Raw genomic sequence first — 56,190 nt, forward strand, 5'->3', positions numbered from 1 at the left:
CGTCGACCTCGCCGACGAGCACGGAGTCGGCTGGATCGACGGGGTCGAAGCCCCCGTGTCGATGCGCACCGTGAATCAGCTCATCTGCGCCGGCGGGTACCGCAAGATCCTTCTCGGAGTGAACGGTGAGGTGCTCTACCTCGGCGGCAAGGAAAGATTCTTCAGCCAGGCCCAACGCCGCGCGATCGCCGCTCGTGACGGCGGCTGCATCATCCCGGGCTGCCAGGTCAACGCAGCCTGGGCCGAGGTGCACCACATCATCCCCTGGGTCAACCACGGCCCCACCGACATCAACAACGGGGTGCTGCTCTGCTGGTTCCACCATCACAGCATCGAGACCTCGGGNTGCGGCCTGGGCCGAGGTGCACCACATCATCCCCTGGGTCAACCACGGCCCCACCGACATCAACAACGGGGTGCTGCTCTGCTGGTTCCACCATCACAGCATCGAGACCTCGGGGTGGCTGATCCGCATGGTGCGGGGCAAACCCGAGGTCATGGCCCCGGTCTGCCACGACCCGGCCCGCACCTGGGTACCGGGCCAGGACCACCGCGCCCACCGGGCCAGCGGTGCTGGCGTCGGTAACCGCGCCCGCACCCGCGCTCACCCACGGGCCACCGATTCCGCGCACTAGCCGACCTCGCACCAGCCCCTCGGCCGTCCCGCTGCCGCCCCGCTGACCGGCGCTCCAACTCCGTGCCCCGAACTCCGTGCCCCGAACCCCGAACCCCGAACCCCGTACGCTGGATGCCGAGGATCACCGATCTTCCGAGCGAGGGAGACCCCATGGGCTATTTTCTGGCACCGACGACCAGCGCGGCGCTGTCCCTGCTCGGCGAGCTGGACGCATCCGCCCAGACCGCCCCGCTCGACCGCGTGCGGGCCATCCGCACCCTACTCCGTGAGCTCGATGCCGACCCGGCCACCCTGACCGGTGTGCGGAACGCACTCCGCGGCGGATCGACCTGGGAGGAGATCGCCGAAGCGGCGCTCCTGCAGACCGCAGCGGCCAAGTCGCGGTGGAGCGGCACGGATGACGAGATCGCGGCCCGCCAAGCCGCGGGGCGCAAGCGAGCTGTCCGTCCCAGCACCGTGCCGACCGACCTGCCGGGTTTGTCCGTGTCGGCGGCAGCAGCGAAACTGGGGGTGACCGTTCAGGCCGTCTATCTGAAGGTCAGCCGGGGAAAGCTGGCCAGCCGGACGATCGAGTTGCCTGACGGTCGCAGCTACAAACGGGTCTTCCTTGGTGGCGACGACGGGGCCAACCTTGACCACGCCCCAACGGCAGAAGACAATGAGCCAATCTACCCAGCCGATTCCTCCGGACGGAGCACGCATCATGACTGATTTCTATTCTGGAACACCCGCACCGACCAGGACCCTGGACACCGATCCAACCCAGACCCTGGTGACTTCCGATTTCGTCGACGAACGCGGGGCGGAGCTGCAGCCCGAGCCCGAGCAGCCGCCCGCGCCGGAGCGCGCTGCCTCCGCCGCCGCGGTGAGACGGGTGCCGTCGCCCGCCCAGCGCACCGCGCTCGTCGTCCTGGTCGCCATCGGGGCGCTGGCGCTGGTCTTCATCGTCATGCTCGTGGCGGGGGTCTCCAGCGAGAGCATCAACGCCCTGGCTGTGTTCGCGACCCCGATCGCCTCGATGGTGGCCGCGTACTACGGCATCACGCTGAGCATCCAGCAGGTCGGTAACGAGCGGGCCGAGAAGGAAAAGGCTCTCGCCCGAGCGGAAGCCGCCGACGCGGCCAGCCGGGAGACCGAGGTGTGGGCGTCCCAGATGGAGTCGGGCCTGCGGGTCGCCGTGGCCCAGCTCACCGCCGCGCGGATGGGCACCGACGCGGTCACGAAGGCGGCCGGCACCCCCGACGACTTCTTCTAGTCGGTCCGTTCTTCTTTTCCGGCCTAGCCGGCCTCCTCGTCTGCCGTGCCGTTGCGGAGGCGCACGATCGTCTCCCAGCAGGCGACGACCGCCAGCACCCCCATGCTCGCGGCTCCGAGCAGGAGAGGGGACAGCAGGAAGGACAGCGGCAGCAGGCACAGCAGCAGGACGATGCCCAGCAGGTGTGACAGGAGCACCTCGCCGGTCACGACCAGACGGAACAGCGCCAGTCCGAGCAGGTACAGCAGTGGCCCGCCGGTGATCGTGACGGCCGTGGAGAGCATCATCGTGTCGTGCGGGTGCCCGAGGATTTCCTTGTCGCCGACACCGGTCAGCACGACGCCGGCGATGATCACGGCGTGCACGTAGGTGTAGGCGAGCCGGGCGACGCGCCCGGAACCCTCGTCGGCCGCGAGCGCCCTGCTGCCGGCGCTCTCGGCGTGATCGAAGTAGAGCCACCACATCGCAACGCCGCTGACGAAAGCTATCAGCAGCCCCAGCACGCCCGCCAGTGACGCCGACTGGTCGACAAAGGCGAATCCGGTTACCAGGAACGATTCGCCGAGCGCGATGATCACGAAGAGGGCGCTGCGTTCAGCGATGTGCGCGCCGGTGAGCTCGGCGTTCCTCGGGCGGGACCGTCCGAGCCCGGGCACTGGGAAGCCGACGCCGGCGGAGAGGAACTCGATGCCGAGAGCCAGGGTCCAGAGCGCGAGGCGATATGCCGGGGGGAGCAGGCCGCCCACGATCCAGAAGGCGCCCGCCATCGCCAGCCAGAGGAAGATCCGCACGAAGGTCCGGAACAGCGCAGAGTCGTGGCGGGCCACAGCGATCGCCATGAAGGCGGTGCGGCCCAATTGCAGCAGGACGTAGGCCAGCGCGAAGACGAGGCCCCGGTCGCCGAAGGACTCGTAGATCGACACGCTGATTACGAGCCCGATCAAGGACAGGCCGATCACGGCGCCGCGCACCGGCAGGCGGGCCGGATCGAGCACATTGGTCACCCAGGTGGTGTGCACCCAGATCCACCAGAGGGCGAGAACGAGCACGGCGGACTCGAGCGCGCCGGCCCAGGACTGGTTCTCGTAGAGATAGCGGGAGAGCTGGGTCAGCGCGAGCACGAAGATGAGGTCGAAGAACAGCTCGATGTGCGTGACCCGGTCCGCCTGGGCGGAATGATCGGGACGCAGCAGGTTGCGGCGGATCCCGAAACCAGGCGAACGGATGGCGGGGGTGGTGTGGGGCTGTGAAGTCACCGGACCAGTCTGCCCCAGTAGCGTGAGCCCGTGCGGGAATCCCGCCCGCCTGATCCCGCGGAGCGGGCTGTCGGTTGCCCATCTGGTGCTTTCTATGACATTCTTTACGAAACGAACGGTCAGTTAGTAAATACGGCGATCAAAGGTGATGAAGCCATGCCCGAAGCATTCCTCGTTGATGGTGTTCGAACTCCCATCGGCCGATACGGCGGAGTGCTGGCCGGCATCCGTCCCGATGACCTCGCAGCCCTGGTGCTCGCCTCGGTCGTGTCCCGCGCCGGTCTGGACCCGGCTCTGATCGACGAGGTGATCCTCGGAGCAGCCAACCAGGCCGGCGAGGACAACCGCAACGTCGCCCGGATGGCCGTGCTGCTGGCCGGTCTTCCCGACAGCGTGCCGGGGATCACCGTCAACCGGCTCTGCGCCTCCGGCCTCTCCGCCGTGCACATGGCGGCCAACATGATCAAGGCGGGTGAAGCCGACCTCGTCATCGCCGGCGGCGTCGAATCGATGACCCGTGCACCCTGGGTACTCGCCAAGCCGGAGAAGGCCTTCGCCAAGCCCGGCGAGATCGTGGACACCTCCATCGGCTGGCGCTTCCGGAACCCGCGCCTCGAGGCCCGCGACAAGGCCACCTTCTCTATGTCGGAGACGGCGGAAGAGGTCGCCACCATCGACGGCATCAGCCGCGCCGACGCGGATGCCTTCGCCCTGCGTTCGCACCGGCTGGCACTGGACGCCCAGCGTGACGGCATCTTCGACGCCGAGATCGTCGGGGTGCCCACCCGCGCCGGCCTGGTCGAACTCGACGAGGGGCCCCGGGCCGACACGACGCTCGAACGCCTCGCCGCGCTGCGGTCGGTCGTGCGACCGGGCGGCATCGTCACGGCCGGCAACGCCAGCTCGCTCAACGACGGCGCCTCCGCGATCATCGTGGCCAGCGCCGCGGCCATCGAGCGCCTCGGCCTCACCCCCCGCGCCCGCGTGGTGGGCGGCGCCAGCGCCGGTGTCGCACCGGAGACCATGGGCCTCGGCCCGGTCCCGGCCACGCAGAAACTGCTGCAGCGGGCCGGCCTGACCGTCAAGGACGTGGATGCCGTCGAACTCAACGAGGCCTTCGCGACCCAGTCGCTGGCCTGCATCCGCCGGCTCGGGCTGGACCCGGAGATCGTCAACCGGCACGGCGGGGCCATCGCCCTCGGGCATCCGCTCGGGTCGTCCGGTTCCCGCATCCTGATCACCCTGCTGGGCCGGATGGAGCGCGAGGGCGCCCGTCGCGGCGTGGCAACCATGTGCGTCGGCGTCGGACAGGGCTCCTCCCTGCTCGTGGAGCGTGTCTAGATGAGCCACGAATTCACGACCCTGCTGGTCGAGTACCGACCCGACCGCGTACACGTGCAGCTGAACCGGCCCGACGTGCGCAACGCCATCGACCAGACCATGATCGACGAGCTGCACCAGGTCTGCGCCGAACTCGAGCGCGGGCCGCGCATCCTGATCCTGTCCGGTACGAACGGCGTGTTCGCCTCCGGGGCGGACATCGCCCAGTTGCGGGACCGGCGCGCGGAAGACGCCCTCAAGGGCATCAATTCCAGCCTGTTCGCGCGGATCGCCCGCCTGCCGCTGCCGGTGATCGCGGCCATCGACGGCTGGGCGCTCGGCGGCGGAGCCGAGCTGGCCTACGCCGCCGACTTCCGGATCGCCTCCGAGACCGCCCGACTCGGCAACCCGGAGACGGCGCTCGGCATCATCCCGGCCGCCGGCGCCCTCTGGCGGCTGGCCGAGCTCGTGGGGGAGCCCGTCGCGAAGGAGATCATCCTGGCCGGGCGCATCCTGACCGCCGCGGAGGCTCTCGCCGTGCACCTCGTCACGGAGGTGCACGAGCCGGACGCGCTCCTCGCGGCCGCGCACGCCCTGGCTGACCGGATCGCCCGGCAGGACCCCCTGGCCACCCAACTGGCCAAGGAGGTCTTCCACGTTCCGGCCCACGAACACCCGCAGGCCGACAACGAGGCCCAGGCCCGCCTGTTCGAATCGGAAGAGAAATTCACCCGGATGACCGCATTCCTGGAGAGGAAGAAGCGATGACGCTCAGCACCGAGAACCTCAGCACCGAGAGCCTCAGCACCGAGAACTTGCCCGGCGGCGTGCCGCAGCACGTCGGTGTGCTCGGCGGCGGCCGGATGGGCGCGGGGATCGCGCACGCGTTCCTGATGGCCGGCGCATCCGTCACCGTGGTCGAGCAGGGCGACGCCGCCGCTGCCGCCGCGCACGACCGGGTGATGGCGGCCGTTGACAAGTCGGTCAGCCGCGGCAGCGTGGCCGCCGGCCGCGACGAGCTGTTCGGCAGGCTGAGCGTGGCGACGGATGCCGCCGCCTTCGCCGGCTCCGGGCTGGTCGTCGAGGCCGTGCCGGAGATCGTCGCCCTCAAGACGCAGGCGCTCCGCACCGTGGAGGCGCACCTCGCGCCCACGGCCTGGCTCGCGTCCAACACCTCCTCGCTGTCGATCACCGATCTGGCCGAGGCGCTCGACCGCCCGGAGCGGTTCATCGGCCTGCACTTCTTCAACCCGGTGCCTGTCTCGACCCTGATCGAGGTCGTCACGGGGGAGCGCACCGACCCGGAGCTCGCGCGACTCGCCCAGTCCTGGGTGTCCGCACTCGGCAAGACGCCCATCATGGTGCGTGACTCACCCGGCTTCGCCAGCTCGCGCCTCGGCGTCGCCATCGCGCTCGAGGCGATCCGCATGGTCGAGGAGGGCGTCGCCAGCCCTGAGGACATCGATGCCGCCATGGTGCTCGGCTACAAGCATCCGGTCGGGCCTCTCCGCACGACCGACATCGTCGGGCTCGACGTTCGGCTCGGCATCGCCGAGCACCTGCATGAGACCCTCGGCGACCGCTTCACCCCGCCGCAGCTGCTGCGCGACCTCGTCGCGCGCGGTGACCTCGGACGCAAAAGCGGCCGCGGCTTCTTCGATTGGAAGGACGCATCATGACACTCCTCAGCTCTGGACCCGGCACCTCTGAACCCGGCACCGGCACGGTTGTGCCCAGCTACGTTCTCGACTCCTGGTGGACTCCGGCGGACGGCGCCCGCACCCAGCGCGTGCTCGACGCGAGCACCGGCGACGAGATCACTCAGGTCAGCAGCGAGGGCCTCGACCTCGCCGCGGTGGTGGAACACGCCCGCACGATCGGCCAGGCCTCGCTCGGCGAACTCACCTTCCACCAGCGCGCCATCCTGCTCAAGAAATTGGCCCAGTACATCGGCGGGGTCAAGGAGGAGCTCTACGAGCTCTCCGCGCGCACCGGGGCCACCCGCTACGACTCGATGGTCGACATCGACGGCGGCATCGGCGTGCTCTTCACCCTGTCCTCCAAGGGACGCCGCGAGATGCCCAACAGCCAGGTCTACGTCGACGGCGACGTCGAGGCCCTCTCCCGCGACGGCTCGTTCAGCGGCCAGCACATCTACACCCGCATCCCCGGGGTCGCGTGCCAGATCAACGCGTTCAACTTCCCGGTCTGGGGCATGCTCGAGAAGCTCGCGCCGGCGTTCATCGCCGGGGTCCCCACGATCGTGAAGCCGGCCACCCCCACCGGGTACCTGACCGAGGCGGTCGTGCGGCACATCCTGGCGTCGGGCATCCTCCCGACCGGCAGCCTCCAGCTCATCTCCGGCAGCGCCCGCGACCTGATCGACCACCTCGACTACCGCGACCTGGTGGCCTTCACCGGCTCCGCCGGCACCGCCCGCAGCCTCAAGGCGCACCCCAACGTGGTGGAGGGCGGCGTGCGCTTCACCAGCGAGACCGACTCGCTCAACGCCGCGATCCTGGGACCGGATGCGACGAAGGGCACCGCCGAATTCGACGCCTACGTGGCCTCGGTCGTCACCGAGATCACCAGCAAGGCCGGCCAGAAGTGCACCAGCATCCGTCGCCTGATCGTGCCGGCGGGACGCCGGGACGAGATCGTCGCGGCCGTCTCCGAGCGCGTGGCGCGCCGCGTCACCATCGGGGACCCGCGCGCCGAGGGGGTCACGATGGGCCCCCTCGCGAGCCGGGAACAGCGTGACGAGGTGCTCGGCAGCGTCGGGCGCCTGATCAGCGGGGGCGGGCACATCGTGATGGGCAGCCTGGACACCCCGGAGGGGACCGATCCGGTCGGCGCGTTCGTGGCGCCCGTGCTGCTGGCCTTCGATGACCCGGAATGCCCGGCCGTGCACGAGATCGAGGCGTTCGGCCCGGTCGCGTCCATCATCGAGTACACCGATCTGGCGCACGCCGTCGCGCTGGCCGCCCTCGGCGGCGGCTCGCTGGTGACCACGGTCGCCACGCACGACCCTGACGTCGCGCGCACGCTCGTGCTCGGGATCGCCGCACACCACGGCCGGGTCCTGATGCTCGACCGGGTCGATGCCCGAAGCAGCACCGGTCACGGCTCACCCGTGCCGCACCTGGTCCACGGCGGGCCCGGGCGCGCCGGCGGCAGCGAGGAGCTGGGCGGCATCCGTTCGGTGCTGCACCACATGCAGCGCACCGCCATCCAGGGCTCGCCCGACATGCTGACCGCCGTCACCGGCGAATGGCACACCGGCGCAGCCGTGCACACGGGCATCCACCCGTTCCGCAAGTCGCTGGCCGAGCTTCGCGTGGGCGACCAGACGCAGGGTGGACCGCGCGTGGTCACTCTCGCGGACATCACGGCCTTCGCCGAGGCCACGGGCGACAAGTTCTACGCCCACACCGACGCCGAGGCCGCCGCTGCCAACCCGTTCTTCCCCGGAATCGTCGCGCACGGCTACCTCCTGGTGTCCTGGGCGGCCGGGCTGTTCGTCGACGCGGCCCCCGGGCCCGTGCTGGCGAACTCCGGACTGGAGCACCTGCGGTTCGTCACTCCGGTTTCGGCGGGCGACAGCATCCGGGTCACCCTCACGGCCAAGCGCATCACCCCGCGTGAGACGGACGAGTACGGCGAGGTCTGCTGGGATGCCGTGCTGCACAACCAGAACGATGAGGTCGTCGCCACCTACGACGTGCTCACCCTGGTCGCCAAGGAATAACCCGCCGTAACGCGCACCACGCCGGCAGCGAAAGCGCACAGATGGCCCCCTGGACTGTTCCCTGGGGGCCATTTGTGCGCTCAAGGGGCAATATTCAACTTCGCCGGGCTCAGCCGTTTCCATCCCTCATTCGGGGGCCAATAATGACCCGAGCGGGAGTCGCCCGGACAGGTCCGGGAGCTTTTGACCCGCTATCGACAAGGGCCCAGCCCTGGACAAGGAGTACCACTGATGGCTCGAGGAGAGAACCCCGTCCTGGAGACGATGACCGACATCAATGCCGTGTCACTGGCCAGCACCGAACTGGACGACCGCTCGCTGATGCTCGTCCGGATCGCGGCACTCGCCGCGACTGACGCCCCGGTCATGTCCTACCTGCTGCACGTCGGACCCGCGGAGGACGCCGGCGTGACCGTGGAGGATGTGGAGGATGTCCTCGTCGCCGTCGCACCGATCATCGGCACTCCGCGCACCATGGCCGCCGTGGGCAAGATTGCGGAAGCCCTCGGCATCGCGATCGAGCTGGGGTCGGAGGATACGCAGTAGCAGACAGGCAACAGGAACCGGCCAGGTCCTGGAGTCCGGCCCGCGAGCCTCAGAAAGCGGGGGCCGGGCGCGGACCATTACCGAATGGGAGAACACCGTGAGCAGATCCCCCCACGCGTCCCGGCATCCGGCCCGGCGCCTCAGATCGCTGGTCGGCATGCTGGCCGCCGCACTCGCGCTGAGCGGATGCGCGAACTCGGCACCCAGCAGACCGTCGCCCACGACCTCAGCGTCGGCCTCAGGGTCTGCCTCTGCGTCGACGCCGAGCGCGGGCGCTGCGCCGTCGGCCGATCAGACCCCCTGGGCCGGTGACGTCTGCATCTCGACCTCGACCCTGAAGTCCGATCTCCAGGGGCTGGCGACCGCAGCCACGACGGGCGGCGGCAACGCTCACGACGACGCTCAAGGACGTCCCCGCCAGACGTGAGGACGATCCCGAGCTGGTGGCGGTGCGGCAATCCGCTGATGACCTGGACACGTCTCTCGGCGCCCTCGAGGCGAGCGTGGCCGCCGTTGACGGCAAGACGGGAACGGCCCTGGTCGCGGCGATCGCTGCCGTCGTCAGTGCCGCCGGCGACTCACTGGCGGCACTGGCGGGCACGGTGGAGGCGATCGGGGCGGCCGCCGCGGACACCGGGAGCACGATCGGTCAGGCATGCGACGCGGTACCGGAATGCGATGTGCTGACCGAATAGTGCTGACCGAATAGTGTCTGGCCGAATACTGCTGCCCGGTCAGAGATCGGCGAGCAGGCTCACGGGGGATTCGATGCAGGCGGCCACGAAGGTGAGGAAGCCGGCGGCGGTTCCCCCGTCGCAGACCCGGTGATCGAAGACCAGGGACAGCTCGACCACGGTGCGCACCGCGAGTTCGTGGTTGACCACCCAGGGGCGCTCGATCATGCGGCCGATGCCGAGGATCGCGGCTTCCGGGTGGTTGATGATCGCGGCCGACCCGTCGACCCCGAGCGCACCGAAGTTGTTCAGGGTGAACGTGCCTCCACTCAGCGCGGCCGGGGGGAACGCTCCGTCCGCGGCCTGGCCGACCAGACCGGCGATGGAGTCCCACAGCTGCCGGGTCGTCAGAGCGTGGGCGCCGTGCACAACCGGCACCATGAGCCCCCGCGGAGTCTGGGCGGCGATGCCCAGATTGACGGCGCCGTGTTGCAGGATTTCCTGGCTCGCGGTGTCCACCGACGAGTTCAGCAGCGGGTACCGGCGCAGCCCGGCCACCGTGAAACGGGCGATCAGGGCCGTCACGCTGAACCGCTCACCGGTCGCCGCGAGCAGGCGGTCGCGGGCCGCGAACAGCTCGGTGGCGTCCACGTCGAGCCAGACGGTCGCCTCCGGGATCTCCCGGCGCGAGGTCGTCATGCGCTCGGAGACCACTTTTCGCAGTCCGCTGATCGGGATGCGGATGTCTTCCGGCTTCATCGCGGCCTCTGGGGCGGCCGGGGGAGCTGCCACGGGAGCCGCCACGGGAGCCACGAAAGCTGACGCGGGAGCCGCCACGGGAGCTGCCACAGCGGTTTCTGCCGCCGCGGCGGCCCGGTCGCGAATGTAGGACTCGACGTCCCGGCGCAGCACCAGGGCGTCCGGGCCGCTGCCCTGCAGGGTGGTCGCGTCGAAACCGTTCTCGCGGGCCAGTCGCCGCACCAGGGGCGAGACGACCGGGGACCGACCGGAACGTGGGGTGGGCGCCACCCGCGGCGGAGTCGCCGGAGTCGCCGGAGTCACGGCGGCCGGCTGCGCGGCGCTGGAACGGATGCCGAAGCGCCCCTGGGCGGGGCGGCGCACCGGGCGGGTGTTCTCACTCGTGCCGTAGCCGACCAGCACGGCGCCGGATGCCGAGCCCGCGGGCGCGACGGACGAATCGGCCCCCGAGTCGGCGCCCGAATCGGCCCCCGAGTCGGGAGCAGGGGGCGCCGGGGACGGCGGTGGGGTGGGCGTCCCGGCCGAGGGGGCGACGGTATCCGTCACCGTCAGGATCACCTGCCCGGCGTGGACGACCTGGCCGACGTCGCCGATCAGGGCTTCGACCACGCCGCCGTAGGGGGAGGGCAGCTCGACGATGGATTTGGACGATTCGACCTCGATCACGGGCTGGTCGATCGCGATGGTGTCGCCCACAGCGACCAGCCACGAGACGATTTCGGCCTCGGTGAGTCCCTCGCCGAGGTCGGGGAGGATGAAATTCTGTCCCATCAGGACCACTCCCAACTGCCGAGGGCGGCCAGGATGCGGTCGGGGGTGGGCAGGAAGTACTCCTCGAGTTTGGGCGACGGATACGGGATGTCGAAGCCGGTGATCCGCAGGATCGGCGCGGCGAGATGGAAGAAGTTGCGTTCGGTGAGCCGGGCGGCCACTTCAGCGCCGTACCCGCCGAACTGGGCGGCCTCGTGCACGACGGCGGCGCGCGAGGTCTTCCGCAGGGACGCGCCCACGGTCTCGTCGTCGAACGGGGACAGGCTGCGCAGGTCGATCACCTCGATCGAGAGACCCTCGGCTTCGGCCAGCTCCGCGGTCGCCAGGGCGGTCTTCACGGTCGGACCGTACGCGATCAGCGTCACGTCGGTGCCCTCCCGCAGCACGAGGGCGGTGTTCATCGGAGCGGTCTGCACCGGCAGGCTGAGCTCGGCCTTGGACCAATAGCGGCTCTTGGGCTCCATGAAGATCACCGGGTCGTCGCTCCGGATCGCCTCGCGCAACATCGAGTACGCGTCGGCCGGGTTCGACGGCGAGACCACGGTCAGGCCGGGAGTCGCCGTCCAGTAGGCCTCGGACGAGTCGGAGTGGTGCTCCACCCCGCCGATGTCGCCGGCGTAGGGAATCCGGATCACGATCGGCAGCGAGATGCGGCCGCGGGTGCGGTTGCGCATCTTCGCCACATGCGACACGATCTGCTGGAACGCCGGGTAACTGAAGGCGTCGAACTGCATCTCCACCACCGGCCGCAGACCGTAGATGGCCATGCCGATCGCCGTTCCCACGATCCCCGACTCGGCCAGCGGGGAATCGCTGACGCGGGTCTCGCCGAACTCGGCGTACAGGCCGTCGGTCACTCGGAAGACGCCGCCGAGCGGCCCGACGTCCTCACCGAACAGAACCACCGTGGGGTCGTCGCGCATCGCGTCCTGGATGGCCGCGTTGAGGGCGGCCGCCATGGTGAGGCTGGCCGGGGGGCGTGTCTCTGCGAGAGCGGGGAGCGTCATCGGGTTGCACCTGACTGGGTTGCGTCCGCGGCGTGCGCGGCGTGGTCGGCGTAGTCGGCGAGCTCGGTGGCCAGGAAGTCCCGCTGTTCCCGGAGCGCCGTGCGGGGGGTGGCATACAGGTGGTCGAACAGCTCGAGCGGATCCACCGGAGCCGTGCGCGTCATGCAGTCCCTCGTCGAGGCGGCCAGATCTTCGGCCTCCAGCAGGATGTCCGCGCGCTCCCGGTCCGACAGGGCGCCAGACTCGGAGAGGAAGGTGTCCAGGCGTGCGATCGGATCGCGCCGTCGCCAGATCTCCAGGTCGCCGGCATCGCGGTAGCGGCTCGGGTCGTCCGAGTTGGTGTGCGCCTCCATCCGGTAGGTGAGGCCCTCGATCAGGGTGGGACCCTGGCCGGCCCGGGCGTTCTGCACCGCCGCCGAGGTGACCGCGTACATCGCGGCGACGTCGTTGCCGTCGACGTAGTAGCCGGGCATGCCGTACCCGATGGCCTTGTCGGCGATGGTGCGGCAGCGCATCTGCTTGTCGAGCGGCACGCTGATCGCGAACTGGTTGTTCTGCACCAGGAACACCACGGGGGCCTGCCAGACGGCGGCGAAGTTGAGGGCCTCGTGGGTGTCGCCCTCGCTGGTGGCGCCGTCGCCGAGCAGGGTGAGCGCCACCGTGCTGTCGCGCTTGAGTTTGGCGGCCGTGGCCAGCCCCACGGCGTGCAGGGCCTGGGTGGCCAGCGGGGTGGCCTGCGGGGCGATCTTGTGCTCGTAGGCGTCGTAGCCGCTGTGCCAGTCGCCGCGGAACGACGCCAGGATCTGCTCGGGCTTCACTCCGCGGGTGAGCAGCGCGATGCTATCCCGGTAGGTCGGGAACAGCCAGTCCCCGCTGTCGAGGGCGGCGACCGCGGCGATTTCGCAGGCTTCCTGGCCGAGCGCGGACGGGTAGGTGGCCAGGCGGCCCTGCCGGGTCAGCGCGGTGACCTGCACGTCGAATCGCCGGGCGACGACCATCCGCCGGTACAGACTCAGCAGGGTGGCCGGGTCGGGCAGGGTGAGCCCCCCGGTCTCGTCAGGGGCCACCGCCCGGCCGGCGTCATCGATCAGTCGGAGGGGTTGCGGCACCGAGAGCGTGCTCTCCGGAAGGTGCTCGACATTGAGGCTCATGACGCAATGGTGCGGCATCCGTCGCCCGGCGACGATATCGCCGTGACGGTTGTGAACGAATGGCCCGAAGCGGATCCGCGCCGAACCATTCGACCGGTGAAATCAGGTCGTCAGCGCCAGATGTCCGGCGCCAGGGCCGGCGCGTGACCCGCGATTTCCTCGAGGATCAGGTGCGAGCGGGTCGAGACCACGCCCGGCATACTGTGGATGTCTCGCAGGATGGCCTGGCTCAGCTGTTCGTGGTCCGGCGCGCTGACGGTCAGGATGATGTCGATGTCACCGCTCACCGCCATCGCCTTCTCGACGAAGGGGAGTTCGCTCAGCCGGGCGGCGATGTCGGCCCAGGACACGTCGGCGATCTTCACGATCACGAGGGCCGTGACCTTCAGGCCCAGGGCCGTGCGGTCGATCTGAGCGCCGAACCCGGTGATGACTCCCCGCTCGACCAGGTTGTGCAACCGCGTGTGCGCGGCCGTGCGGGAGACGTGCACCAGGGCGGCGAGCTGCCTCGTCGACAGCCGGGCGTCCCGGCTGAGTTCGGCCACGATCCGTCGGTCGATCGGGTCGAGCCCGGCGGAGGCCGCGGGCGCCGGGTGCTGCGTCATGGTATTCCTCGGGCTCGGGCGGCTCAGGCGGGGGAGTCGTCGCTGTTCTGTCGGCGGAGTTCTGTCGGCGGAGTTTCAGACTACTGCCAGCTCCAGGGAGGCGCGCACGGCCCGCAGGTAGTGGTTCTTCGGCCAGTACCGCAGCCGCCGCGGCAGTCGCGGATAGACCACGGCGGTGAACCTCAGCAGGCGATCGAAGCGGCGCTGGGACCGCGGTGACCAGGACAGGTCGAACAGGCCGCGAACGGAGGCGGGGAGCAGTCCAACGGTCACGAACCGGCCTGCCGGCATCAGCACCCGCAGCCAGAGCGGGCCGGTCCGCGGGTGCAGCAGCTGGCGGGCGACGGCTCGCGTGGTGGCATCCGTCTGCAATCCCGCGACCTGCTCGCTCCAGTAGCGGGCGAAGGCGGCCCGGTCGCGGGGCCAGAGGGCGGCCGGCATCTGCAGCGAGGTACCCAGCACGGCGTACTCCTGGTACACCGCGTCGGCCGTGGCCTCGTCCAGCGGGCCGAAGACGAGTTCCCGCATCCTGATCGCGGAGTCGTAGAGGGTCGCGGCCACCCAGAGCTGCAACTCCGGGGTGAAGGCGCTGTAGGCCGGCCGGCCGGGTGCTGCGGGTGCGTTGACGGGCCCGTGGGCGAGATTGACGCGGCGGGTCGCGCCGGCGGCCTCCTCGGGTGTGCCGAACACCACGGCGTAGACGTAGCTCAGGGTGCCGTTCAGGCGGTTCAGCGGATGGGCGACGAAGTCGCTGTGGTGGGCCACCCCGTGGCCGATAGCCGGATTGGCGATCTGCAGCAGGATGGAGCGTCCGCCGGCGGCGATCAGGACGGCCTCGCCGGCAATGTCGCTGAGGTTCTGGTCTCGCAGCTTCATGGTGCTCCTCCCGGCTGAAATCCGAGTGTAAAGCGGCGACAGCAGAAATGGATGGGAATAATGCGCAGTCGTATGCACTTGCATATAACCGACGGCGAGAATCCACCGTCCCACGGATTGAAGGAGCACCCATGACTGAGACCACCGCAGTGAGCATCCCCGGCTACAAGGCCGGAACCTGGACGATCGACCCGACCCACAGCGAGGTTGGCTTCAGCATCCGTCACATCATGATCAGCAAGGTCAAGGGCAAGTTCGAGATCTTCGACGCCACCATCGTCACCGGTGAGAACCCGCTCGAATCCAGCGTCACGGCCACCGCCCAGGTCGCCTCGATCAACACCAACGAACCGAACCGCGACGGCCACCTGCGCACCGGCGACTTCTTCGACGCCGAGACGTACCCGACCATCAGCTTCGTCTCCACCGGCGTGCGTGCGGCCAAGGGCGACTTCCTCGTCGACGGCGACCTCACGATCAAGGGCGTCACCAAGCCCGTCACCTTCGACTTCGAGTTCGGCGGCTTCGCCACGGACCCGTACGGCAACCAGAAGGCCGGCGCAACGGCCAAGGCCGAGGTCAACCGCGAAGACTTCGGTCTCACCTACAACGCGGCCCTCGAGACCGGCGGCTTCCTGCTCGGTGACAAGGTCACCATCACGCTCGAGCTCCAGGCGGCACTGCAGGCCTGATCACAGGGCTTACTCCCTGACGGGAGCGCGTCCAGACCGGAGCGCTTCCCGACCGGAACAAAGGAGGGACCCCGCCACGGGGGGTCCCTCCTTTCGTGCTTTCATGGGCACTATCTGGCGAGTTCACGCCCGTGCACGGTCAGCGCCCAGATTACGGCGACGCCCGCGACGATGAAGAGCATGGCCCAGAACGGGTAGTACGGCAGCCAGGCGAATGCCACCAGCGTTCCGATGAAGGCCAGGATCACCCCGAACGTGCGCGCCCACACCTTGCCGGTGAAGAGCGTGCCGCCGGCGATGATCGTCAGGATGCCCAGAATCAGGTGCACCCAGCCCCAGGTCGTCGTGTCGAACTGGAGCACGTAGTTCTCCGTTGCGACGTAGAACCCGTCCTGCGCCAGGGCGGCGATCCCGGCGATCAGCCACCAGCACCCCAGCATGAGCATCATGAAGGCGGCGAAGGCCGCCGCACCGACCGTCCATCCGCTGGGCTCTTGTTCAGTCATGGGAGACCTCCTCCTTCTGCAGTTGTGCAAACTGGTGCGGTTCGGCGGGGGTCCTAGACGGCGATGTCACGACCGTGAACGGTCAGGGCCCAGATTGCGGAGACGCTCGCGACGATCAGCAGAATCGCCCAGTACGGCTAATGCGGCAGCCAGGCGAATGCCTCCAGCGTTCCAATTAAGGCCAGGATCACGCCGATCGTGCGAGCCCAGACGGCTCCGGTGAAGATGGCGAACCCGGCGAGCAGTGTCAGGATGCCCAGGATCAGGTGAATCCAGCCCCAGGACGTCGTGTCGAACTGGAGGATGTAGTTCGCCGTGGCCACGTAGAAAGTGTCGTCCACCAGGGCGACGATTCCGCCGATGATCCACCAGCTGCCCAGCATGAGCATCATGAAGGCCGCGAAGGCGGCCGCTCCGATTGCCCACCCAGTTGCCTCTTCTTATATGCGTCTGATCTGCTCATGAGTACCCTCCTTGTTCATGCCCAACGGAAGTGTTCGGCGTCGAGAATTGCGCTCTCACCTTCGGCCGGGGGCGGCGGATTGTGAACCTCCCAAAGGGTTCTTCGAGGGAGTAGCCACGGCGGGATCAGCCGGTGGCCGTGATCGCGGCCCTGACCTCGTCCAGGGCCCGGACCGGGCGTTCCTCGTCGGCCGCCACCGGTCTGACGGCGATGGTGGCGGCGTGCCCGATGGCCCGTTCGATGGCCCCGCGTAGTCCGGCTGCGGCGACGACGATCAGGGCGGCGAAGCCGGAATCCAGGAGCTCACCCAGGTCCTGCAGATCGGCGCGAGTCATTCCCCGCGCGACCCGGCCGGCGATGGCGGACAGTCCGGCTCCGGAATAGGCAGTCCAGCCGGCGGCGCCGATGCCGATCGCGGGCAGCAGGACAACGGCCAGTCCGGTGGCCAGACCCCATCCCGTGCCGACCGACCTGCCCCGAGCGGGAACGGTGTCGGACCTGATGTACAGCTTCGCGGTGCCGTCGCCCTTCTTGGCGATCACGGCGGCATCGAACGAGCGGATTCGGTCGCCCACGCCGACGGGTCCCCTGTCGACCGGCCCCGCGCCGTAGAAGTCTCTGACGGCCTGGAAGTCGCCTTCGGCGGACGACACGTCCCGGTACGTCCCCACGAACGCAAGATGGCTCACGGCCGTGGTGCAGATCCAATTCCGCCTGAGCGGTCTGAGCGAAGCCGAGCAGGAACGGCTCACCCCGTTCGGCGGCCAGACCGGCGAGCCGCTCAGCCAGGACCCAGGCCTCAGCCGATCGCCCGAGCGCCTGCCGGGTGAAACAGAGCGCGACCAGGCCGTGCACGAGGTGGATGGACGCGCTGCCGGCACGGTCGTCCACGAGGGGACCCAAAATCTCCTCCGCCCCGGCCAGATCGTTCCGGGCGTAACGCTCGATCCCGAGCAGGTACCGCCCGGCGGCCGCCAGGTCGGGCAGCCCGTCCTCCTCCCCGTGGGTGAGGAGGTTCTCGGCCCCCGCGCGCACGGTGCGGAGATCGACCTCGAGCCAGGCGGCGTGCGCACGACCCAACTCCCACGGTCTTGACCGATTGGCGCCGAGGACGGGATCGAGGCTGCTGTCTTCGGCCGCGGTGAGTGCGGCGGGGTAATCTCCCGTGGCCTGCAGAGACACGATGCGGAGCGCGCGGCCGAAGGCGGTTTGTCGTTCCCGGGTCCGCGGCAGCGAGGCCAGGCCCCGTTCGGCCAGCCGAAGCGCGTCGCGGGCGTCACCGGCAGCGAGAGCCAGGCAGCCCCGGAGCACGTCCTGACTTCCGCCGAGGTCCGAGTCCTCCTGCCCGGGGAACGTGGCAGCGGGCCCGGACGCGAGCAGTTGGTCGATTCGGTCGACCGCGCTAGCCAGGACCCGGCCCTGGCCGCCCGCTCCCATCAGCGCCCAGGTTTCCAGGCTGAGGATGCGAGGGTCCCGGTCGGCCTGCTCGCGGGGGAACCGGGTGAGCAGCCGTCCGAGCCGGGGCCAGTCGCCCTCGTCGAGGAGGCGCTGTCCGCGGGACACGACGATCTCGGCCGCGCCGCGCAGGTCATCGGCGGCGAGCAGCTGGTCCAGCGCCTCGTCGGGAAACCCGTTGCCCGCCAGCCAGGCCCCGGCCCGCCTGCGCAGCGCGGCCACATCCGTTGCCCGGCTCTGCTCGAGTTGCGCGCGGAGGAGGCCCCGGAAGAAATGGTGATAGCGGTACCACTCGCCTGCGCCGCCCAGGCGGGAGATGAACAGATTGTGCCGTGACAGCCAGTCGAGCACCTCCCGTCCCGTGGGGTGCACGGCGTCCGGGTCCCCATCCGCGAGCAGCGCGTCGCACAGAGGGGCGCAGAAACGGTCGACGACCGAGATCATGAGGAGGGGCCGGCGTAGCTGGGCGGGCTGGGCGGTGAGCACCTCTGAGGCCAGGAAGCGGTGGATGTGCTCGTCATCGAAGTGACCGGTCGCGCTCGAGGCCAGGGCGGCCGGGTCACCCCGGTTCCGCCGGGCGGCGAGACCGAGCCGCAGGCCGACCGGCCAGCCCTCCGTCTTCTCCTCGACCGCCGCGGCGAGTTCCGCGTCCACGGGCGCGCCCAGCTCGCGAGTCACCATCTCTTCGATCTTCTCCCGGGTGAATCGCAGATCGCGCTCCCTGATTTCGGACAGTTCCCCGTGCGGTCGCAGCTCGTCGAGGGACAGGAGGGGATCGAAGCGGGTCAGGAAGACCGGATGAAGGCCGCGGGGCGGATGCCGCAGAATCGACTCGAAGAGGCGGTTCACCGGCGCTGACGCGACCAGGTGGTAGTCGTCCAGGACCAGCGCCAGGCGGGCCGGGAGCACCTCCAGCTCATTGAGCAGGAGCGTCGTCAGCTCCCGCTCCGTCAGTCTCTGCGGCGCCCGGCTCTCGGTTTGGGGCAATGCGCGGGGGAAGACGGCCCGCACGGCCGCGGTGAGATAGCCCAGGAAGAGGGGGAGTTCACCGTCGCCGGGCTCGAGGGACAGCCAGGCGGAGGGCATCCGGGTCTGCTCCAGCCACTGGCAGGCCAGGACGGTTTTGCCGTAGCCGGCCGGGGCGGCGAGGATCGTTGCGGTCAGTGGGGTGCCGCCGTTCAGCTGTTCGAGGAGCCGCGGTCGCTGGAGCGAGCCGGCGGCGACCGCGGGAGGCCTCAGTTTGCTCGCGAGGATCAGGCTGAAGGCGCGGCCTCTGCCCCGGCGCTGCTGCTCCGCGACCATGCCCGGGACCCCCTTCGCGCCAGCCGACCGGATCGACGGTCCGACCGTGTCGCCGTAGCGATGTCACCCTAGCGACAGTGAGGCGGATTCGATAGGTGATCGGGCCGGGGCAGCGGCTGGTGTTGCGCCCGCTACTCGCCCTTGATCTCCTCGCGCACGCGGCGCAGGTCCTCCATCAGTGACCCGATCAGGATCCAGTGCTGCGGATGCGGCGTGAAGATGACCAGGGGCTCCGTCAGGGCCGGCGGCTCCACGACCGGGTTCACCGGCGTCTGACCCGGGTGGTCGACGTGCTCGGCCAGTAGCCGGAGGTCGTGGGCGGCCCGGCTGAGTTCGACGGTGATCGCCAGCACGGTCGGTTCCAGGTGCAGCGAATGGTCGTAGTGGTCACGGAGCGCGCGCGTCATCCCGATGGTGCGCGTGACCAGCGCCATCAAGCGGTTGTAGAACTCCTCGTCGACGTCCAGCAGCCGCCGGTGCACCCCGTGCCGCGGATTGAGGGTGAGGCTCTCCTCGGCCTGCTTGATCGCCTTCTCCGCCTTCTCCAGCATGGGGCGGAGCAGGCGGGCCTTGATCATCATCTCTTCGATCTGGCCGGCCTGCTGCGGAAAACGAAGGGCGTCCACGATCCGGTCGAGCGTGTCGGCGACTTCGCGGCCCAGCCGCACGACGGCATCGTGTGCCGGGCTCAGGAGCACGGGCGGCACGATCAGGGCGTTGACGACCAGTGCGGCCGCGGCCCCGATGATGGTCTCGATGATCCGGTCCCGCGCGTACTCGGGCGTGGAAGCCCCGAGCGAGAGCACCAGCATGGCACTGATCGGGATCTGGCTCGCCGAGCTCGGAGCCAGGCGCAGCGCCCAGGCGAGCATGATGCAGAAGATAATCGCCGCCAGCACGATCCAGCTGGACTCCCCAAAGGCGATGCCGACGGCGTAGGCGATGAGCACTCCGCCGATGACGCCGAGACTGCGTTCGACCGCGCGGCCGAGGGTCTGGTTGATGTTCGGTTGCACCACCAGCAGGGCCGCGATCGCGGCGAAGATCGGCAACTCGGTCTGCAGGAGAGCCTGCGACAGGATCCAGCCGAGCGCAACGGCGACGGATGTCTTCACGGCCTGGAGAAGGGGAATCCGGCTTTCGGATCGCAACCGGGCAGTAATCCTCACGTGCTCAGGTTAGCGGAACCACCGGGTCCGGGGCGCCGCGACCGGGCCGGATGGTCACCGGCCGCCCGGAGAACCGAGCATAGTCATCGATCGCCCGCTCGAAGCCGGCCCATTGCCGCGGCGTCATGGTCTCGAAGGGTGCAGCCTCGACCCAGACTCCTCGCGGCGTGGTCTCGGTGCGCCAGGTTCCGACCACCCGGCCGTCGGAGAGGATCAGCGGCAGGAAGATGCCATTGCGACCGGGAACCAGGAGCGGAAAACGGTCGTCGGGGACAACGACACTGCGACCGCGGTACCCGAGCAGATACTCGTCGAAGCCGGGCAGGGCGAACACGGTCGAGCGCCGCTGCGGCGCGGAACCGGGAAGGCCGGCCTCGGCCGAGGCCGCCAGAAAATGGGTCACGCCGCCCAGATCGATTTCGATCAGGTCCTTCCTCGCCACCCCGAGTCCGATCCGGATGTCGGCCAGGGTCAGCTGGGACCACCAGGCCAGATCCTTCGCCGTGGCCGGGCCATGCCCACGGAAGTAGCGGGTCGTGAGTTCTCCCAGGGCTTCGTCGTGCTCGAGCCGACGGGGTGAGGGCACCCACTCGTCCAGGAGCACGAGTGTTTGCGCCGTACCGGTGTGCCTGCCCCAGCAGAGAGTCCCGGTGAGGGCGAGGTTCGCCACCAGGTGGTAGCCGCGCTGGCCTCCGGTGGAGATCCCCTGCGCTTCGAGTGCCGCGAGGAAGCCCGCTCGCGTCAACTCGCGACCGCCGGAGAGCGAGTCGAGGGCAACGGTGCGTGCGCCTTCGATCGCGGAGTCGTCGAGGCCGAGCTGTGCTCGCCGCGTGCGCATTCCGGCGAGCACCTGGGGCGCGCTGAGGCCCAGCATCCAGTGCAGGTCAGGAGCGGGGACGAAATGAAGGGTGCCGCGCAGGGGCCAGGAGCGCACGAGCACCGCCGTGTCGATCGCCCGCGCGACGTCGGAGACCGTCGATCCGGGCACCCGAACACCGATCGCCCACAGGCCGGCCCGATAGTCCTGGGCCTGCACGGCCAGCATCCGTCCAGCGACCGCCCCGGGGTTCGAGAGTGCGGGCCCGGAGAGCCCGTGGCATCCCAAACGCATCCGGATGACATCGGTGCGGGAGGCTCGCGTCGCCATGAGCCCAGTATGCGACGGATGCCCCGCGACTGCCGGTTAGGGCAGGTCGTCGTCCGTGCGGGCGCCGAAGACGATCTCGTCCCAGCTGGGCATGGAGGCGCGTCCACGTTTTCCGGCGGCCCCGGTGGAGCGGGCCGGCGGTGTGGCAGGGGTCGAACGGGCGGGGCTCAATCCGGCAGGTGTCAATCCGGCAGGGGTCAATCCGGCGGGGGTCACTCCGGCCGGCGCCGATCCGGACGAGGCCGCCCCGGGGGAGGTCTGGTTCGTGGCCGCCTGGCCGGCGGCCGCCTGGGTCGACCAGAGGTTGCGCGCAGACGCGGACCGGTTGCCGGCAGCGGGCGAGTCCGCGGCGGGGGTGACGGTTCGGTCGACGGTCTGGTCCACGAGATGGATCCCCGCGGCGGAGGCCTGTCCCACGCCGTTGCTGAGCGTGCTCTCGGTGTTGGTGCTTTCGAAAGCCGCGGCTTCGCGTTCGCCGCGGCGGCGGCGCAGGGACTCCAACAGGTCCGCGGTCTCGCTCATGCTCTGGGGTGGTTCGTCGGCGCGCTTGATGGCCGCCCGGGAGACGGCATCCGTCGTGCCGGCCGATCGGGAGTACGGAATCGGGTCCAGGAGCGGTGCGGTGTCGTTGAGCAGTTCGTCGGCCAGTGATTCCTTGAAGGTGAAGGCGCCGCTGTCGAACCGTGACACATCGGCCAGGCTCGTCTCGGCGCCGACCGCGCGCAGGCGGGGAATCAAGGCACCCTTGAGTTCGCCCTGCTGGGAGAGCGCGATGGCCTCGTTGCCGACGGGGGAGAGGGAGTTCTTCTTCGGTTCGAAGCCCCAGCGGGCGTCGTGGTCGATGTCGTCGGCGGTGAACGCGAGTTTCACGATCCAGCCGGCGCCGGGCTCTTTCCAGCTGGCCCAGCGCTCATTCGTGGCGCCGAGCGACGCGAGGCGCTCCCGGATGACGGTGCCGAAATTCGCCCCGCCCTCGATCGGGTCCGGGTCGATGGCCGTGTGCACGGGCACTCCGAGCGCGCAGGACACGATGTACTCGCGTTCGGCGACGACCGGGCCCTCGAAACGGCGCACGAAGTCGATGGAGGCGCCCGTCACGGTGGCCACGTCCTCCGCGGACATGCCGGCCCTGATGTGGGCCTGCACTTCCCGCGGGCTCAGCTTCGTGCCGGCCGTGGATTCCGTCTGGGTTTGGCGAAGCCTGGACTGGAGAACTTCATCGATGGGGATCCGAAAACGGTCGCCCTCCTCTGACGCTGCGAGCAGCGCACCGTTCTCGACTCCAATAACTTTCAATTCCTGCATGTTGAAAGCCCTCTCGCGATCACTAGTGCAGCCAAGACTGCCATGTAAAACCCGAATATTCGGGGAATACGCCGGGCGTGCCGCAAGTTGACAACTGTGCCGAAGAAAAGACTCGGCGCGTAGTTTGCTATTCCGCCCGGATTGTTGGAAACTATGGCCGCCGAAATCGTTTCTCGGCGTAACTGAAATGGATGGGTATGGCAACCGATTACGACGCACCACGGAAGACCGAAGACGACTCTGAGTCGATTGAGGCCCTCAAGGAGCGCGTACCCGACAAGATGTCCGGTGTCGTAGATGTCGACGACTCGGACAACCCCGGTGGGTTCGACCTTCCCGGCGCCGATCTGTCCGACCTCGACCTCGATGTCGTTGTCCTGCCCCCGCAGGCCGACGAGTTCACCTGCGTCGAGTGCTTCCTCGTGAAGCACCGTTCGCAGATGTCGCACGAGACCAAGCTCGGCCCGGTTTGCCTGGAGTGCGACTCCTAAACGCGCTTAGATGCTGGACGCTGGCCGTCGTGATCCATTGATCGCGGCGGCCAATTTCTGTGGGTGGCGGGTCGACACGAGCCAGTACGGCGCCGGATCGGTGGCATCCACGATGGGGATGCGCACGACGGGGCGGATCCAGCCGCGGATGAGCAGCCAGGCGCGCGCATTGAGGTTGCGCCCGCGCTCCAGGACGGCGTCGTCTCCGTCGAAGGCCTGCGCCTCGCCGAGGAGATCGGTCGAGATGCGCGCGCGGCCGGCGGACAGTTCGCCCTGGCGCACTTCGACCACCGGCGCCGAGAGAAGCAACCCGGCCACGCAGGCGGCATACAAACCGATGGCGATGAGGATTCCGGCGAGCATGGATATCGGCGCGAAGACGAGGATGCTCGCGGGGATGATCAGTGCGGTGGCAAGGTACGGCGCGGGAGGGGCCCACAGTTTTTCGCGATATTCAGGCATGGCTCTATTCGATCAGACTTCTGCACTAGCCTCGACACGTGGCAGAAAGCGTCGAAGTCCTGATTACCGCGTCCGTCCTCCCGAGTTACGCGCATCCGGGTGATGCGGGAGCGGATCTTCATTCCTCCCAGGCCCTGGTCCTGGCTCCCGGTCAGCGTGCCCTGGTCGGCACGGGCGTCTCGATCGCCCTTCCCGACGGCTACGCGGCCTTCGTCGTTCCCCGCAGCGGACTCGCCGTCAAGCACGGCATCACCATCGTCAACGCGCCGGGCACGGTGGATGCCGGCTATCGCGGCGAGATCAAGGTCGCGCTGCTGAACACCGATCTGGCCGAGCCGCACACGATCGCGGTCGGCGACCGCATCGCCCAGCTCATCGTCGTGCCGGTATCCCGGGCCACTTTCATCCCGGTCGACCGCCTTCCGGGCAGTCAGCGCGGCGAAGGCGGATTCGGCTCGACCGGCCTCACCCAGCACATCACTGGAACCGATACGTCAGGAGACAACCAGTGAGCGACATAGCGAACTCGGACGAATTCCCCGGAGCCACGGCCAAGTCAGCTCCGGAGGACCGCGCGACCGAGGGCCCGCTCGACGAGGTGGAGGCCAACCCGGTCCGGCCCTACGTCGACCTCGGTGGCGTCAAGATCCTGCCCCGGGAGGGACTCCACCTCCGGCTCGAAATCGAAGAGGGCAGCAAGCGCGTGGTGGCCATCGGGCTCGACTACGCCGGGTCCACCCTGCAGGTGCAGCCGTTCGCCGCCCCGCGCTCCAGCGGCCTGTGGAACGAGATCCGCGACCAGATCGCCGACCAGATCGGCAAGCAGGGCGGCACCACGACGCTGCGCGAGGGACCGTTCGGCCCCGAACTCGTGGCCGAGATCCCGGTTGCCGCCGGACTGGGCACCGGCGAGACGAGCCGGCTGGCCCGGTTCATCGGCGTCGACGGCCCACGCTGGTTCCTCCGCGGCGTGATCGCCGGGGAAGGCGCCGTCAATGCCGAAGCCGCGAGCCAGATCGAAGACCTGTTCCGCAGCATCGTCGTCGTGCGCGGGTCGGCGCCGATGCCGCCCCGTGACCTCATTCCGCTGCGGATGCCGGCCACCCCGGCTGGCGCGCCCGAGCCGGGCAACGCCTGAGGGACGCTCGTATGACGGACGCACCGGAACAACCCGACGCCCCTGCACCCGAGGCCCCTGCGCCGGACACCCCCGCACCCGACGCCCCCGCCGCGCGGAACGACGGCACGTCCGGCGGTTCCGAGGCATCCGCTGTCTTCGCCGAGGGCATGGCCGCGGCCGCGCGGCGGGCCGGTTTCACTCCGGCCGCCGAGGGCGAGCCGATCAGCGGTCGCGCCCTGCTCGCGGCGATGGGCGGCATCCGTGGGCTGGTGGAAGCGGTTATTCCCGGGCTCGTCTTCCTGATCACCTACACCTTCATCCGTCAGCTCATCCCCGCACTGATCGCCCCGGTCGCGATCGGGGCGGCCTTCATCGTTGCCCGGCGACTCGTGCGGCAGACGGTGACGCCCGCCGTCGGCGGACTGGTCGGCCTGATCGTCAGCGCCGTACTGGCACTCTTCACCGGCAAAGCGGAGGACTTCTACCTTCCGGGTTTCTGGACCAACGGCGCCTACGGGGCGGCCCTGCTGATCTCGGCGCTGGTCGGCTGGCCCCTGGTGGGACTGGCGGTCGGGTTCCTGATGGGGGACGGGGTGTCGTGGCGGGCCCACGCGTCCAAACGCCGTGTCCTGACGATCCTCACCCTGTGCTGGGCCGGACTCTTCGCCGTGCGCCTGGCTGTGCAGCTTCCCCTGTACTTCTCCGGGAATGTGGAGTGGCTCGGCGCGGCGAAGCTCCTGATGGGCATCCCTCTGTATGCGCCCCTTCTGGTGATCTCGTGGCTGATGGTGCGATCGGTCTACCGCGCGGCGGACGACGACGCGAAAAAGTGACGCCACGCGGGGGTAAACGGCACGCACGTGACGGATACGACGCTAGAGTTATCTCTACGTCAAGATAGTTTGGTGATGAGCATCGCCCGGGCGCGGACTGCCGGTTAGGTAACCCTTACTGGCAGCGGCAGGCGTCCGGTCGTCAGGATTGGGGATTGCGGGCGGTTTTCCGTCGGTTTCCACGAAGGAGAGGGCATCGTGTCTGCACTGAATAACGCGGTAGTGAACAGTTTTGGAGCCAAGGACACCCTGCGTGTCGGTTCGACGGACTATGAGGTCTTTCGTCTCGACGCGGTCAAGGGCTACGAGAAGTTGCCGTTCAGCCTGAAGGTGCTTCTGGAGAATCTTCTCCGCACCGAGGACGGCGCCAACATCACCGAGGCGCATATCCGCGCCCTGGGCGAGTGGGTCCCCACGGCGGAGCCCGACACCGAGATCCAGTTCACGCCCGGACGCGTGGTGATGCAGGACTTCACCGGTGTTCCCTGCATCGTCGACCTCGCCACCATGCGTGAGGCCGTCGCCGAACTCGGCGGCGACCCGAAGAAGATCAACCCGCTCGCTCCGGCCGAGCTCGTCATCGACCACTCCGTCATCGCGGACCTGTTCGGCACCGCCGACGCCCTCGAGCGCAACGTCGAGATCGAGTACGAGCGCAACGGCGAGCGCTACCAGTTCCTGCGCTGGGGTCAGACCGCGTTCAACGACTTCAAGGTCGTGCCCCCGGGAACCGGCATCGTGCACCAGGTCAACCTAGAGTACCTGGCCCGGGTCACCATGACCCGCACGGTCACGGATGCCGCAGGCACCGAGGTGCTGCAGGCCTACCCCGACACCTGCGTCGGCACCGACTCGCACACGACCATGGTCAACGGCCTGGGCGTGCTCGCCTGGGGCGTGGGCGGCATCGAGGCCGAGGCCGCCATGCTCGGCCAGTCGATCTCCATGCTCATCCCCAAGGTGGTCGGTTTCAAGCTCAACGGCTCCATCCCGACCGGCGTGACCGCGACGGACGTCGTGCTCACCATCACCCAGATCCTGCGCAAGCACGGCGTCGTCGGCAAGTTCGTCGAGTTCTACGGTGCGGGCGTCGCCCAGGTGCCCCTGGCCAACCGCGCCACCATCGGAAACATGAGCCCCGAGTTCGGCTCGACGGCCGCCATGTTCCCGATCGACGACGTCACCCTGGACTACCTGCGCCTCACCGGTCGCAGCGAAGAGCAGGTCGCGCTGGTCGAGGCCTACTCGAAGCTGCAGGGCCTCTGGCACGACGCCGACAAGGAGCCCGCCTTCAGCGAGTACCTCGAGCTCGACCTCGGCACCGTCGTCCCGTCGATCGCCGGCCCGAAGCGCCCGCAGGACCGCGTCATCCTCAGTGAGGCGAAGTCGCAGTTCGAACTGGACCTCCAGAGCTACGCGACCCAGGATCTGACCGTGGTGGACGCTGCCGTCGAAGCGTCGTTCCCGGCCTCGGACCCGATCGGTTTCACCGCCGAGGACGAGAACCTCGACCACGTGGTCTCGCACAGCCACGTGAGCCACGCCCCGGTCAGCGTGTCGCGCCCCGTCGCCATCACCACGGAGGCCGGCGCGAGCTACACGCTCGACCACGGAGCGGTCGCCGTCGCGGCCATCACGTCGTGCACGAACACGTCCAACCCGAGCGTCATGCTCGCCGCGGGCCTGCTCGCCCGCAACGCGGTCAAGAAGGGCCTGACCAGCAAGCCGTGGGTCAAGACCACTCTGGCTCCGGGGTCGAAGGTCGTCACCGACTACTACGAGAAGGCCGGCCTCACCGGCGACCTGGAGGCCCTCGGCTTCTACACCGTCGGCTACGGCTGCACGGTCTGCATCGGCAACACCGGTCCGCTGATTGACGAGGTCACGGCCGCGATCAACGAGAACGATCTCGCCGTCACCGCGGTGCTCTCGGGCAACCGCAACTTCGAGGGCCGGATCAGCCCCGACGTCAAGATGAACTACCTGGCGAGCCCGCCGCTGGTCATCGCCTACGCCCTCGCGGGTTCGATGAACTTCGACTTCGAGAAGGATTCCCTCGGCACCGGTTCAGACGGCAACGAGGTGTTCCTCAAGGACATCTGGCCTGACTCCGCCGAGGTGCAGGCCACGATCGACAGCTCGATCGACACCGCCATGTTCACGAAGCAGTACGGCGGCGTCTTCGAGGGCGACGAGCGCTGGCGCTCCCTGCCGACGCCGAACAGCGAGGTCTTCGAGTGGGACCCCGAGTCCACGTATGTGCGGAAGCCCCCGTACTTCGAGGGCATGACCATGGAGACCACCCCGGTGGTCGACATCGTCGGCGCCCGCGTTCTGGCCAAACTGGGTGACTCGGTCACGACCGACCACATCAGCCCCGCCGGTTCGATCAAGGCGGACAGCCCGGCCGGCGCCTACCTGCTCGAGCACGGCGTCGAACGTGGGGACTTCAACTCCTACGGCTCGCGCCGCGGCAACCACGAGATCATGATTCGCGGAACCTTCGCGAACATCCGTCTGCGCAACCAGCTGCTTGACGGCGTCGAGGGCGGCTACACCCGCGACTTCACCGTCGACGGGGCTCCGCAGGCGTTCATCTACGACGCCGCCCAGAACTACCAGGCCCAGGGCACGCCGCTGGTCATCTTCGGCGGCAAGGAGTACGGCTCGGGTTCGTCTCGTGACTGGGCTGCCAAGGGCACGAGCCTCCTCGGGGTGAAGGCCGTCATCACGGAGAGCTTCGAGCGCATCCACCGCTCCAACCTGATCGGGATGGGCGTCGTTCCGCTGCAGTTCCCCGCGGGGCAGAGCTGGGCGACGCTCGGCCTGGACGGCACGGAGGTCGTCACGATCACCGGGCTCGACGAGCTGAACAACGGCACCACCCCGAAGACGGTCCACGTCACGGCCGTGCCGAGCGAGCAGTCGCCGGCCGGCAAAGCGACGGTCGAGTTCGACGCGGTCGTCCGCATCGACACCCCGGGTGAGGCCGACTACTACCGCAACGGCGGCATCCTGCAGTACGTGCTGCGTTCGCTGGTCGCGTAGCCTCCCTGAGTCGGCTTTCGGCTGGCTCTCGAAACCGGCGCGTAGACTCGGTCTGACCGAATCTATGCGCCGGTTTCTTTTTTTTGGCGGCGGATGGCGCAACGCGAAAGGTGTTAACGATGGCACTGCTGGACACGATCTCCGGACCCAGGGACCTTGACGGTCTTTCGAAGGATGAACTGGTCCAGCTCGCGGCCGAGGTGCGGGAATTCCTCGTGCGCGAGATCTCGAAGACCGGCGGCCATCTGGGGCCCAACCTCGGCGTCGTCGAGCTGACCATCGCCATGCACCGGGTCTTCGACTCGCCCAGGGACGCGATCGTCTTCGACACCGGGCACCAGTCCTATGTGCACAAGCTGCTCACCGGCCGCCAGGACTTCAGCGGGCTGCGCCAGTCCGGCGGCCTGGCCGGCTACCCCCAGCGCCGGGAATCCGTGCACGACATCGTGGAGAGCTCGCACGCGTCCAGCTCCCTCTCCTGGGCCGACGGCATCTCCCGCGCGTTCGAGATGACGGGGCAGAGCGACCGCAACGTCATCGCCGTCGTCGGCGACGGTTCCCTCACCGGCGGCATGACCTGGGAGGCGCTCAACAACATCAGCGACGACAACACGCGCCGGCTGATCATCATCGTCAACGACAACGGGCGCTCGTACGCGCCCACCATCGGCGGAATGGCGCGGTTCCTCAACACGGTGCGCACCCGGCAGGCGTACCACAGCGCCTACCTGACCAGCCGCCAGGCCTTCGAGCGGATGGGGGCGCCGGCGCGGGCGTTCTTCCGCGGCGTTCGCGGCGGCATGCACGGCTTCCTGGCCCGGTTCTCCAACAACGAGGCCCTCTACTCGAACCTCGACATCAAGTACATCGGACCGGTCGACGGCCACGACCTGCAGGCCATGATCGAGGCCCTGCGGCAAGCGAAGGGCTACGGCGCGCCCGTGATCGTGCACGCCATCACCCAGAAGGGCAAGGGCTACGACCCGGCCGTCCAGGACGTCGCGGACCAGTTCCACGCGGTCGGGCAGATCGACCCGGAGACGGGGGAATCCACCGAATTCTCCAGCGCGCCGTCCTGGACGTCCGTCTTCGCCGACGAGCTGCTGCGGCTGGCCACCCTGCAGCCGAAGATCGTCGGCATCACCGCGGCGATGCTGCGCCCCACGGGCCTGCACAAGATGGCGGAGCGTTTCCCCGCCCGGGTGCACGACGTGGGCATCGCGGAGCAGCACGCCGTGGCCAGTGCCGCCGGGCTCGCGTTCGGCGGCCTGCACCCGGTCGTCGCCCTGTATGCCACGTTCGTCAACCGGGCGTTCGACCAGGTCCTGATGGATGTCGCCCTGCACCAGGCGGGCGTGACATTCGTTCTCGACCGGGCCGGGGTCACCGGACCGGACGGTCCCAGCCACCACGGAATCTGGGACCTGGCCATCCTGCAGGTGGTGCCGGGCATCCGTCTCGCCGCGCCCCGCGACTCGGTTCGCCTGTGCGAGGAGCTCGAGGAGGCCGTCGCGGTCGACGATGCGCCCACCGTGCTGCGGTTCCCGAAGGGGAGCGTCAGCGCCCCCCTCGACGCCGTGCGGCGGCTGGACGACGGGGTCGACGTGCTGCTTGAAACGGCCCAGAAAGATGTCCTGATCGTCACCGTGGGCCCGATGGCGGCCATGGGCCTGGATGTGGCGGAGCGGCTGGCGGCCCAGGGCATCGGCGCCACGGTTGTCGACCCGCGCTGGGTCGTGCCGGTGCCCCGGAGCATCATCTCCCTGGCCGCGGAGCACCGGATCGTGGTCAGCATCGAGGACGGCATCCGGGTCGGCGGCATCGGCACGCGCATCCGTCAGGACCTGCGCGAGGCGGGCGTGGACACGGCCGTGACCGAGCTCGGCCTGCCGGACGAGTTCCTCGACCACGGCACGCGCGCCGAGATTCTCGAACGGGTGGGACTCACCCCCCAGCACATCGCCCGCGACGTCGTCGCAATGGTCCTGGGCAGCAAGATCCCGCATGCCCGGGCTCTGCCGTCAGATCGTACCGACAGCGGCAGCATCCCCGCGAACCGGGCCGGCCAGGACTGACCCCGGCTGCCCCCGGTCCTGACTGACCCCGGAGCGCGAAAAACCCCGCCGAACCGTGAGTTCGGCGGGGTTTTCCGGCCTGAAAAGCGGTAAAGCTCACGGCTCGGTGAACCGCGACTGCCGGGTTACTCGCGGACGGCGGACTGCACCGGGGCTGCCCCGACGCCGCGAATCAGCGGCGTGTGGAAGGTGCCGCCGAAGACCCGCTCGCTCGCACCGACACGGTCGAGATACGGGGTCACCCCGCCCATCTGGAACGGCCAGTTGGCGCCGAGGATCATGCACAGGTCGATGTCCTCGGCCGCGTGCACGACGCCGTCGTCCAGCATCCGCTTGATCTCGTCCGCGAGGCCGTCCTCGACCCGGCGCAGGATCTGCTCGCCGGTCATAGGGGCGGTTCCGCCCGCGACGATCTTGATCGCGCCCTTGTCGAAGCCCTTGGCCTTGCCCTTGGCGTCCCGCTCGATGACGGTGCCGTGCTCGGCCAGCCGGTGCAGGTTCTCGCTCTCGAAGAACCGGTCGGGGAAGGCGGCGTGGTGGGTGTCCAGCACGTGGGCGCCGACCTTGAGGCCAACGAGTTCGAGCAGCTCGAACGGGGTCATCGGCATCCCGAACTTGGCCAGGGACCCGTCGACGACCTCGAACGAGGTGCCGGTGTCGACGGCGTGCATGGCCTCGCCGAGCAGCTTAGCCAGCAGCCGGTTGACCACGAACCCGGGGGTGTCCCGGGTGATGACCGCGTTCTTGCGGAGCTTGGCCGCGACGACCATCGCCGTCGACAGGGTGACGTCGTTGGTCTCGGGTGTGTTCACTACCTCGATCAGCGGCATGACGGCCACCGGGTTGAAGAAGTGGAAGCCGACCAGGCGTTCCGGGTGGGCCAGCTTCGCACCGATCTGTTCGACCGAGAGCGACGAGGTGTTGGTGGCCAGGATCGCGTCGGGGGAGATGTGCTTCTCGATCTCCGCGAAGACGTCCTGCTTCACGCCGAGCTCCTCGAACACGGCCTCGATCACCCAGTCGGCGTCGGCGAACTGAGCCTTGTCCGTGGTGCCGGTGACCAGGGCGCGGAGCCGGTTCGCCTCGTCGGAGGAGATGCGCTTCTTGGTCTCGAGGGCGAGGATCTCGCCGTGGATGTAGGCCACACCCTTGTCGACCCTGGCCTGGTCGAGGTCGGTGATGACTACAGGCACCCGCAGCCGACGCACGAAGAGCAAGGCGAACTGGCTGGCCATCAGCCCGGCGCCGATGACGCCCACCTTCTTGATCGGGCGGGCGAGGGCCTTGTCCGGAGCTCCGGCCGGCCGCTTGGCCCGCTTCTGCACCAGGTTGAAGGCGTAGATGCTGGCCTGCAGCTGGTCGCCGGCGATGAGCTCGGCGAGGGAATCGTCCTCGCGTTCGAATCCCTCCTGGCGGGTGCCGCTCTTGGCTGCCTTGACGAGATCGAGGGCGATGTAGGGCGACCGTGCGACGGTGCCGATGCGGCTCTCGAGCATCTTGCGCGCGATGCCGACGGCGACGTCCCATTTCACGAGCCGCTCGACCTTGCCGGGCAGGTTGGGCCGGGCGACCTTGATGGTGCCGGAGATGACCCCGTCGGCCCATTTGATGGACTGTTCGAGGAACATGGCCGAGTCGAACTGCACGTCGGCGATGCCGAGCTCGAGGGCATCCGCGGCCTTGAGCACGCGGTGCTTGAGCGGATTTTCGATGATCACCTTGAGCGCGTTCTCGATGCCGATCAGGTTGGGCAGCAGGTACGAGCCGCCCCAACCCGGGATCAGCCCGAGTGAGACCTCGGGCAGCCCGATCGCCGGAGCGGTGGCGTCGACGGTGCGGAAGTCGGCGTTCAGGGCGATTTCGAGCCCGCCTCCCAGGGCCATCCCGTTGATGAACACGAAGGAGGGAACGCCCAGTTCGGCCTGCTTGCCCAGCGCGTAATGGCCCAGCTGGGCCAGCAGCTTGCCCGTCGCGAGCGACGGGATCTCGCTGACCTTGCTCAGGTCGGCGCCGGCGGCGAGGTAGAACGGCTTGCCGGTGACGGCCACACCGTGGATGTCGCCGAGGGCGGCACGCTCCCGGAGCAGGTCCATCGTCATGCCGAACTCGAGCAGGGTGACCGGGCCGAGGGTGTTCGGACGGGTGTGGTCCCTGCCGTTGTCGAGCGTGACGAGCGCCAGGGTCCTGCCCCCGGACAGTGGGACATCCCGCACGTAGGAGTGGGTGACGACCTCATCGGCCGACAGCTCGACCAGCGGGGTGAAATCGAGTTCTGAATAGTTGCTCATCGCTTGCTTGCCTTCCGGTTGAAGTTCGGGTTCTCCCAAATCACGGTGCCGCCCTGGCCGAGGCCGATGCACATGGCCGTCAGACCGTAGCGGACCTCCGGGTGCTCGCTGAACTGGCGTGCGAGCTGGTTCATCAGGCGCACGCCGGAGGAGGCGAGCGGGTGTCCGATGGCGATCGCGCCGCCGTACTCGTTCACCCGCGGGTCCTCGTCGTCGATGCCGAAGTGGTCGAGGAACGAGATGACCTGAACGGCGAAGGCCTCGTTGAGCTCGAACAGGCCGATGTCGGTGATGCTCAGGCCTGCCTTGCGCAGCGCCTTCTCGGTGGAGGGGACGGGGCCGAGGCCCATGACTTCCGGTTCGACGCCGGCGAAGGCGAAGCTGACCATTTTCATCTTGACGGTCAGGCCGAGGTCCTTGGCGGCCTTGCCGCTGGCGAGCAGGCAGGCGCTGGCGCCGTCGTTGAGCCCGGATGCGTTGCCGGCCGTGACCCGTCCGTGGGGGCGGAACGGGGTCTTGAGGGACGCGAGGCCCTCCAGCGTAGTCTCGGGGCGGGGAGCCTCGTCCTGGGTCGCGAGACCCCACCCGGCGTCGCTCCGGATCGCCACCGACACCAGGTCGGGCTGGATCTTGTCGGCGGCGTAGGCTGCGGCGACCTTCTGCTGGCTGCGCAGGGCGAACCGGTCGGACCGCTCCTTGGTGTACGACGGGAACCGGTCATGGAGCCGCTCGGCCGTGGCGCCCATGTTGAGGGCGTCTTCGCTGACGAGCCGCTCGAGCAGGAAGCGCGGATTCGGGTCTGCTCCGGAACCCATCGGGTGGCGACCCATGTGCTCGACGCCGCCGGCGATGGCCAGGTCGTAGGCGCCGAAGCCGATTCCCGCGCCAAGGGTGGTGACGGCGGTCATGGCGCCCGCGCACATCCGGTCGATGGCGAACCCGGGTACCGACTTCGGCAGTCCGGAGAGAAGTGCCGCCGTGCGGCCGAGGGTGAGTCCCTGGTCGCCGGTCTGGGTGGTGGCGGCGATCGCCACCTCGTCGATCCGTTCCCCGGGGACCGACGGGTTGCGTTCAAGCAGCCCGATCATGGCCTTGACCACGAGATCATCCGCCCGGGTGTTCCAGTACATGCCCTTTTCGCCGGCGCGTCCGAACGGGGTGCGAACCCCGTCCACAAACACGACTTCTGCTCTATCGGCCACTTTGCCTCCATCAATCGATCAGGTGTCGGTCGATCCTAAGGGGGAGCAGAAGGGGGGTCGAATCCTTGGACGGTTTCTACGAATCCGTTTCCGGGGGGACCTCGATCGTTTGGTGGACTTCGACAAAGGCATCGGCGATCCGTTGTGCAGTCACGTCAATCTGCCAGGCGCGGGCGCCCAGCCTCCCGAGCGCCTCACCGATGGATTCGGGGTCGATGGTCTCGGGCGTCGTCCAGGCCACCCGGCGCACGTAGTCGGGCGTGATCAGGTTTTCGAGGGGGATCGCCAGCTGTTCCGAGACCTCGGTCAGGGCAGTGCGGGCGGCCTTGTAGCGCAGGTCGGCCTCCGGATTGCGATCGGCCCAGGCGCGCGGCGGCGGGAGCAGGTCCGCGTTGCCGCGCAGGGAGGGCAGGTCGGTCGAGGCCACCCCCTCGAGGATGGCGCCCCACCAGCGATCGAGTTCGCTTCGGCTGGCACGACCGCTGAACTCCCGGAGGTCGGCGAGGGCCTGTTTGGACGCGGGCATCGCGCGTGCGGCGGCGGTCAGGGATGCGTCCGGTACGAGCCGGCCGGGGGAGATGTCGAGCTCCTGGGCCAGACGGTCGCGGGCGAGCCAGAGCTCGCGGGCCACAGCAAGGCCTCGCTGGCCGCGGATCGAGTGCACGCCGGAGAGCCGCCGCCAGGGTTCGGGGCTGACGGCTTTGACCTCGCGGGCGAGCACGGCGGCGAATTCCTGGGCGGCGATGTCGGTTTTCAGGTCCGTTTCGAGCATCTCGGTCATGCGGTCACGCAGATCGGGGAGCAACTCGACGTCGAGCGCGCCGTACACCAACCAGGCTTCCGGCAGCGGCCGGGTCGACCAGTTGGCGGCGGAATGTTCCTTGGCCAGGTGGATGCCGAGCAGCTCTTCAACGACTGTGCCGAGACCGACCCTCGGAATGCCCAATAGGCGCGCGGCCAGCTCGGTGTCGAAGATGCGCTTCGGGTCGAGGCCGACCTCGCGCAGGCAGGCGAGGTCCTGGCTCGCGGCGTGGAAAATCCATTCCTCGCCGCCGAGGGCCTCGTTGAGTTCGCGGAAGTCGCCGATCGCGGGCGGGTCGAACAGGAAGGTGCCGGCACCCCTGCGGAAGATCTGGATCAGGTAGGCACGCTGGGAGTACGTGAACCCGGAGGCGCGCTCGGCATCGATGCCGATCGGTCCGGTGCCGCCGCGAATGGCTGCGGTCGCCGTCAAGTAGGCATCCCGCGTGTCGATCACTGTGTGATCAGCCACGACCGGTTCGGCGTGTGGACAACATGCTGACTCCTTCGCCAGTGGGGGGAAGGCCTGCGAGCATGCAGAGCAGCTCGCCCCATCCTTCGACGTGGGCGGCGAGATTGTGGTCCAGCGGCGTCCACGAGGCGCGCAGTTCGATCTGCGCACCATCGCCCTGCCTGGCAAGTTCGCCGAAGCCTGACGAAATAATCTTAGTCGCCGTGCCTGATGCCGCGGAATACCGAGCTCCGTGGGCGGCCAGTGCATCGACTAGCCACGCCCAGGCGACCTCGGCCAGGAACGGGTCCAGGCCGATGTCCGTCTCCAGGGGAGCCTGCGCAAAACAGACCACACGGAAGGGTCCGCCCCAGGCCTCGGGTTCCTCCGGGTCGTACAGCAGGATGAAGCGACCGGTGCCCAGGTCCGAGTTGCCGCCGTGGCGGGCCGGCGTGACGTCGGCCGAGAATGCCACCGCGTGTGGGGCCAGGCTTCCCGGGGCCGTGATCTCGTTCACCACGAGTTCCGCCCGGATGCGTGCGCGACGAATCGACGTCAGGGCAGCGGCAAACTCCGGGGGGAGCGTTTCCTGTGTTTCGGGCACGTGTGCAGACTAGAGTTTTTTCCGGGCGGTGTCTGCGAGGCACGCCGGGCAGGGGCAAGAGCTATGCGAGCAGCACACGGGCGGGCCGAAAGTGCGGTGAAGGTCATCGCGACCGCCGGGTTGATCGTCGCGGGCGTCGGCGTCGCAGCCGGCGTTGGAATCAGCGCCCTGATGGCCGTGATGGCCCGCCGGATCGTCACGCCGTCGACGAAGAGCGACGAGGATGTGCGCGTGTACGCCGTCGACCTCGCGGCCGGGACCATCGCGTTGCAGTCGACTCCGGACTCCGTTCTTCGCGGGGACTACAGCTTCTGGTTCTCGGCCAGCAGCGGCCACGCCCACGTGGGGGAGATCCTGCGGCAGACGTCCGATCGGGTGACCCGGCGCATCCTGCGCGTCGACTACGGTGATCTCGCGGCGGCCGTGCGAGGCCGGCTGGCCGGGTACTCCTTCCTCGGCCCGTGGGACCTCGGCGTCGAGTTCGAAGACGTGAGCGTTCCCACCGGCGCGGGTGAGGCGCCGGCCTGGCTGGTGGTTCCGCCCGAGCCGGACGGTCGCTGGGTGATCCAGGTGCACGGTCGTGGCGTTCAGCGCCAGGAGACGCTTCGCGCGGTGCCGGTGTTCCGATCCCTCGGCTACACCTCTCTTCTGGTCTCGTACCGCAATGACGGGGAGGCACCCGGCAGCGCGGACGGCCGGTACTCCCTGGGCGACACGGAATGGCTCGACATCGAGGCGGCGATCGCGTTCGCCGCGGGCCGGGGCGCCACCGAGATCGTGCTGATGGGCTGGTCGATGGGAGGCGCCATCGTGTTGCAGGCCGCGACTCGATCGATGCTGCGCCACCTGGTGGTGGGCATCGTGCTCGATTCGCCCGTCATCGACTGGGCCGACGTCGCCCGGTTTCAGGGCGGCACCCTCGGGCTGCCCGCCGTTGTCGCCAGCGGGGCCCTGGAGGTTCTCGGCCGGCGTTGGGGCGGCCTGGTCACGGGCCAGGCCGGCCCGATCGACTTCGCCCGGCTGGACTTCGTGACCCGCGCAGCCGAGCTGGACCTGCCGGTGCTGCTGATGCACAGCGATGACGACGGATACGTGCCGGCGACCGGTTCCCGGGCCCTGGCGGAGCGGCGCCCCGACATCGTGACGTTCTTGCCCTTCGCCGTCGCCCGGCACACGAAATTGTGGAATTACGACCGCGAGGGGTGGAATCAGGCGATCACGAACTGGTTGGGCGAGATCTCTCCCACCGGGCGTACGTCGCACCCTGATCGTCCAGCAGGAGCTGCCGAAGGCTGAAACGGCTCGTAACGGCCTGATCCGACTCGAGCAGCGCGCGGCTGCCGAGCACGATCTGGGGGCTGGTGGACAGGCAGAGTTCGTCGACGAGGTCTGCGGCGAACAGACGCCCAGCCAGGACGGGCCCTCCCTCGCACACGATCCGGGTGAGGCCTCGGGAGTGCAGGGCGTCAACGATGGCGGCCGGGCGAAGGAGCCCGTCCACGTCGTCGACCACAACGATGGTGGCGCGGTTCGTCCCGTCGACGGCCTCCACCCGGCCGACCGCGGAGCGGGGGCAGAGGATGTACACCGGCCGGACCGACGTGGTGGCTGAGGCGTGGAGTCGGTGCCCGCCGAGGTTTCCGGTGGACGTGACGACGGCGAGGGCAGCCCGGGCCGGCACGACGTAGCCTTCCGCCCGCACGCTGCCCGCGCCGACCAGGACGACGTCGGACAATTCCCGGATCACGCCGAGGATGCGGCGGTCCTGCTTGCTCGAGAGGGACTCCGAGGTCCCGTCCGCGCCGGCGACGCTGCCGTTCAAACTGCCGATCATATTGACTCGGAGGTAGGCATCCGTTTCAGGCGCGTAGCGTGCCAGCAGCCAGTCGCGGCCCGCGGGGTCGAGCCCGTCGACCGCGCGGGCGATGTCCTCGGCCGCGCGGGGCTCCGGGAAGACCCGGGTCAGGGTCACGCAGGGTCCTCACGCAGTCGCCGCTTGGTGCGGGCGAGCATGGCGGTCATGCCGCGGATCCGCAGGGGCGATACGGCCTTCGTCAGGCCGATCGAACTCGGGTAGTCGTCTGGAACCAAGAGCACTTCCGCCCGGCTCAGACCCGACAGCCCCTGGGCCAGGATCGACGCGAAGCCTCGGGTCGTCGGGGACTCCCGGGGTGCCGTGGCGTACAGGTGCACCGCGTCATCCTCCACCTCGACGAACATGAACACGGGGGACTGGCACTCCACGACGCGTTCGAGCAGGTCGGGGTGTTCCTCATACCGTTTGGGCAGCGCCGGCAGCGCATCGGCGAATTCGAGCAGCAGCAGCAGGCGGTCCTGCTCCTCGAGTGCGAGGAAGTCGTCGCGGATCTCGGCCAGTTTCTCAGGCAGTTCGGTGGAAGTCATCGAAGACAAGTCTGCCATGCGCCCGATTCAGCGGGGCCGGGCGGGGAGGTACACGAGGGTGCGGGGTTCGGCGACTTCCGTGCCGTCGAGGTAGGTCTCCCAGGGCGGACCCGTCGCTTCCGTCACAGTCTGGGAGCCGGCTTCCCTGAACGAATTCGACGGAGATTTTGCCCGTATCGGCCCGGAAGCTCCGTAAATCACTGTTTTAGGACAAGATCTCCGTCGAATTGGTTCTACGCCGGATAGTCCGCTCCGCTGTGGAACGGCGGCCCCACCTGGGCGCGGCGGGTCCGACTGTGCGTGGACCGCGCAATCGCCCGTCGGCTCCGGCGGGTTCAGCTCCTAGCGCGGGGCGGGGGCCGCGCCCGGCTCGGCGCCCACGGCGATCGGCACGTGCACGGCATTGCCCCACTCGGTCCAGGATCCGTCGTAGTTGCGCACGCCCTCGAATCCGAGCAGGTGCGTCAGGACGAACCAGGTGTGGCTGGACCGCTCCCCGATCCGGCAGTACGCGATGATGTGGTCGCCGTCGGTGAGGCCGGCCTCGCTGCGGTAGATCTCGTCCAGTTCGCTCCGAGCCCGGAATGTGGCGTCCGGGGCCGCGGCGCGGGCCCAGGGCACGGATGCCGCCGACGGGATGTGGCCGCCGCGGAGGGCGCCTTCCTCGGCGTAGTCGGGCATGTGGGTGCGTTCGCCGGTGTACTCCTCGGGGGAGCGCACGTCGATCAGGGGGTTGCCGAAGTGCGCGAGGACGTCGTCACGGAAGGCGCGGATGGGCGCGTCGTTGCGCTCCACCACCGGGTACTCCGCGGGAGTGATGACCGGACGGTCGCGGGTCAGTCCGCGTTCCTCCGCGATCCATTTCTCACGTCCGCCGTCGAGGAGGCGCACGTCCTCGTGTCCGAAGAGGGTGAACACCCACAGGGCGTAGGCCGCCCACCAGTTGCTCTTGTCGCCGTAGATGACCACGGTCGTATCGCGGGAGATTCCCTTGCCGCCGAGAATCGCGGCGAAGGCCTCGCTGCCCACGAAATCACGCTCAACGGAGTCGTTGAGGTCGGTGTGCCAGTCGATCTTGACGGCGCCCGGGATGTGTCCGGTTTCGTAGAGCAGCACGTCTTCGTCGGACTCCACGACGACCAGGCCGGGACTGCCGAGGTGGGCCTGCAGCCACTCCGTGCTCACCAGCCGCTCGGGATGGGCGTAGGCAGCGAACTTCGGTGCCGGATCGAGATCAACGGGCATGGGGAAACCTCCTGGCGAGCGTCCGAAGACACCGGAATGGATTGAGCGCGGTTTAGGCTGGTCAGCGGCCCGCGTTCGAATCTACGCGGTATGGGTTGTGATCGCATTCGCGCCGCAGTACTTCGACGCCGACGCTCCGACCGTGACGAATCCGACCAGAAAACGGGTATTCCAGCATGGCTCCACACGCCCTCCGTCAGGTGCACCGTTTGGCTGACCGCTCTCCGAGCATCACCGGGTCGGAGATCGTGGCGGAGCTCGTGCCGCCGCCCCAGTTCGAGCACGCCTCCTTCGAGTCGTACCGTCCGGACCTGAATTTCCCGTCGCAGCTCGAGGCGGTCGAACGCCTGAACACGTTCGCGGGGGCCTGGCTGCCCCAGCGGCCCAGCGGGTTCTTCTCCCGCACCCGCAAGGCCAAGCCCGAACTCCCGGGGATCTACCTGGACGGCGGGTTCGGTGTGGGCAAGACCCACCTCCTCGCCGCGCTCTGGCACGCTGCACCCGGCCCCAAATACTTCGGCACCTTCATCGAGTACACCGCGCTGGTCGGGGCCCTCGGCTACGCGGCGACCGTCAAGCAGCTGTCCGGCGCCAGACTGATCTGCATCGACGAGTTCGAACTCGACGACCCGGGCGACACGATGCTGATGACCCGGCTGCTGGGCGAGCTCGTCGCCTCGGGCACCCGGGTCGCGGCCACCTCCAACACGCCGCCGAACTCCCTCGGCGAGGGCCGATTCGCGGCGATCGATTTCCTGCGCGAGATCCAGGCGATGTCCGCCAATTTCGAAATCGTGCGCATCGACGGGCTGGACTATCGCCGCCGTGACATCGAGGGCCATGCCATCGCCGTGAGCCGGGACGAGCTGGACCAGATGGTGCCGGCGCTGGTCGAACGCGGCTCCGCGGTGACCCTGGACGATTTCGGCGCGTTGATCCGTCATCTCAGCACGGTGCATCCGTCGAAGTACATCAAGATGATCCACGGAATCGACGTCATTGCCCTGTCCGACGTCTACCTGCTGACCGATCAGACGGATGCGCTGCGCCTGGTGGCCTTCATCGACCGCGTTTACGACGCGGAGATTCCGATCATCGCCAACGGACAGCCCCTGAACGAGGTCTTCGACCAGGAAATGCTCTCCGGCGGCTATCGCAAGAAGTACCAGCGGTCCCAGTCGCGCCTGGTGGCGCTGACCACGGGAGAGCTTCCGCCGCACGACTGACCCGGGCCGGCCCGGTGGCCGTCTGGCGGGAAACGCGATGTTAACACCGTCGCACGGCGCGTAACGCGGCCGAAACATACCGGCGCACTTCCCGAAACCTGACAACTCCAAACTGACTCTGTACCCGCCGAGACACGATCAATGCTCACCCTGTGCACGTCGACGGCAATCACTGTTAGTTAGAGAGAGGTAACCATATCCATGGTTGAACTGTCAGTCCTGATGAACGCCACAACAGACGAAATAAGCCTGAACGTCAACTCCCTGTGGCTTCTCGTCGCGTCAGCCCTCGTGCTCCTGATGACTCCCGGTGTTGCCTTCTTCTACGGCGGCATGGTCAAGGCCAAGAGCGTCATCAGCATGATGATGATGAGCTTCGGCGCCATGGGCGTCGTCGGCGTGCTGTGGGTCGTCTTCGGTTACGGGCTCGCCTTCGGGCCTCCGCTCATCCCCGGCTTCCTCGGCGACCCGACCAGCTTCCTCGGCCTGACCGGCCTGCTCGGCGCCGGCGAAGACGGAACGCTGAACCCCGACCTGAACGGGCTGGCGTTCGCCGGCTTCCAGGCCACCTTCGCCATCATCACTGTGGCCCTGATCTCCGGAGCGATCGCCGACCGTGCGAAATTCGGCGCCTGGCTCATCTTCGCCGCCGTCTGGTCGACGCTGGTCTACTTCCCCGTCGCATACTGGGTCTTCAACCTCGCCGACGGCTGGGCTCCGGCCGCCCTCGGAGTCAACGACTTCGCCGGTGGAACCGCCGTGCACATCAACGCCGGTGCAGCCGGCCTCGCTCTGGCCCTGGTGCTCGGAAAGCGCGTCGGCTTCAAGAAGGGCATCTCCAAGCCCCACAACGTTCCGCTGACCCTTCTCGGTGCGTCGCTGCTGTGGTTCGGCTGGTTCGGCTTCAACGCCGGCTCGGAAGCTGCCGTCGACGGTGTTGCCGCCCTCGCCTGGGTCAACACGCTCGTCGCACCCGCCGCCGGCATCCTCGGCTGGCTGATCGTCGAGAAGATCAAGGACGGCAAGCCCACCTCGATCGGTGCGGCATCCGGTGCTGTTGCGGGACTCGTCGCCGTCACCCCGGCCTGTAACATCCTCACCCCAGGCTGGGCGATTGTCCTCGGCGTTCTCGTCGGCGCGGTGTGTGCGGTCGCCATCGACCTCAAGTTCAAGTGGGGCTTCGACGACTCCCTCGACGTGGTGGGCATCCACCTCATCGGCGGCATGATCGGCACCCTGTTCATCGGCATCGTCGGCTCGGGCATCGGCCTGCTCGACACGGGCAGCTTCGCCCAGCTCGGCGTGCAGGCGCTGGCCGCCTTCAGCATCGCGATCTTCTCCTTCGTGATGGCCTACGCCATCGGCTGGGTGATCCAGAAGACGATCGGCTTCCGCATCAACAACGAAGACGAGGTTGCCGGAGTCGACACGATCGTGCACGGCGAAGAGGGCTACGCGCTCGACACCGTGTAGCGGCAGCTCCACTCACCGCACCTGTCGTTCCACGGGCGGCGGCGCATCCGGTTCCTTCGGCTGCGCCGTCGCCCTTCTACACTCCTTGACTGGCTGGCAGAACTGAGCCATGCTCACGATGCTCGCACTGACCCGAACGGTGCGAGCGCTCCGCTCCGGTCCCGTTCAGTCGAGACCGGGGCGGGCCCTCTTTTTTCCCCGGCCCCCAGTTCCATTTTTGATCCGGATGCCGCCGGTGCCGATAGCGTGGACTCACGCACGTCACCGCCGCACCGCCCAGCTCATTCCCGTGCCCGCGCCCACCGGCGCCGGCACGAACGGAAGGATTCCATGTTCGAGTTCCTGCTCAGTCCCATCCCCGGCTTCATCGCCCTGGCGGTCGTCGTTTTCCTGATCGGACTGATCTACGCCAAGACCGTCTACAAGAACGCCGGGCCGGACGAGGCCCTCGTGATCACCGGCAAGAAATCCAAGAAGACCATTGTCGACGGCCAGGCCCTGGAGGAATCCGGTCAACGGGTCGTCCATGGCCAGGGCGTGTTCATCACCCCGTTCTTCCAAAAGGCGTTCAAGATCAGCCTGCGCAGCCGTGCGATCGAGATCACGGCCGTCGCCCAGGACCAGAACGGCGTCACCCTCACCGTCGAGGCCGTCGCGATCGTGAAGGTCGGCGACGACCCGGCAGCGATCCGGGCCGCCGCGCAGCGCTTCCTCGGTCAGGACAAGAACATCGACGGCTTCGCGCAGGAGGTGCTGTCGGGGTCGCTGCGCTCCTCGATCGGTGGCACGAACGTCATGACGATCATCCAGAAGCGGGACGAGCTCGGCTCCTCCGTGCTGGCGACCGCCCGTGAATCCCTCGCCAACCAGGGCGTCGACGTCGACTCCTTCGAGATCAAGGGCATCACCGACGAGAACGACTACATCCGTGACCTCGGCCGGGCCGAGCAGGCCAAGGTGCGGCGCCAGGCCGAAGTGGCCGAGCACCAGGCGAACCGGGAAGCTCAGGAGGCCGCGATCCTGGCCGAGCAGGCCATCGCCGAGGCGCAGAACACGCTCGCGCTGCGCAAGGCCGCCCTGCAGCTGGACACAGACAAGGCCTCCGCCGAAGCCGCCGCGGCCAAGCCGCTGGCCGAGGCCAAGGCCCAGCAGTCCATCGTGCAGCAGCAGGAGCTCACCGCTCAGCGCCGGGCCTCCCTGCGCAAAGCCGAGCTGGAATCCGAAGTGAACGCCATCGCCGATGCCGACGCCTACCGCATCCGGGTGACCGCCGTCGCGGCGGCCGAGGCCGCGGTGGCCGCCGCGAACGCCGATCGGGACAGCCGCATCGCGAATGCCGAGGCGATCCGCGCCGAGGGTCAGGCCAACGCCGACGCCATCCTTGCCCGCGGTACGGCGGAGGCGACCGCCACCCGCCTGTCCGCCGAGGCTGTGGCTGAGCAGAGCGAGGCGCTCATCCAGTTGCGCATGGTGGAGATGCTGCCCGAGATCGCCCGTGAGCTGGCCGCCCCGATGTCGAACATCGACAACCTCACCGTCATTTCCACGGATGGCGCCAGCCAGCTGACCAAGAACGTCGCCTCCGGTTTCACCGAGGTCGACGGGGTGCTGAAGTCGACGATGGGCGTCGGTATCCGGGAGCTTCTCGGCAACCTGGTCGGCGGTGTCGCGGCCGGAGCAGCCGCGGTGAAGGTGTCCACGCCGGTGCCTGCCCTCACGACCGCCCAGCAGGCCGACGTCGACCACGCCCTGGCTGCTCCCGCCGTCGAGGCCTAGCCGCAGAGCCCAGGGGAGACTGTTCGATGACGGATGCTGCGATGGACCCGATCTCGGCGATCGCGCCGCTCCTGGCGGGGCGGGCGGCCGCCAGTCAGCGCTGGTCGCATCTCATGTTCTTGCACTGGCGCGTGGACGCCGCCCTGGTGGCGCCCCTGCTCCCGGCCGGGCTGGTCCCGGACGAGTTCGACGGCACGAGCTGGGTCGGTCTGATCCCGTTCGTGCTCGACCGCGCCACCGTCTTCGGCAGCCCACCGATCCCGTATTTCGGCACGTTCGTCGAGGTGAACGTGCGGCTGTACGCCGTGGACGAACAGGGTCACCGAGGCGTCGTCTTCGTATCCCTCGAAGCGTCCCGCCTCGCAGCCGTGCTCGCGGCCCGCGCCCTGTTCTCGATCCCCTACATGTGGTCCCGCACGCGCCTCGAGGTGTCGTCGGGTCCGGGGAGCACCGGGCAGGGGAGTGCCGGGCCGGAGTTTCACTACACGTCCAGGCGCCATCTGACCGGGTCGGCCCACACGGACATCGTGGTGCGTCCCACCAACCGTCCGGTCGTCGGGGACCTCCTCGCCGATTTCCTGACCGCGCGCTGGGCATTGTTCACCCGCACCCGCGGTCGCACGGTGCACCTGCGCAACCACCACGAGCCCTGGGCGCTCTACGAGGCCGAACTCCTGCGGCTCGACGACACCCTGCTCGCCGTGGCGGGCTTCCCCGGGTTGGCCGAGCGCCCGCCGGATTCCGTGCTCTACGCGCCTGGGGTCACGACCTGGTTCGGGTCGGCCGGCTGAGAGTCGCCGGGTCTGAGTGCAGTGACCGCCGCCGGTGTCGGCAGTTTCAGTATTTCGACTTCTCCTCCACACTACGGGTCTGATCGGTTTATCCACGGTGTCCACGGATGCCGGGCGAGTGTCGGTGGATGCACATAGCGTGTTCCCCATGAAGCCGTCAATCATCGAAGAGCGAGAGGCCATGGGCCGGCATTTCGACGCGATCGCGGAGGCCGAACGGGACATCGCCGTGGCCTTCGCCCGGCGGGCCGAACGGGTCGAGGAGGCGCGCCGGTTCGGGCAGGCGATCGCCCACCACAAGGCCCGGGTGCCGGGTGCCCGCTGGGATGCCCGCGAGGTGGCCGAGCGGGAGTTCTCCAGCGAGCTGGCCTGCACGATCCGGGTGCCGCAGCGCACGGCGGAGAACCTGGTCGCGGAGTGCCGGGCCCTGGCCGTGGAGCTGCCCGCGACCCGGGCTGCGCTGGCTTCGGGGGAGATCAGCTACCGGCATGCGCAGGTGGTGGTCAATCAGGCGTGGTCGGTGCCGGAGGAAGGGCGCGCGGAATTCGAAGCCGCGGTGCTGAAGTCCGCGGGCACGCTCACCGCGTCGAAGCTGAAGTACAACGCGCGGATTCTGCGGGAGCGGTGGCACCCCGAGACGATCAGGGCCCGGCATCAGAAGTCGGTGAAGGACCGGGCGGTGTTCTTCGAGCCCGAGCCGGACGGCATGGCCTCGCTCACCTTCTACGCGAGTGCGGAGAAGGCGCAGGCCGCCCACGAACGGATCACGCTGATGGCCCTGAGCCTGCAATGCGCCGAGGAAGACCGCACGCTGACCCAGTTGAAGGCGGATGTGTTCGAGGATCTGATCCTGGATGGGGTCACGCCGTCGGGCCTGGGAAAGGGGATCCGGGGTTCGGTGAACATCACGGTCCCGGTGTTCAGCCTCATGGGCCTCAACGACGAACCCGCCCACATGGAGGGTTACGGCCCGATCGACGCGGACACGGCCCGCCGGATCGCTGCCGGCGCGCCGAGCTTCACGCGGCTTCTGGTGCATCCGGAGACCGGGGTGGTGCTCTCAGTGGGCCGGGACAGGTACAAGGTGCCGAAAGACCTCAAGAAGTACTTGCGGGTGCGGGACGAGACGTGCCGGTTTCCCGGCTGCAACCGGTCGGCGGCGCATTCCGACATCGATCATTCGCTCGATTGGCAGTTCAACGGTTTGACCGCGGAGGACAACCTCGCGCACCTGTGTCCGCCGTGCCACGCGCTCAAAAGCGAAACCGGGTGGACCGTGAAACACCTCGAAGATGGTGTCCTCCAGTGGAGGTCACCGAGTGGGCGGGCGTTCATGAGTGAGCCGGCCACGGTCATCCGTGCGGTGGAACCCGAACCTCCGCCGGGGGAGTCCGCGAAGACATCTGTGCCTCAACCCTCGCCGTTCTGACAGTCGCCTTGAGAATCGTTCGAGACCCGGTGCCCGGTTCGCTGGCGTGGCGGCCGGATCAGGCGAGCAGACCGAGGAAGCGTCCGGCGAACCCAGCGCACGCGACCGTCGCGACGAGGAACACGGCCACCCAGATGACACCGGGGATGTGCGTCAGACGCGCCAGCTGGTCGGCGTCGGAGGCGCTGCCGCGGCTCCGTGACCGGGAGCGGTGCAACTCCGCCACGGTGCGCACCGCGCCCAGCAGCAGGAACGCCGTGATCAGCAGGGCGAAGACGCCCTGCACCGGGGGAGAGGCGAACCAGGTGATGCCGAAGATGACGGCCGCCGTGACCAGGACCGACCAGAGCCCGAACCAGTTGCGGATCTGTACCAGCAGCAGTGCCAGGGCAACCAGCAGCAGCCAGAGCAGGCCGATGTCGTAGCCGAGGCTGAGCATCCGTGCAGCGCCGAGCCCCAGGAGAGCGGGCGCCGGATACCCGGCCAGGAGAGTCAGCACCATTCCGGGCCCGCGGGGGCGTCCGCTGCTGACCGTCAGCCCCGAGGTATCCGAGTGCAAACGGATGCCGCCCAGCCGACGCCCGCTCAGCGTCGCCACGACGGCGTGCCCGCCCTCGTGCGCGATCGTGATGACATGGCGCCCGATGCGCCACAGACCCGGCACCAGCACGAGCAGGGCGGCGGCCGCGATGGTCAGCCAGGCCGTGGCCGCCGGCAGCGGTTCGTTGCGTGCGGAGAGTTGCCCCCAGAGTGCGACCAGCCCGTCCATGGTTGTCAGCCTAGGTCACGAAGCGAACCCCCTAAACTTCTCCGTGGGGGGGTCATCAAGCAGGCTGATGAGGCTAGTCCCCATATCTCTGGAGACGCCCATGCTCGCGAACCTCATCATCGCCGTCGCAGCCAACCCCGGCCCCTTCGTCGAACCCAACCAGACTGCCGGCGAGTCCGCCCCGGTGCACGCTGCTCTGATCGCGTTGATTCCTCTCACTGGCCTGCTGGTCATCGCGGTCCTGCTCTGGTACCTCGTGCATAGCAGCTACGTCAAATTCCAACGGGCCACACTCATCGCCATTGGCGTGCTCGCCGTCCTCATCGCCGCCAACATCGTGGGCCTCTCCGTCGCCTACAACGCTGAGGTCCGCGGGATCGCCGCAGCGACCGCGCAGGCTGAAGCCGACTACAGGGAATCGGTGATCACGTTTCTCTCAGAGGACTACGGGATCACCGTCGGCGGCAAGGCGGCCGGGGAGCTCATCGCCGGACACAGCGTCACGGTGCTTCACGAGGGCGTGGACACACTGGTTGAAGTCGACGTGGACGGCAGCGACAAAATGGTGGTGTACCTGCCCGATAGACGGACGCTGGCACCGGTCCAGTAGGCCGCGGCAGGGTGGAAACAAAAAAACCCCGGAGAACCGGGGTTTTTTGTTGTGGGCGATACCGGACTCGAACCGATGACCTCTTCCGTGTGAAGGAAGCGCGCTACCAACTGCGCCAATCGCCCATTGTGGTAAAAACTGTGAAAGAACTGCAACCACGAGTCTTGATACTAGCCCAGAGCGGGGACGCGGCGCACATCGAGAGGGCCGCAACACGCCGGGGCGGCTCGGTTTGAAAATGCACGGGAGTATCGGCTAGAGTCTTCAAGCGCGCAGAAATGCGCGCAGTTGCGGATGTGGCGCAGTGGTAGCGCATCACCTTGCCAAGGTGAGGGTCGCGAGTTCGAATCTCGTCATCCGCTCGAATTGGNCGGCCGCGGCAACCGGGCCAGGACCCGCGCCCACCCCCAGGCCACCGATTCCGCGCACTAGCCGAAACGGCTAGCCGGTCACGAGAGCCGAGGCATCGATGTCACGCGACTTCGATCAGACCGGAGCGGCCGGAGAATCGGCAGCGGCGCGGAGAGCCGCGATATCGAGGTTGCCCATCGGCAACATGGCCTGCATGACCCGGCTCGACCGCTCGGGATCGGGGTCGCCCAGCAACTCGACCAGAACCGGCGGCACGATCTGCCAGGAAAGCCCGAATTTGTCCTTGAGCCAGCCGCACCGGCCCGGTGAACCCCCCGCGGTCAGCTTCTCCCACAAATGGTCGATCTCGTCCTGGGTTTCGGCCCTCACGACGAAGGAGATCGCCTCGGTGAACGTGTACCGCGGTCCCCCGTTGAGCGCCTGGAACTCGAGCCCGTCGATCACGAAGGACACCGTCATCGCGGTGCCAGCCGGGGCGGGGGAACCCTCGGGATAGCGCACAACGCTCACGATCCGGGAATTTCTGAAGACCGAGACGTAGAAGGTGGCCGCCTCCTCAGCCTGATTGTCGAACCACAGGAACGGACTGATCGTCTACACGTCAGTGCCCCTTCTTCATTCCCAGTTCGTTGACCGCCTCATCCGGAGGCGTCGGCCTGGGATCCGCCGGGCAGTGCAGGACCGCGTTCGGACCCGAATGATCGATGGTGTGGTCGGCCATCGGCCGGCCGCACACGGGGCACGTGGCCTCGCCGACCCGCCGGACGACCGCATCGTATGGGCCCACCGGCGGCGGCCCCAAGGGACGTTTCAGTTTGGCGTCCATCCAGTCGATGAACCGCACGTAGCCGCCTGGATGGTGCCCACCGGAGGGCTTCTGCTCATTCATGCCGCCAGCGTACGCTCGGTCCGCCCCGATGAACAGAAAAAGCCCCGGATGCCCTCTGAACACTGGATCAGTGAACGAGGGATTCCGGGGACGGCTGCGGGCTCTCAAGTGCGGAGACGGTGGGATTTGAACCCACGGTACCCCGTGAAGGGTACTCCACCTTAGCAGGGTGGTGCACTAAGCCGTACTATGCGACGTCTCCTTGGTGTTCATTACAAACACACCTGAACAATCATAACCGTACTGACGGCATCCGCACGAACACACTGTGCGGATGCCGTTCACACGGCTACTGGTCTTCGAGCGTTCGCCCGACCGAACAGGTGTAGTCCCCGGCCGTCTGCCCGGTGGTCGAGTCTGACAGGACGGCGCCATCGGACGGATTCTTCGTCGCGGCCGGGTCCGGAACGGCACTCGGGTTCGTGGTGGCCGCGGGGTCGGCGGCCGCCGGGTCAGGCGTCGCCGCCACGGGAGCGTTCGGGTCCTGGGTCGCGCCGCCGCCGGTGGTACCGCCCAACTGGATCGGCTTGTCGGCCGCAACAGCCTCGAACAGGTTGTCGAAGTCGGATTGCAGGGGGATCACGCCGCCGTCGACGGTGCCGGTGGGAACCTGGACGAAGACAACCTTGTTCAGGTCGATGTCTTTCAGGGCCACCGCGATCGAGGCGAGCGTGGACACGTCGTTGAGGTTGGTCGAAAGCGTCATGTTCGCCGTCACGGCCTTGGCCAGCGAGTACACCTTGAGCGGGTCGGAGAGCGTCGACGCGCTCTTGATCGTGCGCACGAGCGAGGACATGAACACCTGCTGGTTGCTGATGCGGGTGAGGTCGCTGCCGTCGCCGACGCCGTGGCGGGTGCGCAGGAACTGGAGCGCATCCACGCCTTCCAGGGTGTGCATGCCGGCCTTGAGGAAGGTGCCGGTGTACTCGTCTTCGATGTCTTCCGCGACGCAGACCGGCACGCCGCCGACGGCCGTCGACATGGCCATGACGCCGCTGAACTGCACCTCGGCGGCGTAGGGGATGTTCAGGCCGGTGAGCTGCTCGACGGTGAGAACGGTGCAGGCCAGTCCGCCGTAGGTGAGCGTGGTGTTGATCTTCTGGCTGCCCATCGAATCGAAGGTGCCGCCGTCCGGGTTGGGGCATTCCGGGATCGGCACGTACATGTCCCGGGGAAAACTGATCACGGAGGCGTTGGAGTGGTCCGCGGAGATGTGCAGCAGCATGGTGACGTCGTTGAGGTCGCCGGTGGAGTCCTCGGGGCCGAATCGCGCATCCTGCCCCTTGCGGCTGTCGCTTCCGACGATGAGGAGGTTCACGCCGCCGGCGATCGCATCGATCTTCGGAGCGGGCCCGTCGGTCTCGCTGGCCAGTTTCACGCTCGGCTGCACACTGGCGGCGACGTCGTAGGTGGCGATGGCGGCGACGGAGACGCCGCTGACGAGGAGGACGGCCAGTGCCGCGGCGAGCACCTTGGCCACGGTGACGAACGGATTGGACCGGCGTAGGCGACCGTGCCGCGCGAGCGTCCGGATCTTCTTCGAACGCGTCGAGCGGGGGCGAAGTTGGTCGCTCACTCAGGTCCCTTCGCTAGTGCACCGTGCAGGATCGAGGTGCGGAGGGCGTGGGATTCGAACCCACGAGACATCTCTGCCCACCAGTTTTCAAGACTGGCTCCATCGGCCGCTCGGACAGCCCTCCCGTTCGCTGCCCAGCGGCGCCGATTGAACCTGCGCACGCTGACAAGCGAATACCGACCGATTCTAGCCGATTGGAGGTTCACCACTGTGCCAGAGGATGCTGGCAGCGCGCTGGACGCGGGCCGGAAGCGGTGCGGGGGCACGTTCCGGCATCCGTCGACACACTGCTGCGAACCTACAGGCTGCCGAGAATGACGGCGAGCCCGTCGTCCTGCACCGCGCCGGTGATCTCGCCGGCCGCCGTGAGCACTTCCTGCGGCGCCTGGCCCATGGCCACGCCTCGCCCGTGAACGGATGCCCATTCCAGCAGTTCGATGTCGTTGCGCCCGTCTCCGACCGCCATCACCCGGCTGCGCGGAATGCCGACCTCGGCGCGCACCCGTTCCATGGCGGTGGCCTTGTTCACCCCGTCGGGGGCGATGTCCAGCCACGCGGTCCAGCCGATCGCGTAGCTGACGCGGCTCAATCCCATCCGGTCGACGACCTGGAGGAAATCCTCCATGTCGTGGCCCGGCGAGATGACGACGACCCGGGTCGCGTCCTGGCGCAACAGGTCGTCGAAATCGACGTGTTCGCTGTCGAGCCCGATCGTGGCGTCCGGGAAGGCCTCGGTGTAGCGATAGAAACCGTGCTCGTCCTCGACGGCGTACCGGGCGCCGGTCAGGTGCGACCGGATGGAGAGGAGGACATCGGTTGGGTCGAAGGTTTCGACCCATTCGCGCCGGTATCCGGTCGGGGCGTCCGGGTCGCGGTGCAGGGTGATCGCACCGTTCGAGCAGACCACGAAGCGCGGGGTGATCTCGAGCCGGTCGAGCACGGGCAGCGTGGTCGCGGCCGAGCGGCCCGTCGCCAGCATGACCTCGTGGCCGGCCGCGGCGAGACGCTGCACCTGTTCGAGGACGCCATCGCTGATGGTTCCGTCCTCGTGCATGGTGGTGCCGTCGATGTCGAGCGCCACCAGCCAGGGCAGGTCCGTCCGGCTCATGGGGCGCCGACCGGCCGGATCACGTCGAGGCCGCCGAGCCAGGGCCGGAGCGCCTCCGGAACGATGACGGAACCGTCCGCCTGCTGGTGCGTCTCGAGAATGGCGACGATCCAGCGGGTGGTCGCCAGGGTGCCGTTCAGGGTGGCCACGGGCGCGGTCTTGCCCGACTCCGTGCGGTAACGGATGTCCAGACGGCGGGCCTGGTAGGTCGTGCAGTTGCTGGTGCTGGTCAGTTCGCGGTACGCGTTCTGGGTGGGAACCCAGGCCTCGATGTCGAACTTGCGGGCCGCACTCGAGCCGAGGTCGCCGGCCGCCACGTCGATGACGCGGTAGCTCAGGCCGAGGGACTGGAGCATGTCCTCCTGCAGCGCGACGAGGCGGTCGTGCTCCGCTTCTGCGTTCTCCGGCAGCACGTAGGTGAACATCTCCAGCTTGTTGAACTGGTGCACCCGGATGATCCCCCGGGTGTCCTTGCCGCCCGAGCCGGCCTCGCGGCGGTAGCAGGTGGACCAGCCGGCGTAGCGGAGGGGCTCACCGGCCAGGTCGAGGATCTCTTCGGAGTGGTAGCCGGCGAGCGCGACCTCGCTCGTGCCCGTGAGGTACAGCTCATCCGTCGGCAGGTAGTAGATCTCGTCGGCGTGCTCGCCGAGGAAGCCGGTGCCGTCCATGATCTCCGGCCGCACCAGGTTGGGGGTGATCAGGGGGATGAAACCGGCCGCGAGGGCCCGGTCGAGCGCCATGTTCATCAGGGCGATCTCGAGGCGGGCGCCGATGCCGCGCAGGAAGTAGAACCGTGACCCGGACACCTTGGCGCCGCGGGACATGTCGATGGCGCCGAGCAGTTCGCCCAGCTCGAGGTGGTCGCGCGGTTCGAAGTCGAAGATGGGCACGTCCCCGTGGGTGCGGAGCGTGACGAAGTTCTCTTCCCCGCCGGCCGGAACGCCGTCGATGATGGGGTTCGCGAGGGTGCGCACGACCGCGGTGAAACGGGCCTCGGCGGCGGACGCGGCGACCCCGGCGACTTTCACCTCGGCGGCCAGGCTCTGCGCCTGGGCGACGAGGGCCTTCTTCTCGGCGGCGGGCGCGGCGGCGACCTGCTTGCCGAACTGGTTCTGCGAGGCGCGGAGCGACTCGAACGCCTGGATCGTGGCCCGGCGTTCGCTGTCGGACGCGAGCGCGTCGTCGACGGCCTCGACCGACGCACCGCGCGCCTTCTGCGATCGCTTGATCAGGTCGGGATTCTCTCGCAGCAGCACAGGATCAATCACGGGGCCAGTCTACAAGCGCTGACCAGGCCGCCGCGCTAGCCTTGCCACCGTGGATACTCCCGGTCAGCCCCTTCTTGTGCAACAGGCTGCCGTGGTCTACAACCCGATCAAGGTCAATCTGGACCGGCTGCGGGCGAGCGTGGCCGCGGCAGAAACGACCGCGGGCTGGGCGGGGTCGCTCTGGTTTCCGACCAGCCCGGAGGATTCGGGCCGAGGGGCCGCCCTTCTGGCGATCGAGCAGGGAGCCTCCATGGTGCTCGTGGCCGGCGGCGACGGCACGGTTCGAGCGGCCGCCGAGGCACTGCGCGGCACCCGGGTGACCCTCGCCATCGTGCCGTCGGGCACCGGCAACCTGCTGGCCCGCAACCTGAGACTGCCGCTGTCCGGTCTTGACGAGGCCACCGCCATCGCGTTCACCGGGGTCGACAAGCCCATCGACGTGGGCGTGGCATCCGTCAGAACGGATGACGGCGTCACGGTCGACCACATCTTCCTCGTGATGACGGGGCTCGGCCTGGACGCCCAGATGATCGCCAACACCCGGCCCGATTTGAAGCGGAAGGTCGGCTGGCTGGCCTACGTGGATGCCGTCGCGCGGGTGCTGCCCACGGTCAAACCGTTCGGGATCCGGTACAGCCTGAACGGGCGACCGCATCGGCCGGCGCACGTCAGCATGATCCTGGTCGCCAACTGCGGCCTGCTGCCGGGGAACCTGCAGTTGCTGCCCGATGCGCGCATCGACGACGGCATCCTGGACATCGCGGTGCTGCAGCCCAAGGGCGTGCTCGGCTGGCTGGCGATCTGGCGCCGGGTGACCTGGGAGAACGGGGTGCTGCGGCGGTCGGCGGTGGGACGCCGGATCATCGAACGCACCGAATCGAACCGGGAGCGGGTGATGACCACGCTGCGCGGCGCCGACATCCGCATCGTGGTGGAGCAGCCGCAGGACTTCGAGATCGACGGCGAGTCCCTGGGCCCGGTGCGCTCGGTCTACCTGCGCGCGGACCCGGCATCCCTGATCGTGCGGCTGCCCGCCGGTTCCTGAGCCTCGCGGCCGGGCAGGCCGAGCAGCCCGCTCAGCCAGGCCCGGGCGCCGATGAACACGTCGTCGTCGTAGCGGGACGTGAACTCGATCGGCTGCTTGTCGGCGCGCGGATACGAACCGAGGAAGATCACCTGCGGGCTGAAGCGGCGCAGCCCCAGCAGGGCGTCGGCGACACGTTCGTCGTGGATGTGGCCGTCGGCGTCGATCACGAAGCGGTAACGCCCCATGGCGTCACCGATCGGGCGCGACTGGATCAGGCTTAGATTCACGCCCCGGGTGGCGAACTGCTCGAGCATCTCGAGCAGGGCGCCGGAACGGTCTTCGGGCAGTTCGACGATCAGGCTCGTCTTGTCGGCGCCCGTGCGGGGCGGCAGCGCGGTGGTTCGGCTGACCAGCACGAACCGCGTCACCGCGTTCGGGTTGTCGCCGATGCCCGCGGCCAGGACCACGACGTCATGGTGCTTCTCGATGCCGGGCGGGGCGATGGCGGCATCCGCCTGGTCGCTTATGAGCAGGGCCGAGGCGGCCGCCACGTTGCTGGAGGCCGGAATGTGGCCGTGGTGCGGCAGGTTCGTCTCTAGCCAGGTGTGACACTGGGCGTAGGCCACCGGATGCGCGTTGACGACCTGCACGTCGTCGAGCGTCGTCCCGGGACGCGCCACCAGGACGAAGTTGACCGGAACCAGGTACTCACCGATGATGCGCAGGTCGGGCACGCTCGCGAGGGCGTCCTGCGTGGCGGACACGCCGCCCTCGACCGAGTTCTCGATCGCGATCATCGCAGCCACGCTGCGGCCGGAGACGACGTCGGCGAGCGCTTCACCGACATTGTTCACGGCCCGCCAGGTCTGACCGCGGGCCGCGGTCACCTGAGCCAGGGCCGCCTCGGTGAAGGTGCCCGTGGGCCCGAGGAAGCTGTAGCTGACATTGCGCGTCTCGGACATGGCTCCCAGCCTACTTGCAGTGCAAGACTGGGGACCATGAACCAACGAGCGGGAACCCCGGCCCAGGAATCTGATCTTATCGACGTCGATGCACTGGTGAAGGCGTACTACGACCTGAAACCGGATGTCACGGTGCCCGCCCAGCGGGTGGCGTTCGGCACCTCCGGTCACCGAGGCAGTTCGCTGAACACGGCCTTCAACGAAGACCACATCATCGCGACCACCCAGGCGATCGTGGAATACCGCGCGCTGCAGGGCATCACCGGGCCGCTCTTCATCGGCGCCGACCCGCACGCGCTCAGCGCCCCGGCCTACACGACGGCGCTCGAGGTGTTGGTGGCCAACGGAGTGCGCGTGCTCGTCGACGAATTCGATGACTACCTGCCCACCCCGGCACTCTCGCACGCGATCCTCGCCTACAACCGGGCCGGCAACAGCGACGAGGCCGACGGCATCGTGGTCACCCCCAGCCACAACCCGCCGTCCGACGGCGGCTTCAAGTACAACCCGCCGCACGGCGGACCGGCCGACAGCGACGCCACCTCGTGGATCGCCAACCGCGCGAACGAGATCATCCTGGACGAACTCGGCGATGTGCAGATGAGCGAGCCGAGCGCGGTCGAGACCTACGACTTCCGCAGCGCCTACGTGAACGACCTCGAGAACATCATCGACATGGCCGCGATCAAGGCCAGCGGGATCCGCATCGGCGCCGACCCGCTCGGCGGGGCGAGCGTGGGCTACTGGGGCGCCATCCGCGACCGCTACGAGCTCAACCTCACCGTGATCAACCCGCACGTGGATCCGACCTGGCGGTTCATGACCCTGGACTGGGACGAAAAGATCCGGATGGACCCGTCGAGCCAGTCGGTCATGGCCTCCGTCGCCGCGCACAAGGACGAGTACGACATCGTCACCGGCAACGACGCGGACGCCGACCGCCACGGGATCGTCACCCCGGACGACGGGCTGATGAACCCGAACCACTTCCTCGCGGTGGCCATCGACTACCTGTACAGCCACCGAGATGGCTGGCGTACGGACGCCGCCATCGGCAAGACCCTCGTGTCGTCGACCATGATCGATCGCGTCGCCGGGTTCCTGGGCCGCGACCTCTGGGAGGTGCCGGTCGGCTTCAAGTGGTTCGTTCCGGGCCTGATCGACGGGTCGGTCGCGTTCGGCGGCGAGGAGAGCGCGGGCGCCAGCTTCGTGCGCTTCGACGGAACCGTCTGGACTACCGACAAGGA

55 protein-coding genes and 4 tRNA genes (1 of these 59 only partly in view) are annotated in these 56,190 nt (G+C 68.4%); 27 read left to right on the forward strand and 32 right to left on the reverse strand.

All coding sequences use genetic code 11. The features are described 5' to 3' along the window. Positions 1-328 (reverse strand): hypothetical protein (locus E3T24_RS17620; RefSeq protein ID WP_198419665.1); only part of this gene is annotated, 328 nt, incomplete at its 3' end. On the opposite strand from E3T24_RS17620, the gene E3T24_RS00905 reads away from it, so the two are divergent. The 3 genes from E3T24_RS00905 to E3T24_RS00915 all read left to right on the forward strand — a co-directional run bounded on the left by E3T24_RS00905 (position 324) and on the right by E3T24_RS00915 (position 1,892). Next, positions 324-635 (forward strand): HNH endonuclease, encoded by a 312-nt coding sequence (locus E3T24_RS00905; protein ID WP_134434203.1) that lies wholly within the window; start codon positions 324-326, stop codon positions 633-635. The genes E3T24_RS17620 and E3T24_RS00905 overlap by 5 nt on opposite strands. Before the next feature lie 152 nt (positions 636-787). Continuing rightward, the gene (locus E3T24_RS00910; protein WP_134434191.1) at positions 788-1,348 is read left to right on the forward strand and encodes a hypothetical protein; all 561 of its coding nucleotides are present in this window, start codon (positions 788-790) and stop codon (positions 1,346-1,348) included. After that, positions 1,341-1,892, forward strand: a complete 552-nt coding sequence (locus tag E3T24_RS00915) for a hypothetical protein (protein ID WP_134403150.1) — start codon at positions 1,341-1,343, stop codon at positions 1,890-1,892. The genes E3T24_RS00910 and E3T24_RS00915 overlap by 8 nt, the downstream gene beginning before the upstream one ends. A 23-nt stretch (positions 1,893-1,915) precedes the next feature. Here E3T24_RS00915 and E3T24_RS00920 read toward each other — a convergent pair whose 3' ends face one another. Continuing rightward, positions 1,916-3,148 carry a low temperature requirement protein A gene (locus tag E3T24_RS00920; RefSeq protein ID WP_160141137.1) on the reverse strand — a complete coding sequence of 411 codons (1,233 nt, stop codon included), beginning with the start codon at positions 3,146-3,148 and terminating at the stop codon, positions 1,916-1,918. Between the two features lie 156 nt (positions 3,149-3,304). Here E3T24_RS00920 and E3T24_RS00925 point away from each other — a divergent pair, with 156 nt between their 5' ends. The 7 genes from E3T24_RS00925 (at position 3,305) to E3T24_RS00955 (ending at position 9,457) form a co-directional block, all read left to right on the forward strand. Further along, positions 3,305-4,489, forward strand: a complete 1,185-nt coding sequence (locus tag E3T24_RS00925) for an acetyl-CoA C-acyltransferase (protein WP_134410223.1) — start codon at positions 3,305-3,307, stop codon at positions 4,487-4,489. Then, positions 4,490-5,236: an enoyl-CoA hydratase/isomerase family protein gene (locus tag E3T24_RS00930; RefSeq protein ID WP_134405315.1), complete on the forward strand. Its 747-nt coding sequence runs from the start codon at positions 4,490-4,492 to the stop codon at positions 5,234-5,236. Then, positions 5,233-6,147 (forward strand): 3-hydroxyacyl-CoA dehydrogenase family protein, encoded by a 915-nt coding sequence (locus E3T24_RS00935; RefSeq protein WP_134364986.1) that lies wholly within the window; start codon positions 5,233-5,235, stop codon positions 6,145-6,147. The genes E3T24_RS00930 and E3T24_RS00935 overlap by 4 nt, the downstream gene beginning before the upstream one ends. Continuing rightward, positions 6,144-8,216, forward strand: coding sequence for a phenylacetic acid degradation bifunctional protein PaaZ (gene paaZ / locus E3T24_RS00940; protein WP_134434193.1), 2,073 nt, complete (start codon positions 6,144-6,146; stop codon positions 8,214-8,216). Before E3T24_RS00935 ends, paaZ begins: the two co-directional genes overlap by 4 nt. Positions 8,217-8,447: 231 nt before the next feature. Next, positions 8,448-8,762: a carboxymuconolactone decarboxylase family protein gene (locus tag E3T24_RS00945; protein ID WP_134364984.1), complete on the forward strand. Its 315-nt coding sequence runs from the start codon at positions 8,448-8,450 to the stop codon at positions 8,760-8,762. A gap of 97 nt (positions 8,763-8,859) precedes the next feature. Further along, positions 8,860-9,189 carry a hypothetical protein gene (locus tag E3T24_RS00950; RefSeq protein ID WP_134403147.1) on the forward strand — a complete coding sequence of 110 codons (330 nt, stop codon included), beginning with the start codon at positions 8,860-8,862 and terminating at the stop codon, positions 9,187-9,189. Between the two features lie 22 nt (positions 9,190-9,211). Beyond that, complete coding sequence (locus E3T24_RS00955) at positions 9,212-9,457, forward strand: hypothetical protein (protein WP_134364982.1); 246 nt, start codon at positions 9,212-9,214, stop codon at positions 9,455-9,457. A 39-nt stretch (positions 9,458-9,496) separates the two neighbouring features. On the opposite strand, the gene E3T24_RS00960 is transcribed toward E3T24_RS00955, so the two are convergent. The 5 genes from E3T24_RS00960 to E3T24_RS00980 form a co-directional block, all read right to left on the reverse strand. Beyond that, on the reverse strand, positions 9,497-10,966 hold the full coding sequence (locus tag E3T24_RS00960) for a dihydrolipoamide acetyltransferase family protein (protein WP_134434194.1): 1,470 nt from the start codon (positions 10,964-10,966) through the stop codon (positions 9,497-9,499). Then, the gene (locus E3T24_RS00965; protein WP_134364980.1) at positions 10,966-11,973 is read right to left on the reverse strand and encodes an alpha-ketoacid dehydrogenase subunit beta; all 1,008 of its coding nucleotides are present in this window, start codon (positions 11,971-11,973) and stop codon (positions 10,966-10,968) included. The genes E3T24_RS00960 and E3T24_RS00965 overlap by 1 nt, the downstream gene beginning before the upstream one ends. Next, on the reverse strand, positions 11,970-13,124 hold the full coding sequence (pdhA, locus tag E3T24_RS00970) for a pyruvate dehydrogenase (acetyl-transferring) E1 component subunit alpha (protein ID WP_134364979.1): 1,155 nt from the start codon (positions 13,122-13,124) through the stop codon (positions 11,970-11,972). Before pdhA ends, E3T24_RS00965 begins: the two co-directional genes overlap by 4 nt. Positions 13,125-13,234: 110 nt before the next feature. Beyond that, positions 13,235-13,729: an Lrp/AsnC family transcriptional regulator gene (locus E3T24_RS00975; RefSeq protein WP_134364978.1), complete on the reverse strand. Its 495-nt coding sequence runs from the start codon at positions 13,727-13,729 to the stop codon at positions 13,235-13,237. Positions 13,730-13,804: 75 nt separating this feature from the next. Then, positions 13,805-14,605, reverse strand: a complete 801-nt coding sequence (locus E3T24_RS00980; RefSeq protein WP_134364977.1) for an oxygenase MpaB family protein — start codon at positions 14,603-14,605, stop codon at positions 13,805-13,807. A 131-nt stretch (positions 14,606-14,736) separates the two neighbouring features. Between E3T24_RS00980 and E3T24_RS00985 the strand changes: the two genes are divergently transcribed. After that, complete coding sequence (locus tag E3T24_RS00985; RefSeq protein WP_134364976.1) at positions 14,737-15,297, forward strand: YceI family protein; 561 nt, start codon at positions 14,737-14,739, stop codon at positions 15,295-15,297. Positions 15,298-15,407: 110 nt separating this feature from the next. Here E3T24_RS00985 and E3T24_RS00990 read toward each other — a convergent pair whose 3' ends face one another. The 7 genes from E3T24_RS00990 to sepH form a co-directional block, all read right to left on the reverse strand. Beyond that, complete coding sequence (locus E3T24_RS00990; protein WP_134364975.1) at positions 15,408-15,803, reverse strand: hypothetical protein; 396 nt, start codon at positions 15,801-15,803, stop codon at positions 15,408-15,410. A 137-nt stretch (positions 15,804-15,940) separates the two neighbouring features. Further along, positions 15,941-16,195, reverse strand: coding sequence for a hypothetical protein (locus E3T24_RS00995; RefSeq protein ID WP_134366751.1), 255 nt, complete (start codon positions 16,193-16,195; stop codon positions 15,941-15,943). Positions 16,196-16,391: 196 nt separating this feature from the next. Further along, positions 16,392-16,601, reverse strand: a complete 210-nt coding sequence (locus tag E3T24_RS01000; protein ID WP_134366750.1) for a hypothetical protein — start codon at positions 16,599-16,601, stop codon at positions 16,392-16,394. After that, entirely contained in the window at positions 16,570-19,023 is a 2,454-nt protein-coding gene (locus E3T24_RS01005; RefSeq protein WP_134434195.1) for a hypothetical protein, read from the reverse strand. The genes E3T24_RS01000 and E3T24_RS01005 overlap by 32 nt, the downstream gene beginning before the upstream one ends. A 131-nt stretch (positions 19,024-19,154) precedes the next feature. Continuing rightward, positions 19,155-20,138 carry an FUSC family protein gene (locus tag E3T24_RS01010; RefSeq protein WP_241976149.1) on the reverse strand — a complete coding sequence of 328 codons (984 nt, stop codon included), beginning with the start codon at positions 20,136-20,138 and terminating at the stop codon, positions 19,155-19,157. A gap of 58 nt (positions 20,139-20,196) precedes the next feature. Next, positions 20,197-21,339, reverse strand: a complete 1,143-nt coding sequence (locus E3T24_RS01015; RefSeq protein ID WP_134434196.1) for a winged helix DNA-binding domain-containing protein — start codon at positions 21,337-21,339, stop codon at positions 20,197-20,199. A gap of 36 nt (positions 21,340-21,375) precedes the next feature. Continuing rightward, the gene (gene sepH, locus E3T24_RS01020; protein WP_134366746.1) at positions 21,376-22,644 is read right to left on the reverse strand and encodes a septation protein SepH; all 1,269 of its coding nucleotides are present in this window, start codon (positions 22,642-22,644) and stop codon (positions 21,376-21,378) included. A gap of 197 nt (positions 22,645-22,841) precedes the next feature. Here sepH and E3T24_RS01025 point away from each other — a divergent pair, with 197 nt between their 5' ends. Then, on the forward strand, positions 22,842-23,135 hold the full coding sequence (locus E3T24_RS01025; RefSeq protein WP_134363594.1) for a DUF4193 domain-containing protein: 294 nt from the start codon (positions 22,842-22,844) through the stop codon (positions 23,133-23,135). 6 nt (positions 23,136-23,141) lie between these two features. Here E3T24_RS01025 and E3T24_RS01030 read toward each other — a convergent pair whose 3' ends face one another. Continuing rightward, the gene (locus E3T24_RS01030) at positions 23,142-23,597 is read right to left on the reverse strand and encodes a DUF3093 domain-containing protein (RefSeq protein ID WP_134366745.1); all 456 of its coding nucleotides are present in this window, start codon (positions 23,595-23,597) and stop codon (positions 23,142-23,144) included. 38 nt (positions 23,598-23,635) lie between these two features. On the opposite strand from E3T24_RS01030, the gene dut reads away from it, so the two are divergent. From dut to dxs, 5 genes are all read left to right on the forward strand, one after another. After that, complete coding sequence (dut, locus tag E3T24_RS01035) at positions 23,636-24,109, forward strand: dUTP diphosphatase (protein ID WP_134366744.1); 474 nt, start codon at positions 23,636-23,638, stop codon at positions 24,107-24,109. Positions 24,110-24,114: 5 nt separating this feature from the next. Beyond that, the gene (locus E3T24_RS01040; protein ID WP_134366758.1) at positions 24,115-24,735 is read left to right on the forward strand and encodes a DUF3710 domain-containing protein; all 621 of its coding nucleotides are present in this window, start codon (positions 24,115-24,117) and stop codon (positions 24,733-24,735) included. An 11-nt stretch (positions 24,736-24,746) separates the two neighbouring features. Further along, positions 24,747-25,550 (forward strand): DUF3159 domain-containing protein, encoded by an 804-nt coding sequence (locus E3T24_RS01045; RefSeq protein WP_134366743.1) that lies wholly within the window; start codon positions 24,747-24,749, stop codon positions 25,548-25,550. Between the two features lie 198 nt (positions 25,551-25,748). Beyond that, the gene (gene acnA, locus E3T24_RS01050) at positions 25,749-28,598 is read left to right on the forward strand and encodes an aconitate hydratase AcnA (RefSeq protein ID WP_134410229.1); all 2,850 of its coding nucleotides are present in this window, start codon (positions 25,749-25,751) and stop codon (positions 28,596-28,598) included. 119 nt (positions 28,599-28,717) lie between these two features. After that, positions 28,718-30,673, forward strand: coding sequence for a 1-deoxy-D-xylulose-5-phosphate synthase (gene dxs, locus E3T24_RS01055; RefSeq protein ID WP_134366741.1), 1,956 nt, complete (start codon positions 28,718-28,720; stop codon positions 30,671-30,673). A 125-nt stretch (positions 30,674-30,798) separates the two neighbouring features. Here dxs and E3T24_RS01060 read toward each other — a convergent pair whose 3' ends face one another. The 4 genes from E3T24_RS01060 to E3T24_RS01075 form a co-directional block, all read right to left on the reverse strand. Further along, positions 30,799-32,961, reverse strand: coding sequence for a 3-hydroxyacyl-CoA dehydrogenase NAD-binding domain-containing protein (locus E3T24_RS01060; RefSeq protein ID WP_134366740.1), 2,163 nt, complete (start codon positions 32,959-32,961; stop codon positions 30,799-30,801). Next, complete coding sequence (locus E3T24_RS01065) at positions 32,958-34,163, reverse strand: thiolase family protein (protein WP_134366739.1); 1,206 nt, start codon at positions 34,161-34,163, stop codon at positions 32,958-32,960. Before E3T24_RS01065 ends, E3T24_RS01060 begins: the two co-directional genes overlap by 4 nt. A gap of 76 nt (positions 34,164-34,239) precedes the next feature. Next, positions 34,240-35,436, reverse strand: a complete 1,197-nt coding sequence (locus E3T24_RS01070; RefSeq protein WP_134434197.1) for an HRDC domain-containing protein — start codon at positions 35,434-35,436, stop codon at positions 34,240-34,242. After that, positions 35,429-36,019 (reverse strand): DUF3000 domain-containing protein, encoded by a 591-nt coding sequence (locus tag E3T24_RS01075; protein ID WP_134403141.1) that lies wholly within the window; start codon positions 36,017-36,019, stop codon positions 35,429-35,431. Before E3T24_RS01075 ends, E3T24_RS01070 begins: the two co-directional genes overlap by 8 nt. Before the next feature lie 63 nt (positions 36,020-36,082). Here E3T24_RS01075 and E3T24_RS01080 point away from each other — a divergent pair, with 63 nt between their 5' ends. Next, a complete protein-coding gene (locus E3T24_RS01080; RefSeq protein WP_134366736.1) occupies positions 36,083-37,315 on the forward strand; it encodes an alpha/beta fold hydrolase in 1,233 nt (410 codons plus the stop codon). Here the strand turns inward: E3T24_RS01080 and E3T24_RS01085 are convergent. The 3 genes from E3T24_RS01085 to E3T24_RS01095 all read right to left on the reverse strand — a co-directional run bounded on the left by E3T24_RS01085 (position 37,236) and on the right by E3T24_RS01095 (position 39,667). Beyond that, the gene (locus E3T24_RS01085; RefSeq protein WP_241978580.1) at positions 37,236-37,991 is read right to left on the reverse strand and encodes a dihydrofolate reductase family protein; all 756 of its coding nucleotides are present in this window, start codon (positions 37,989-37,991) and stop codon (positions 37,236-37,238) included. The genes E3T24_RS01080 and E3T24_RS01085 overlap by 80 nt on opposite strands. Beyond that, positions 37,988-38,422 (reverse strand): SufE family protein, encoded by a 435-nt coding sequence (locus tag E3T24_RS01090; RefSeq protein WP_134366735.1) that lies wholly within the window; start codon positions 38,420-38,422, stop codon positions 37,988-37,990. The genes E3T24_RS01085 and E3T24_RS01090 overlap by 4 nt, the downstream gene beginning before the upstream one ends. Before the next feature lie 342 nt (positions 38,423-38,764). Further along, positions 38,765-39,667, reverse strand: a complete 903-nt coding sequence (locus tag E3T24_RS01095) for a sulfurtransferase (protein WP_134404288.1) — start codon at positions 39,665-39,667, stop codon at positions 38,765-38,767. Between the two features lie 176 nt (positions 39,668-39,843). On the opposite strand from E3T24_RS01095, the gene zapE reads away from it, so the two are divergent. The 5 genes from zapE (at position 39,844) to E3T24_RS01120 (ending at position 46,362) form a co-directional block, all read left to right on the forward strand. Then, positions 39,844-40,893, forward strand: a complete 1,050-nt coding sequence (gene zapE / locus E3T24_RS01100; protein WP_134366733.1) for a cell division protein ZapE — start codon at positions 39,844-39,846, stop codon at positions 40,891-40,893. 201 nt (positions 40,894-41,094) lie between these two features. Further along, positions 41,095-42,366 carry an ammonium transporter gene (locus tag E3T24_RS01105; protein ID WP_241976145.1) on the forward strand — a complete coding sequence of 424 codons (1,272 nt, stop codon included), beginning with the start codon at positions 41,095-41,097 and terminating at the stop codon, positions 42,364-42,366. 330 nt (positions 42,367-42,696) lie between these two features. After that, the gene (locus tag E3T24_RS01110; protein ID WP_134366732.1) at positions 42,697-44,142 is read left to right on the forward strand and encodes an SPFH domain-containing protein; all 1,446 of its coding nucleotides are present in this window, start codon (positions 42,697-42,699) and stop codon (positions 44,140-44,142) included. Between the two features lie 26 nt (positions 44,143-44,168). Next, the gene (locus tag E3T24_RS01115) at positions 44,169-44,933 is read left to right on the forward strand and encodes a DUF2071 domain-containing protein (RefSeq protein WP_134366731.1); all 765 of its coding nucleotides are present in this window, start codon (positions 44,169-44,171) and stop codon (positions 44,931-44,933) included. A 148-nt stretch (positions 44,934-45,081) separates the two neighbouring features. Continuing rightward, positions 45,082-46,362: an HNH endonuclease signature motif containing protein gene (locus E3T24_RS01120; protein WP_134434198.1), complete on the forward strand. Its 1,281-nt coding sequence runs from the start codon at positions 45,082-45,084 to the stop codon at positions 46,360-46,362. A gap of 58 nt (positions 46,363-46,420) precedes the next feature. Here the strand turns inward: E3T24_RS01120 and E3T24_RS01125 are convergent, their stop codons facing one another. After that, entirely contained in the window at positions 46,421-47,131 is a 711-nt protein-coding gene (locus tag E3T24_RS01125; RefSeq protein ID WP_134366729.1) for a M50 family metallopeptidase, read from the reverse strand. A gap of 100 nt (positions 47,132-47,231) precedes the next feature. Between E3T24_RS01125 and E3T24_RS01130 the strand changes: the two genes are divergently transcribed. Next, positions 47,232-47,741: a hypothetical protein gene (locus E3T24_RS01130; RefSeq protein WP_134366728.1), complete on the forward strand. Its 510-nt coding sequence runs from the start codon at positions 47,232-47,234 to the stop codon at positions 47,739-47,741. A gap of 52 nt (positions 47,742-47,793) precedes the next feature. On the opposite strand, the gene E3T24_RS01135 is transcribed toward E3T24_RS01130, so the two are convergent. Next, positions 47,794-47,866, reverse strand: a tRNA-Val gene (locus tag E3T24_RS01135). A gap of 165 nt (positions 47,867-48,031) precedes the next feature. Between E3T24_RS01135 and E3T24_RS01140 the strand changes: the two genes are divergently transcribed. After that, positions 48,032-48,103, forward strand: a tRNA-Gly gene (locus E3T24_RS01140). Positions 48,104-48,227: 124 nt separating this feature from the next. Here the strand turns inward: E3T24_RS01140 and E3T24_RS01145 are convergent. The 7 genes from E3T24_RS01145 to serS form a co-directional block, all read right to left on the reverse strand. After that, on the reverse strand, positions 48,228-48,704 hold the full coding sequence (locus E3T24_RS01145) for a VOC family protein (protein WP_166789149.1): 477 nt from the start codon (positions 48,702-48,704) through the stop codon (positions 48,228-48,230). 10 nt (positions 48,705-48,714) lie between these two features. Then, positions 48,715-49,002 carry a hypothetical protein gene (locus E3T24_RS01150; RefSeq protein WP_134366969.1) on the reverse strand — a complete coding sequence of 96 codons (288 nt, stop codon included), beginning with the start codon at positions 49,000-49,002 and terminating at the stop codon, positions 48,715-48,717. A 111-nt stretch (positions 49,003-49,113) separates the two neighbouring features. Next, positions 49,114-49,204 (reverse strand) — tRNA-Ser (locus tag E3T24_RS01155). An 87-nt stretch (positions 49,205-49,291) separates the two neighbouring features. Then, a complete protein-coding gene (locus tag E3T24_RS01160) occupies positions 49,292-50,578 on the reverse strand; it encodes an LCP family protein (RefSeq protein WP_134366967.1) in 1,287 nt (428 codons plus the stop codon). Positions 50,579-50,617: 39 nt separating this feature from the next. After that, a tRNA-Ser gene (locus tag E3T24_RS01165) sits at positions 50,618-50,702 on the reverse strand. A gap of 174 nt (positions 50,703-50,876) precedes the next feature. Beyond that, positions 50,877-51,686 carry an HAD-IIB family hydrolase gene (locus tag E3T24_RS01170; RefSeq protein WP_134366965.1) on the reverse strand — a complete coding sequence of 270 codons (810 nt, stop codon included), beginning with the start codon at positions 51,684-51,686 and terminating at the stop codon, positions 50,877-50,879. Further along, positions 51,683-52,954: a serine--tRNA ligase gene (gene serS / locus E3T24_RS01175; RefSeq protein WP_134366963.1), complete on the reverse strand. Its 1,272-nt coding sequence runs from the start codon at positions 52,952-52,954 to the stop codon at positions 51,683-51,685. The genes E3T24_RS01170 and serS overlap by 4 nt, the downstream gene beginning before the upstream one ends. A gap of 49 nt (positions 52,955-53,003) precedes the next feature. On the opposite strand from serS, the gene E3T24_RS01180 reads away from it, so the two are divergent. After that, positions 53,004-53,999: a diacylglycerol kinase family protein gene (locus tag E3T24_RS01180; protein WP_134366961.1), complete on the forward strand. Its 996-nt coding sequence runs from the start codon at positions 53,004-53,006 to the stop codon at positions 53,997-53,999. On the opposite strand, the gene pheA is transcribed toward E3T24_RS01180, so the two are convergent. Then, positions 53,945-54,943, reverse strand: coding sequence for a prephenate dehydratase (pheA, locus tag E3T24_RS01185; RefSeq protein ID WP_134366959.1), 999 nt, complete (start codon positions 54,941-54,943; stop codon positions 53,945-53,947). The genes E3T24_RS01180 and pheA overlap by 55 nt on opposite strands. Before the next feature lie 36 nt (positions 54,944-54,979). Here pheA and pgm point away from each other — a divergent pair, with 36 nt between their 5' ends. Next, positions 54,980-56,190 carry the 5' portion of a phosphoglucomutase (alpha-D-glucose-1,6-bisphosphate-dependent) gene (gene pgm / locus E3T24_RS01190; protein WP_134402970.1) on the forward strand. 406 nt of this gene lie beyond the right edge of the window, so the window shows 1,211 of its 1,617 coding nt (coding positions 1-1,211); the start codon lies at positions 54,980-54,982; its stop codon lies off the right edge, out of view.

The sequence above is a fragment of the Cryobacterium sp. TmT2-59 genome (assembly GCF_004403545.1).
GTDB classification, from domain to species: Bacteria; Actinomycetota; Actinomycetes; order Actinomycetales; family Microbacteriaceae; genus Cryobacterium; species Cryobacterium shii.

Bases quoted from the DNA above. Each gene is read 5' to 3' on its own strand.
- E3T24_RS00930 (WP_134405315.1), top strand. From the start codon at position 4,490: ATGAGCCACGAATTCACGACCCTGCTGGTCGAGTACCGACCCGACCGC.
- E3T24_RS01045 (WP_134366743.1), top strand. From the start codon at position 24,747: ATGACGGACGCACCGGAACAACCCGACGCCCCTGCACCCGAGGCCCCT.
- E3T24_RS00980 (WP_134364977.1), bottom strand. From the start codon at position 14,605: ATGAAGCTGCGAGACCAGAACCTCAGCGACATTGCCGGCGAGGCCGTC.
- E3T24_RS00960 (WP_134434194.1), bottom strand. From the start codon at position 10,966: ATGGGACAGAATTTCATCCTCCCCGACCTCGGCGAGGGACTCACCGAG.
- E3T24_RS01130 (WP_134366728.1), top strand. From the start codon at position 47,232: ATGCTCGCGAACCTCATCATCGCCGTCGCAGCCAACCCCGGCCCCTTC.
- E3T24_RS01150 (WP_134366969.1), bottom strand. From the start codon at position 49,002: ATGAATGAGCAGAAGCCCTCCGGTGGGCACCATCCAGGCGGCTACGTG.
- E3T24_RS01025 (WP_134363594.1), top strand. From the start codon at position 22,842: ATGGCAACCGATTACGACGCACCACGGAAGACCGAAGACGACTCTGAG.
- E3T24_RS01030 (WP_134366745.1), bottom strand. From the start codon at position 23,597: ATGCCTGAATATCGCGAAAAACTGTGGGCCCCTCCCGCGCCGTACCTT.
- E3T24_RS00925 (WP_134410223.1), top strand. From the start codon at position 3,305: ATGCCCGAAGCATTCCTCGTTGATGGTGTTCGAACTCCCATCGGCCGA.
- E3T24_RS00915 (WP_134403150.1), top strand. From the start codon at position 1,341: ATGACTGATTTCTATTCTGGAACACCCGCACCGACCAGGACCCTGGAC.
- E3T24_RS01120 (WP_134434198.1), top strand. From the start codon at position 45,082: ATGAAGCCGTCAATCATCGAAGAGCGAGAGGCCATGGGCCGGCATTTC.
- E3T24_RS00945 (WP_134364984.1), top strand. From the start codon at position 8,448: ATGGCTCGAGGAGAGAACCCCGTCCTGGAGACGATGACCGACATCAAT.
- E3T24_RS01125 (WP_134366729.1), bottom strand. From the start codon at position 47,131: ATGGACGGGCTGGTCGCACTCTGGGGGCAACTCTCCGCACGCAACGAA.
- E3T24_RS01080 (WP_134366736.1), top strand. From the start codon at position 36,083: ATGCGAGCAGCACACGGGCGGGCCGAAAGTGCGGTGAAGGTCATCGCG.
- zapE (WP_134366733.1), top strand. From the start codon at position 39,844: ATGGCTCCACACGCCCTCCGTCAGGTGCACCGTTTGGCTGACCGCTCT.
- pheA (WP_134366959.1), bottom strand. From the start codon at position 54,943: ATGTCCGAGACGCGCAATGTCAGCTACAGCTTCCTCGGGCCCACGGGC.
- E3T24_RS01105 (WP_241976145.1), top strand. From the start codon at position 41,095: ATGGTTGAACTGTCAGTCCTGATGAACGCCACAACAGACGAAATAAGC.
- E3T24_RS01095 (WP_134404288.1), bottom strand. From the start codon at position 39,667: ATGCCCGTTGATCTCGATCCGGCACCGAAGTTCGCTGCCTACGCCCAT.
- E3T24_RS01170 (WP_134366965.1), bottom strand. From the start codon at position 51,686: ATGAGCCGGACGGACCTGCCCTGGCTGGTGGCGCTCGACATCGACGGC.
- E3T24_RS01005 (WP_134434195.1), bottom strand. From the start codon at position 19,023: ATGGTCGCGGAGCAGCAGCGCCGGGGCAGAGGCCGCGCCTTCAGCCTG.
- paaZ (WP_134434193.1), top strand. From the start codon at position 6,144: ATGACACTCCTCAGCTCTGGACCCGGCACCTCTGAACCCGGCACCGGC.
- sepH (WP_134366746.1), bottom strand. From the start codon at position 22,644: ATGCAGGAATTGAAAGTTATTGGAGTCGAGAACGGTGCGCTGCTCGCA.
- E3T24_RS01090 (WP_134366735.1), bottom strand. From the start codon at position 38,422: ATGACTTCCACCGAACTGCCTGAGAAACTGGCCGAGATCCGCGACGAC.
- E3T24_RS00965 (WP_134364980.1), bottom strand. From the start codon at position 11,973: ATGACGCTCCCCGCTCTCGCAGAGACACGCCCCCCGGCCAGCCTCACC.
- E3T24_RS01015 (WP_134434196.1), bottom strand. From the start codon at position 21,339: ATGGCGACGCGAGCCTCCCGCACCGATGTCATCCGGATGCGTTTGGGA.
- E3T24_RS00985 (WP_134364976.1), top strand. From the start codon at position 14,737: ATGACTGAGACCACCGCAGTGAGCATCCCCGGCTACAAGGCCGGAACC.
- E3T24_RS00975 (WP_134364978.1), bottom strand. From the start codon at position 13,729: ATGACGCAGCACCCGGCGCCCGCGGCCTCCGCCGGGCTCGACCCGATC.
- E3T24_RS01110 (WP_134366732.1), top strand. From the start codon at position 42,697: ATGTTCGAGTTCCTGCTCAGTCCCATCCCCGGCTTCATCGCCCTGGCG.
- E3T24_RS01000 (WP_134366750.1), bottom strand. From the start codon at position 16,601: ATGACTCGCGCCGATCTGCAGGACCTGGGTGAGCTCCTGGATTCCGGC.
- E3T24_RS00935 (WP_134364986.1), top strand. From the start codon at position 5,233: ATGACGCTCAGCACCGAGAACCTCAGCACCGAGAGCCTCAGCACCGAG.
- pdhA (WP_134364979.1), bottom strand. From the start codon at position 13,124: ATGAGCCTCAATGTCGAGCACCTTCCGGAGAGCACGCTCTCGGTGCCG.
- E3T24_RS00990 (WP_134364975.1), bottom strand. From the start codon at position 15,803: ATGACTGAACAAGAGCCCAGCGGATGGACGGTCGGTGCGGCGGCCTTC.
- E3T24_RS00995 (WP_134366751.1), bottom strand. From the start codon at position 16,195: ATGATGCTCATGCTGGGCAGCTGGTGGATCATCGGCGGAATCGTCGCC.
- E3T24_RS01060 (WP_134366740.1), bottom strand. From the start codon at position 32,961: ATGAGCAACTATTCAGAACTCGATTTCACCCCGCTGGTCGAGCTGTCG.
- dxs (WP_134366741.1), top strand. From the start codon at position 28,718: ATGGCACTGCTGGACACGATCTCCGGACCCAGGGACCTTGACGGTCTT.
- E3T24_RS00910 (WP_134434191.1), top strand. From the start codon at position 788: ATGGGCTATTTTCTGGCACCGACGACCAGCGCGGCGCTGTCCCTGCTC.
- E3T24_RS01115 (WP_134366731.1), top strand. From the start codon at position 44,169: ATGACGGATGCTGCGATGGACCCGATCTCGGCGATCGCGCCGCTCCTG.